Source organism: Nocardioides marmoraquaticus (assembly GCF_054777915.1).
Window position 1 is genome coordinate 92,137 of record NZ_BAAHAA010000007.1, and the last position, 57,671, is coordinate 149,807.

Consider the following 57,671-nt stretch of genomic DNA (forward strand, 5'->3'; position numbering starts at 1 on the left):
GTGCGAGCGCAGCGAGCCACGAAGGGCGGCGCTGGTGAGGAGGAGCGTGTGGTGCCGCTCCCTGAGGTGCGAGCGCAGCGAGCCACGAAGGGCGGCGCTGGTGAGGAGGAGCGTGTGGTGCCGCTCCCTGAGGTGCGAGCGCAGCGAGCCACGAAGGGCGGCGCTCGTGCGGAGGCGATCGTGGAGACCGGCGCGAGTGTGGCGGCTGCGACGCGGCGGCGGGCAGTGACAGGATGTGCGCCGTGACTGCGCAGCGACTCGACGGGACGGCCACCGCGAAGGCGATCAAGGCCGAGCTGACGACGCGGGTGGCGGCCCTCCGTGAGAAGGGTGTCGTCCCCGGGCTCGGTACGGTGCTGGTGGGCGACGACCCGGGGTCGACGTGGTACGTCAACGGCAAGCACAAGGACTGCGCCGAGGTCGGCATCGCCTCGATCCGCGAGGACCTGCCGGCCACGGCGTCGCAGGACGACGTGATGGCCGCCGTACGCCGCCTCAACGACGACCCGGCGTGCACCGCCTACATCGTGCAGCTGCCCCTGCCGAAGGGCATCGACGAGAACGCCGTGCTCGGTGCCATCGACCCGGCCAAGGACGCCGACGGCCTGCACCCCACCAACCTCGGCTGGCTGGTGCTCGGCGAGGCGGCGCCGCTGCCCTGCACGCCCGCCGGCATCGTGGAGCTGCTGCGCCGCCACGACGTCGAGCTGGCCGGCGCCGAGGTCTGCGTCGTCGGACGTGGCGTGACCGTCGGCCGTCCGCTCGGGCTGCTGCTGACGCGCCGCTCCGAGAACGCCACCGTCACGCTGTGCCACACCGGCACCCGCGACCTCGCCGCCCACACCCGCACCGCCGACGTCGTGGTCGCAGCCGCGGGGGTGCCGGGCATCGTCACCGCCGACATGGTCAAGCCGGGTGCCGCCCTGCTCGACGTCGGCGTCAGCCGGGTCGACGGCAAGATCGCGGGCGACCTCGCCGACGACGTCTGGGAGGTCGCGGGCTGGGTCTCGCCGAACCCCGGCGGCGTCGGTCCCATGACCCGGGCGATGCTCTTGGCCAACGTGGTGGCCAACGCCGAGGAGTCTCTCGCCGCCGACGGCGCGTGAGCCCGGTCGACACCTCGATCGGCAGCCCGGTGACCGCACCCGACCCCTCCCGCCGACCCTCCACCTTCGGCGGCGTCATCTACCTCGGCGTGTGCGCCGTGGCGGTGCTGGCGCTCGTCGTCGTGGCCCTCGACCAGTGGCGTCGTGGGGTGACCGTGCTCGGCGTCGGCCTCCTCGTGGCCGCCGGGGCGCGGCTGGTGCTCTCGGACCACGAGGCCGGGATGCTGCGCGTGCGCCGCAACCGCTGGGTCGACGCGGTGATGCTCGTCGGCGTGGGGATCGCCCTGATCTTCCTCGCCGCGTCGATCCCCGACCAGCCGGGCTGAGCGCGCCGAGAGCCTCAGAGGTCGGGGTCGGGCTGCGCGCCCTCGTGGGCGACGGCTGCTGCACCGGCGTGCAACGCGCCCGTCAGGGCAGCGGTGTCGTCGTCACCCCGCGCCAGACCAGCGGCCAGCGCCCCGCAGAAGGCGTCACCCGCCCCGGTCGTGTCGACCACCGCCGGGGCCACCACGGCGTCCAGCGACAGCTCGCCCCAGCGGGCGCCGTCGGCCCCGAGGGTGACGAGCAGCGAGCGCGGCGCCACGCCCGAGCGCGCCAGCAGCGCGGCCTCCGACTCGTTGACGACGACGGGGTCGGCGAGCGCGACGACGTCGTCGGGGACGGTGGCGTACGGCGCGAGGTTGAGCACGACGCGCGAGCCGCGCTCGGCCGCCCGTCGTGCGGCGTCGGCGACGGTGTCGAGGGGGACCTCGAGCTGGAGCAGCAGCACGTCGCCCGGCCCGAGGTCGAGCTGGTCGAGCCCGTCGGCGGTGACGGTGCCGTTGGCGCCCGGGACGACGAGGATGGTGTTCTCCCCGGCCGCGTCGACGGCGATGAGGGCGGTGCCGGTCGGGGTGCGGGTGCGCACGGCGACCCCGGTGACGTCGACAGCGAGCGTGCGGAGCCGCTCGAGGTACGCCGTCCCGCCAGCGTCGTCGCCGACCGCGCCCACCATGACGACCGCTGCGCCGGCCGCGGCCGCGGCGACGGCCTGGTTGGCGCCCTTGCCGCCGGCGAGGCGCTGCAGGCCCTCGGCCAGCAGCGTCTCGCCGGGCCGGGGGTGCCGCTCGACGCGGGTGACGAGGTCGACGTTGAGCGAGCCGAGCACCACGACGCGTCCCATCACGACCCGCTCATGCCAGCGACTCCCACCACAGCCGCGCGCAGCGCGCCCCGTCGACCTCGAGGGCGACGTCGACGACCGCCGGCGCCTGGCCGTGCGGGTCGTGCGCGAGGTCGCCGGTCCAGTCGCGGCGGTCGACGATGGTGCGCCCCCGCGACCAGGTGCCGGCGAGCTCGACGCGCACGGGGAGCGGGGTGGTGCGGACGAGGGTGGGGTCGAGCACCGCCGCCACCGCGCCCGCGTCGCCGATGGTCGCGGTGTCGGCGTCGAAGCGTCGGCAGGCGAAGTCGACCAGCCGGGCCCCGAGCCCGCGCGGGCCGGCCTCGTCGAGGTGGGGCGCCGCCTGGGCGTGGGTGACCAGTGGGCCGTAGAAGACGTCGAGGCCGTACATGGTCACCGGCACCCGCAGCTCGGCGCACGCGTCGAGCGTGATGGCCGCGGCCTCCGGGTCGTGCCAGACGTTGAACTCCGCGCTCGCGGTGGCGTTGCCGACGTCGGCCGCGCCGCCCATGAACACGACGCGCTCGATCCCCGCCGCCGCCTCGGGGTGGGTGCGCAGCAGCAGCGCCACGTTGGTGAGCGTTGCGAGCGGCACCAGCGTGACCCGCTCGCCGCGCTCGACGGCCTCCAGGAGCAGGTCGCGCAGCAGCTCGACCGCGTGGCGCGGGTCGGGGCGGCGGCCGGAGACCGGCCACCCGAGGTCGCCCATGCCGTCCTCGCCGTGGACGTGGCGCGCGTCGGCGTACGGCTCCAGCAGCGGTACGCCGCTCCCCGCCGCCACCGGCACGTCGTCACGACCGCACGTGTCGAGCACCGTCAGGGTGTTGCGGACGACGTCGGCCAGCGGCGCGTTGCCGCCCACGGAGCTGACCCCGCGCAGCTCGAGCCCCGGGTGACGGGCGGCGAGCAGCAGCGCCATCGCGTCGTCGACGCCCGTGTCGACGTCGAGGACGACGGGGACGGGTTGCTGACTTCTGGTCACCGTTGTCTCCTGCCTCACCGGGTCCTTCGAGACGGTTGCTGCGCAACCTCCTCAGGAACCATCTCGACCCGGCCGTCGCGGCCTCGTGCCTCGGCCGCGGGCCTCGCTCGACCCTTCGAGACGGTTGCTGCGCAACCTCCTCAGGCCGACGCCTGCTCGCGTCGGGGTGGCGCTCCTTCGTCGCGCCGCCCCGGCTTGCTAGATCAGCCCGAGACCCTGCACGGCGTCGCGCTCCTCGGCGAGCTCGGCGGTCGAGGCGTCGATGCGGGAGCGGGAGAAGTCGTCGATCTCGAGGCCCTGGACGATCTCCCAGTCACCGTCGCGCGTGGTGACGGGGAAGGACGAGACGAGGCCCTCGGGCACGCCGTAGGAGCCGTCGGAGCGGACGGCCATGGAGACCCAGTCGCCCTCGGCGGAGCCGTGCAGCCAGTCGCGGGCGGCGTCGATGGTGGCCGACGCGGCGGAGGCGGCCGAGGACGAGCCGCGGGCCTCGATGATGGCGGCGCCGCGCTTGGCGACGGTCGGGATGAAGTCGTTCTCGAGCCAGGCCTGGTCGCCGACCACCTCGGCGGCGTTGCGGCCGCCGACCTCGGCGTGGAACAGGTCGGGGTACTGCGTGGCCGAGTGGTTGCCCCAGATCGTCATCTTGGTGATGTCGGTGACGGGAGCTCCGGTCTTGGCGGCGAGCTGGCTGATGGCGCGGTTGTGGTCGAGCCGGGTGAGGGCGGAGAACCGCGACGCCGGGATGTCGGGGGCGTTGGACAGCGCGATCAGCGCGTTGGTGTTGGCCGGGTTGCCGGTGACGCCGATGCGGACGTCGTCGGCGGCGACCTTGTTGAGCGCCTTGCCCTGGGCGGTGAAGATCGCGCCGTTGGCCTCGAGCAGGTCGCCGCGCTCCATGCCCGGGCCGCGCGGCTTGGCGCCGACGAGCAGGGCGAGGTTGACGCCGTCGAAGACCTTCTCGGCGTCGTCGCCGATCTCCACCCCGGCGAGGGTGGGGAACGCACAGTCGTCGAGCTCCATCACGACACCCTCGAGCGCCTTGAGGGCCGGGGTGATCTCGAGCAGCCGCAGCTCCACGGGCCGGTCGCCGAGCGCGCCGCTGGCGAGGCGGAACAGGAGGCTGTAGCCGATCTGGCCGGCGGCTCCGGTGACGGCGACCTTGAGGGGAGTGCTGCTCACGGTTTCTCCTGGTGGGAGGGGACGACGGGTCGGCCCCGACGCTAGCAGCGGCGTACGGGGCAGACCGGGCCGGTCTGCGTGGCGGCCCTACTCCTTCAGCGCGCCTGCCGTCGAGTTGACGATGCGCCGCTGGAAGACGAAGAACACCAGCGCCACGGGGATCGTCATGAGCAGGGCGGCCGCGAGCTTCAGCGGGTACTGCGTGCCCTGCGACAGCGCGCCCGAGGCCAGCTGCGCGACACCTTTGGTCAGCGTGAACAGCTCGGGGTCCTGACTGGCCACGATGAAGTGGCTCAGCTCGTTCCACGAGGCCTGGAAGCTGAGGATGATGATCGTGACGAGCGCCGGCCGTGCCATGGGCAGCACCACCGACCAGAAGATCCGGAACGTGCCGGCGCCGTCGACGCGGGCCTGCTCCTCGACGCTCGCCGGGATCGACTCGAAGAAGCCCTTCATGATGAAGACCGCGGCGGCGTCGGCCATCAGCGGCACGATGAGGGCGGCGTACGAGTCGTAGATGCCGAGCTGGTTGATCACGAGGAACTTCGGGATCAGCAGCACCACGTTGGGCACGGCCATGATCGCCACGAGCACCGCGAAGGTCAGCGCCCGCCCGCGGAAGGGCACCCGCGCCAGCGCGTAGCCGGCCATCGAGCAGAAGATGACGCGGCCCACGGTGACGAAGAGCGTGACGATGACCGAGTTCATCGCCCACAGCGGCAGGTCGCCCTGGAAGAGCCGGGCGTACGCCGCCACGGTCGGCGTGAGCGGCAGCCCCAGGGGATCGGCCGCGGCGTCACCGTCGGTCTTGAACGACGTCGCGACCTGCACCAGGAAGGGCAGCAGGTAGACCACGGCCAGCAGGCCGAGGACGACGTAGATGCTCACCGCCGAGCGGCGGCTGCGGTGCGTCAGCGCGCTCATCAGGCACCCGCCTCCGACTGCCGGCCGGAGTGGGTGCCCGAGGCGATGACTGCCTCGGCCCGACGACGCTCGGCGCGGGCGCCACGCTTGTCCGACAGCACCCAGCGCTGCAGCAGCGTGAGCACGACGATGATCGCGAACAGGATGAACGCGATCGCCGCGCCCTGGCCCCACTGCTGGTTGATGAAGGCCGACTGGTAGCTGAGGTACGCCGGCGTCAGCGTCGTCTTGGCGGGCCCGCCCTGCGTGCCGACGTAGATCTGGTCGAAGACCTGCCAGGTGCCGATCAGCCCGAGCGTCAGGACCGTGAACATCGTCGGCCGGATCATCGGCAGCGTCAGGTGCCGGAAGCGCTGCCAGGCGTTGGCGCCGTCGATGATGCCGGCCTCCTCGACCTCGTCGCCGAGGTTGTTGAGCGCGGCGATGAACAGCAGCATGAAGGTGCCCGAGGTGGTGAAGACGGCCATGAGGACGAACGCGCTCATCGCGATCGACGGGCCCGAGACCCACTCCCACAGGCTGATGCCGAGCAGCTGCGTGCCGCCGAGGAAGCCGGGCGCGGAGTCGACGCCGACCGCGTCGAGGAGCACGTGGATGACGCCCCGCGGGTCGTTGAACCAGTTGGGCCCGTTCATGCCGAGCCAGCCGAGCACGGTGTTGACGACGCCACTGGTGCTGAAGAGGAACAGCCACAGCACCGTGATCGCGACCGAGCTGGTGACCGACGGGAAGTAGAACGCGGTGCGGAAGAAGCCCTGCGCCCGCATCGCCCGGCGCGTGACGAGCACCGCCAGCCCGAGCGCGACCATCGTCTGCAGCGGCACCACGAGCAGCACGTAGAAGAGGTTGTTGCGCAACGAGGTGCCGAAGTCGCGCTCGGCCAGGCCGCCGCCGGCGAGGATCGCGCGGTAGTTCTCGAGCCCGACGAAGCCGACGTCGGAGGAGAACGGGCTGCCGTTGCCGCGCCAGTCGCTGACGCTGACCCACAGCGCCATCAGCACCGGCGCCACGAGGAACAGCCCCAGCAGCACCACGACCGGGGCCATGAAGATCCACCCGTCGAGGGTCTGCCGCAGCCGGGCCGACCGACCCCGCCCGGACCCCCGGCCGCTGCTGCGACCGAGGCCCGGGCGGGCGTCCGTGCTGGTGGACGTGGTCGACGTGCTCACGACCTACTGCCCCACGGTCGCCTGCAGCGACTGCTGCACCGAGGCCAGGATGTCGGCCGGGTTGCCGTCACGCAGCGTCTCGAGCTGCGCGTTGAAGTCGGTGATGACGTCGGCGGCCCCGACGGTCGAGGGCGGGTTCTGCGCGAACTCGGCGCTCTCGATGAAGGGCGCCACCTCGGGCGAGTCCTCGCCGTACTGCTGCGCGGCGGTCTCGACCGACGGGATCACGCCGAAGGCCTTCGCGAACTCGGCCTGCTGCTCGGGCGCGGTGAGGTGCTCGACGAGGTCGACGGCGGCGTCGGCGTCACCGGTCGACTCCGGGATGCCCCAGCAGTTGGTGAAGGCGAGCGTGCCCTCGCCCGCGGGGCCGGCGGGCAGCTTCGCGACGGTGTAGTCGACGTCGGGGTAGTCGTTCTGCATCGCGCCGACCAGCCAGTTGCCCTCGATGGTCATCGCCGACTTGCCGGTGCCGAAGGCCTCGCCGCCCCAGCCTGCGCCGAGGTCGGAGGAGTACGACGCCACGCCGTCGTCGAGCAGACCCTGGACGTACTCGAGCGCCTCGAGGTTCTGCGGACTGTCGACGGTGGCCTCGGTCTGGTCGTCGTTGGTCATCGCGCCGCCGGCCTGCGGGAAGAACGCGCCGACGCGCTGGTACTCCGGGCTGAAGGCGAGGCCCGGACGGTCGCCGTCGGTGAGCTGCTCGGAGACGGCGGCCAGCTCCTCCCAGGTGGTCGGCACGTCGGCGTCGGTGAGGCCGGCGTCCTCCCACATCTGGTCGTTGATCCACAGCGCGAGGGTCGAGAAGTCCTTCGGAGCGCAGTAGAAGGTGTCGTCGACGGTGAAGGCCTGCTTGAGGTTCGGGTAGAAGTCGTCGGCGTTGGACAGGTCGTCGCCGTAGGGGAGCAGCGAGCCGTTGTCGACGTAGCCGCCGAGCTGGTCGGTGCTCATGTAGAACAGGTCGGGCGGGTTGCCCGCGGCGAAGCCCTGGCTCAGCTGCTGGTTGAGGTCGGAGGCGGCGCGCACCTCGGCCTTGGTGCCCGACTCCTCCGACCACGCGGCGACCGCGTCCTGCACGGCCTTGGTCTCGGCGTCGCCCGAGGAGCCGATGAGGATGGTCAGCTCGCCGTCGCCCGTGCCCTCGCCGCCGCTCCCGGAGGAGCCGGAGCTTTCGAAGCCCGACCCGCCCCCGCAGGCGGCGGTGACGAGCAGGCCGGAGCCGACCGCGAGGGCGGCCAGGGACCGGCGCGGCGAGCGACGGACGGTGCGGCGCATCGGTGACATGGGGTTCTCCTTCATCGGTGGGCGGTGCAGGTCAGCAGGTGGTTCAGGTACGGCGGCTCGACTCGCGCACGACGAGCCGGGGCGCGAGCAGGGTGCCCGTGCTCGCGCCCTTCGTGGCTCGCTTCGCTCGCACCTCAGGGAGCGGCTGGCTCTCGCCGCCCGCCGGTCTCTGAGGAGCCATGTGGGGGGCGGGGGCGTCCGCCGGTCCCTGAGGAGCCTCGCGAGGGACGAGCGAGGCGTCTCGAAGGGCGGCGTCGAGGAGGCGGACCAGCTCGGCGGCGACGTCGGCGAGGGGTTGCTCGAGGCTGGTGAGGCCGGGGGTGGTGAGCGCGGCGGTGGGGGAGTTGTCGAAGCCGGTGACGCCGACGTCGGCGCCGGGGCGCAGGCCGCGCTCGGCCAGCGCGCGCAGCACGCCGAGGGCCAGGGTGTCGGAGGCGCAGACCAGCGCGGTCGGCGTCGGCCCGCCGCGGGGTGCCTCGAGGAGCCGGTGGGCGGCGTCGCGGCCGGCCTCGAACTCGTCGACGACGTGGGCCTCCACACGGGCCGGCAGGTCGAGGCGGTGGCAGGCGTCGACCCAGCCGCGGCGACGGTCCTCGCCGACCTCGGAGTCGCGGGGCCAGCCGAGGAAGCCTATCTCGGTGTGGCCCTGGCGCGCGAGGTGCTCGGTGGCCAGGCCGAGCCCGGCGGCACCGTCGACGTCGACCCACGGGTGGGTCTCGCCGGCGGCGTCGTCCCAGGTGCGGCCGAAGACCGCGAAGCCCACGCCCTCGTCGCGCAGCCAGCGCAGCCGGGGATCGTCGCGGTGGGTGCCGGTGAGCACGAAGGCGTCGACCGCGGTGGTCTGGCGCAGCTCCTGGTAGGCGGTGAGCTCGGCGGTGTCGCCCGCGGCGTGGCACAGAATGAGGTGGTAGCCGCGGGACGCCGCCGACTCGGCGAGCGCGTGCAGGAACTGGTCGAGCAGCAGCGCCGCCCGGTCACCGCGGGACCGCTCGACGCGCACCCCGATGAGCCGCGAGGTACGGCTGCGCAGCGTGCGGGCCGAGCGGTTGGGGCGGTAGCCCAGGGCACCGATGGCGTCGCGCACCCGCTCGCGGGTCGCCTCGCTCACGCGCTCGGGGTGGTTGAGGACGTTGGAGACCGTCATGGCCGAGACCTCGGCGCGGGCGGCCACGTCGTCGAGGGTCACGACGCCGTGCCGGGCGGGTCCGCGCATCGGGTCCTCCTCGACGGTGGGGGTTGTCAGCGATCGTGGTTTTAGCGCTAAAGTCCTGCGACGTGACGGACGTTACGCAGCAGCCCGTTCAGGCGTCAAGCACCCCTGACCGCACCCGGGACCAGGAGCGGGAGCACGGCAGGGAGCTGCAGCCCCTGCTGCACGACCTGGCCACCGCGGTCGCGGCTCCGGCCCTCGTGCTGGGCACGCCCGACGGCCAGGTGGACAGTGACACCCGCCCCGTGTCGGGGTGGTACGCCGACGACGTGCGGCTGTTGCGCCGGGCGGTGCTGTCGGTCGAGCACAGCCCGCTGGAGCTGGTGCGCGGCGATGTCGCGGCCCCGGCCCGGCACGCGTTCTCGTACGTCGCCCGCGGCCTCGGCGACGTGCAGCCCGACCCCACCGTCCGGGTCGAGCGGGTGCGCGACCTGGGGGCCACCGAGCTCCACGAGCGGGTCGCCGTGACCAGTGCCGCGCGGGAGCCGGTCGAGGCGGTGCTGCACCTCGACGTCGCCACCGACCTCGCCCCCGTGCCCGAGGTCAAGCAGGGCGCCCGCCCCGACGCGTCGGCGCCGAGGATCACGGGCGCCGAGGTGCGGTGGGGGACCGGCGACGGGTCGGAGGTGGTCCTCGAGGCCGACGGGGCCGAGGTCACGCAGCACGGCGACGGCGTCCGGCTCACCTGGCGGCTCTCGCTCCCGGCCGGCGCGTCCGCGGAGGTGGCGTGGCGTGCGCGCTCCACCGGCGAGGCACGCTACGACCGAGGCCGGCTCGACCTGGGCGGGGTGGTCGCCGAGGCGCCCGACCCGCGGCTGCCGGCGCTGCTGCGGCGCAGCCTCGACGACCTCGAGGCGCTCGCCCTGCGCGAGGGCGACGACACCTTCCTCGCCGCGGGGAGCCCGTGGTTCCTCACGCTGTTCGGCCGCGACTCGCTGTGGGCCGCGCGGCTGCTGCTGCCCGTCGACCACGACCTCGCGCTGTCCACGCTGCGGGTGCTGGCCGCACGGCAGGGCGAGGTGGACGACCCGGAGATCGAGGAGCAGCCCGGCAAGATCCTGCACGAGGTCCGCAGCCCCGGGCTCGGCCACTCGCTGCCGCCCGTCTACTACGGCACCGTCGACGCCACGCCGCTGTTCGTGTGCCTGCTGGCCGACGCCGCCGAGTGGGGCGCCGACCCCGAGCAGGTGCGCGCGCTGCTGCCCGCCGCCCGCCGGGCGCTGCAGTGGCAGCTCGCGCAGTCGGCCGAGACCGGCTGGCTGCGCTACGTCGACAGCACCGGACGCGGCCTGGCCAACCAGGGCTGGAAGGACAGCCACGACTCGGTGCAGCACGCCGACGGCCGGCTCGCCGACGCCCCGATCGCGCTGTGCGAGGTGCAGGCCTACGCCCACGAGGCGGCCGTGCGCGGCGGCGCCCTGCTGGCGGCGTACGGCGAGGAGCCGGTCGAGGGCCTCGAGCAGTGGGCCGCCGACCTGCGCGACCGCTTCGACCGCGAGTTCTGGGTCGACACCCCCGACGGCGGCCACGTCGCCATCGCGCTCGACCGCGACGGCCGCCCCGTCGACTCGGTCACCTCCAACGTCGGCCACCTGCTGGGCACCGGGATCCTCGCGCCGGGCCGGGCCGCGCGCCTGGCCGAGGTGCTGGTGGGCGAGCTGCGCTCCGGCTTCGGCCTGCACACGCTGACGCCGCGCTCGCCGCGGTTCTCGCCGCTGAGCTACCACGGCGGCTCGGTGTGGCCGCACGACACCGCCATCGCCGTCCGCGGGCTCGCCGCCGAGGGCTGCCACGACGAGGCCACCCGGCTCGCCGCCGAGGTCGTCGACGCGGCGGCGGCCTTCGACCTGCGATTGCCAGAGCTCTTCGCCGGCGACCGCGCCTACGACGTCCGCGTGCCGGCGGCCTACCCCGCCGCGTGTCGACCGCAGGCCTGGTCGGCCGCGGGCGCCGTCGCGGCGCTGCTCGCCGCGACCGGCGTCCGTGTCGAGGCCGGCGCCCCCGCCGTCCCCGACCGCACCGGCACCGCCCTCGGCCCCTTCCGCCTCCACGGCCTGCGCCTCGGTGAGCGCTCCTTGGGCGTCGAGGTCGCCGCCGACGGCTCGGTGACGCTGCTGGAGGCCTGACCCGGGGAGGAATTCCCCGGCCGGCCGGGGAATTCGTCACTTGTCGGCCAAGATCTCGGCCGACAAGTGGAGAACCAGGCCGACGAGTCCCCGCTGAGAACGCCGGACTCGTGACACTTGTGACGGGCGCGGAGGGTCGGGCCGACCTAGGGTGGGCCGCGTGGAGCCGACCGACCCGCGCCAGCTGCGCATCTCCGACACCGACCGCCACCAGGTGGCCGAGCTCCTGCGCGAGGCCGCGGGGGAGGGCCGGCTCGACGTCGAGGAGCTCGAGGAGCGGCTCGAGGCGACGTACGCCGCCAAGACGTACGGCGACCTGGTCCCGCTGACCGTCGACCTGCCGACCGGCAACGTGCCGGCGCCGCTCGCCGGCTCGCTCCCGGTGTCGCGCAGCAGCCGCACCCCGCACGTCGGCGGCCCGCGCCACGACGGCTCCTACGCGGTGATGAGCGAGACCAAGCGCACGGGCGCGTGGACGCTGCCGGCCGAGCACACCGCCGTGGCGGTGATGGGCTCGGTGGTGCTCGACCTGCGCGACGCCGAGCTCGGTCGCGAGAGCGTGATCAACGCCCACACCGTGATGGGCAGCGTCGAGGTGGTCGTCGACGCCTGGACCCGTGTCGAGCTGTCGGGCGTGCCGGTCATGGGTGCGTTCCAGATGGGCCGCGAGTCGGTCGGGGCCGAGCTGAGCGCCGAGTCGCCGGTCGTGCGCATCAAGGGGTTCGCGCTGATGGGCAGCGTCGAGGTCAAGCGCAAGGGTGAGCCGCGACAGCGCCGCAAGCTGTTGGGGCACTAGCCGGCTGCCGGCCCCTCGACCCCGTGCGGTCGGGGGTGCCAGGGTGGGCGGGGGCGCGGCGAGCCGCGCCTGCGATATCTTGACGTGAAGATAAATCCGCCGAACCGCAGGGAGCAGCGCACGTGACCGAGCCGTCCGAGTCGAAGATCGTCTACACCCACACCGACGAGGCGCCGCTGCTGGCGACGTACAGCTTCCTCCCGGTCATCGAGGCGTACGCCGCCAAGGCCGGCGTCGCGGTCGAGACCCGCGACATCTCCCTGGCCGGGCGCATCCTCGCCGCCTTCGCCGACACCCTCCCCGCCGACCAGCAGACCTCCGACGCGCTGGCCGAGCTCGGCGAGCTGGCCACGAAGCCCGAGGCCAACATCATCAAGCTGCCCAACATCTCCGCCTCGGTGCCGCAGCTCAAGGCCGCCATCGCCGAGCTCCAGGAGCAGGGCTTCGCGCTGCCGGAGTACGTCTCCGACCCGAAGAGCGACGAGGAGGCCGACACCAAGGCGCGCTACGCCAAGGTGATGGGCTCCGCGGTCAACCCGGTGCTGCGCGAGGGCAACTCCGACCGCCGTGCGCCCGAGTCGGTCAAGGGCTACGCCCGCAAGCACCCCCACCGCATGGGCGCCTGGAGCTCCGACTCCAAGACCGACGTGGCCACCATGGACGACCACGACTTCCGCCACAACGAGCAGTCGGTCGTCATCGACGAGGCCGGCTCGCTGCGCATCGAGCTCGAGACCGCCTCCGGCACCACCGTGCTCAAGGAGTCGGTGCCGGTGGAGGCCGGCGAGGTCGTCGACGCGACGTTCATGTCGACCGCCAGGCTGCAGGAGTTCCTGAAGGCGCAGATCGCCCGGGCCAAGGCCGACGACGTGCTGTTCTCGCTGCACCTCAAGGCCACGATGATGAAGGTCTCCGACCCGATCCTCTTCGGCCACGCGGTGCAGGCGTTCTTCCCCACGCTGTTCACCGAGCACGCCGACGCGCTGCTCGAGCACGACCTCGACCCCAAGAACGGCCTCGGCGGCATCCTCTCGGGCGCCGAGAAGGTCGGCGGCGACGTGTGGACCGGCATCAAGGCCGCCGTCGACCACGACCTCGCCGAGGGTCCCGCGCTCGCGATGGTCGACTCCGACCGCGGCATCACCAACCTGCACGTGCCGTCCGACGTCATCGTCGACGCCTCGATGCCCGCGATGATCCGCACCTCGGGCCACATGTGGGGTCCCGACGGCGAGGAGGCCGACACCCTCGCGGTGATCCCCGACTCGTCGTACGCCGGCGTCTACCAGGTCGTCATCGACGACTGCCGCGCCCACGGCGCCTTCGACCCGGCCACGATGGGCTCGGTGCCCAACGTCGGGTTGATGGCTCGCAAGGCCGAGGAGTACGGCTCGCACGACAAGACCTTCGAGATCGCCGAGGCCGGCACCGTCCGGGTCGTCCAGGGCGACCGCGTGCTCATGGAGCACCAGGTCGAGCCCGGCGACGTGTGGCGCGCCTGCCAGACCAAGGACGTCCCGATCCAGGACTGGGTCAAGCTCGCCGTCACCCGCGCCCGCGCCACCGGCGACCCGGCGATCTTCTGGCTCGACCGCGAGCGCGCCCACGACGCCAACCTGATCGCCAAGGTCCAGCAGTACCTGCCGGAGCACGACACCGACGGCCTCGACATCACCATCGCCTCGCCGGTCGACGCGTGCCGCACCTCGGTCGAGCGGCTGCGACGGGGCGAGAACACCATCTCGGTCACCGGCAACGTGCTGCGCGACTACAACACCGACCTGTTCCCGATCCTTGAGCTCGGCACCTCGGCCAAGATGCTCTCGGTCGTGCCGCTCATCAACGGCGGCGGTCTGTTCGAGACCGGTGCCGGTGGCAGCGCGCCCAAGCACGTGCAGCAGCTGGTCAAGGAGAACTACCTGCGCTGGGACAGCCTCGGCGAGTTCCTGGCGCTGGCCGAGAGCCTCGGCCACATGGCGACCTCGACCGGCAACGAGCGTGCCCGCGTGCTCGGCGAGGCCTTGGACAAGGCCACCGGCCGGCTGCTCGACGAGGACAAGTCGCCCCAGCGCAAGCTGGGCTCGATCGACAACCGCGGCAGCCACTTCTACGTCGCGCTGTTCTGGGCCGAGGAGCTCGCCGCGCAGACCGACGACGAGGCGCTCGCCGCCGACTTCGCCTCGCTCGCCTCGACCCTGCGCGAGCAGGAGGCGACGATCGCCGAGGAGCTGCTCGCCGTCCAGGGCCAGCCCGCCGACATCGGCGGCTACTACCGCCCCGACGCCGAGAAGGCTGCCGCCGTGATGCGCCCCTCCGCGACGTTCAACGACGCGCTCGCGTCGCTCTGAGCCGGTGAGAACTCCCCGGTCAACCGGGGAGTTCTGACTGGATCGGCCTTGATCAAGGCCGATCCAGTCAGAACCAGGCCGACCAGTGTGACGCGTGAGGTCAGGCGGGCACGGTCGAGCGGGTGAGCGTACGACGGCCCGTCCGGACCGCGAGGGCGAGCAGGGAGCCGTGACGGGCGCCACCACCAAACATCCGGCAATCGGGAACACGAGGAAAGCGTCGTGGTTGAGCCAGGAGTGAGCACCACGACCCAGGCCACCGACCTGACCGAACCGGCGCTCCGGGAGGCCGACGTACGCCGCCCCGGCGCCGGGTGGGCGCTGCTGGCGCTCGCGGTCGGCTCGTTCGCGATCGGCACGACCGAGTTCGTGAGCATGGGCCTGCTGCCGCAGCTGGCGGCGGGCGTCGGGGTGAGCATCCCGACCGCCGGCCACGTGATCTCGGCGTACGCCGTCGGGGTCGTCGTGGGCGCGCCGGTGCTGGCGGTGCTCGGCGCTCGGCTGCCGCGCCGCGGGCTGCTGCTCGCGCTGATGGGCGTGATCCTGCTCGGCAACGTGCTGACCGCCTTCGCGGTCAGCTACCCGACACTGGTGGGGGCGCGGTTCCTCGCCGGCCTGCCGCACGGTGCCTACTTCGGCGTCGCGGCGCTGGTGGCCGCCGACCTGGTCGCCCCGCACCGCCGGGCGCAGGCCGTCAGCCTGGTGATGACGGGCCTGACGGTCGCCACCCTGCTCGGCGTGCCCGCCGCGACCTGGCTCGGCCAGGGTCTCGGCTGGCGGGCGGCGTACGGCCTGGTCGTCGCGCTCGCCGCGCTCAACCTGCTGCTCGTCGCCCTGCTCGTGCCGCGCTTCGCCGCCGACCGGGGCGCGAGCGGCCGCACCGAGCTGCGGGCGCTGAAGGAGCCGCAGGTGCTGCTCACCGCGATCAGCGGCGCCATCGGCTTCGGCGGCATGTTCGCCGTCTACACCTACGTCGCGCCGATCGTCACCGACGTCGCCGGCCAGCGCGAGGGCCTGGTGCCCGTCTACCTGACCGCGTTCGGCATCGGGTCGGTGCTCGGCACGCTGCTCGGCGGTCGCCTGGCCGACTGGTCGGTGCTGCGCTCGACGGTGCTCGGGGCGCTCGCCATGGGCGTGCTGCTCGCCGTGTTCGGCGTGGTGGCGTCGTCGTACCTGCTGGGCGGCCTGGTGCTGATGCTGCTCTCGGCCGCGGGCGGCGTCTACACGATCGGCCTGCAGATGCGGCTGATCCAGGTGGCCGGCCGCGCCCGCACCCTCGGCGCCGCGCTCAACCACTCCGCCCTCAACGCCGCCAACGCCCTCGGCGCCTGGCTCGGCGGCGTCGTGGTCGCCGTGGGCCTCGGCTACCGCTCCACCGCCTGGGTGGGCGTGGCCCTCTCGCTCGCCGGGCTCGTCGTGCTCGCCGTGTCGGTCGTCCTGCAGCGCCGCACGTCGCAGCGCGAGCGCGCCGACCTCAGCTGACCCACTCGTCGACGAGCAGGTCGTAGAGCAGCGAGTCGGCCCAGCGGCCGTCGCCGAGCAGGGTGTCGGCGCGCTTGCGACCGACCTCGCGGAAGCCGGCCGCGACCAGCAGCCGCTGCGACGCGGTGTTGCCGTCGGCGGCGTCGGCGTACAGGCGCCGCAGCCCGAGGCCGCCGTCCTCCCAGGGGACGAAGCAGTGCCGCAGCGCCAGCCGTACGGCGGACCCCGTCACGCCGCGCCCCCGGGCGTCGGGGTGCGCCCAGTAGGCCAGCTCGGCCTCGCGCCGGTGCTGCACGCCGAACAGCGTCACCTGGCCCAGGTAGACGTCGGTCACCGGGTCGGCCACGGTCCAGGCGAGCCCGGTGCCGGCGGCGACCGGCTCGTGGCGGCTGTCGAGGAAGTCGGCGTGGCTCTCGAGCGTGTGGGGCGCCGTGTCGCGCGGCCCCTGCAGCCAGTGCTGCAGGACGGGGTCGCTGCGCGTCTCGACGATCCGCGGCAGGTCGCGCTCGGCCAGCGGGCGCAGCGTCACCCCGTCGCCCCGCAGCACCGGCACGTCGAACCACGGGTGGCGCGGTGACATCTCCTCGCCCGCGACGAGCGAGCCGTACCAGGAGGCGACCTGGGTGCCGCGCTGCTCGCTCCAGCACCGACCGGGCACCACGTCGAAGCCCAGGCGCCAGGCGAGCCGCCGCGAGGCCCAGTTGCCGCGGTAGGCGAACCAGTCGACCACCTGCAGGTCGCGCTCGGCGAAGCCCCAGGCGAGCAGGAGCCGGGCCGCGCGCTCGGTGAGACCGCGGCGGCGCGCAGCCGGGTGCGTGCCGTAGCCGATCTCCGCGCGGCCCCCGCCGCGGTCGACGAGTCCCATCGAGCCCACGAAGAGCTCCTCGTCACCGTCGCGTGCGGTGACGGCGAACTCCCACGACCGGTCGCTCTCCCAGCCGCCGGGCACGAGGTGCCGCACGAAGGTCTTGGCGTCGTCGAGGGTGTAGGGGACCGGCACCGTCGTCCAGCGCTGCATCTCGGGGTCCTCGCACTGCTCGAGCACCCGTCGTACGTCGTCCTCGCGGTGCGCGCGCAGCGTCACCACCCCGTCGGTGAGCAGCGGCGCCCGGGTCATCGGTCGACCTCCACGGCGAGGGCGGCACCGACGAGCCGGGCGCCCGAGGTCACCGGTAGCTCATCCCCATGGCCTCGCGGACCTCGTCGAGCGTCGCCTCGGCGACCTCGTTGGCGCGGGCGTTGCCGCGGCGCAGCACCTCGTCGACGTACGACGCGTCGGCCTCGAGCTCGGCCCGACGGGCCCGGACCGGGGCGAAGTAGGTGTTGACGGCCTCGGTCACGCGCTTCTTCAGCCCGCCCCCGCCGCCGTCGCCGATCTCGTCGGCGATCTGCTCGGGCGGGGTGCCCTCGCACAGCGAGGCCAGGGTCAGCAGGTTGGCCACCTCGGGCCGCGTCTGCGGCTCGAAGGTGATGTGGCGGTCGCTGTCCGTCTTGGCGCCCTTGAGCCGCTTCGCGGTCTCGTCGGCGCTCATGCGCAGCTCGATGGTGTTGTGGCGCGACTTGCTCATCTTGGCGCCGTCGAGCCCCAGCAGCAGCGAGGTGGAGGAGAGCAGGGCGGCCGGCTCGGGGAAGACCGGCGCGAAGCGGTCGTTGAAGCGGCGCGCGATGACGCGGGTCTGCTCGAGGTGCGGCAGCTGGTCGCGCCCCACCGGCACCACCCCTGCCTTGCAGAACAGGATGTCGGCCGCCTGGTGCACCGGGTAGGTCAGCAGCAGGCCGCCGATCGAGGTGATCCCGGCGGCCGCCGCCTCGTCCTTGACCGTGGGGTTGCGCTGCAGCTCGGCCACGCTGACCAGGCTGAGGAAGGGCAGCACCAGCTGGTTGAGCGCGGGCACCGCCGAGTGGGTGAAGATGGTGGCGCGCTCGGGGTCGAGGCCGCTGGCGATGTTGTCGAGCAGCAGGTTGCGCACGTTGCCGGCGATGTCGCCCGCCACCTCGCGGTCGGTGATGACCTGGTAGTCGGCGACCAGCTGCCAGATCTCGGCGCCCGCCTCGAGCAGCCGCACCCGGTTCTGGATCGAGCCGAAGTAGTGGCCCAGGTGCAGCGCCCCCGTGGGCCGGTCACCGGTCAGCATGCGCAGCGAGCGGGGGTCGTCGGCGAGCTGCCGCTCGATCTCGGCGCTGCGGGCGAGCGCGGCGCGGAAGGTGTCGCTGTGCTGGGCCGGGGGCGCGGCCTGGCCGGGGGCGGTGCTCATGGGGTCCTCTCGGGAGACCGGACGGGCGGGGGCCAAGTCTACGAACGGCGGTCGTGGCTAGGCTGCGGCGGTGCCCACCATCGGCGTCTCGCTCGCGGTCCCCGACCCGTGGGGTGCCGAGCTGCAGCAGCGTCGGTTGGCGTTCGGCGACGAGGCCGCACGGCACATCCCCACCCACGTCACGCTGCTGCCGCCGTACGACGCCTCCGACGACGAGCTGCTCGAGCTGCGGTCCCACCTCGGGGCGGTCGCGTCGTCGACCGTGCCGTTCCGGGTGCACCTGCGCGGCACGGGCACCTTCCGTCCGGTCTCGCCGGTGGTGTTCGTCAACGTCGTCGAGGGCATCAGCGACTGCGAGCAGCTCGCGGCCGCCGTGCTGCGCGGACCGCTCCAGGTCGAGCGGGCCTTCCCGTACCACCCGCACGTCACCGTCGCCCAGCACCTCGACGACGACGATCTCGACCGCGCCTTCGCCGAGCTCGCCGACTACGAGACCGACTTCGACCTCGACTGCATGTGGCTCTACCGCCACGACGAGGAGCTCGGCTGGCAGCCGGAGGCGGCGTACGAGTTCAGCGGGCACCAGCGCTGACGCACGAAGGACGCCGCCCCTCGGGGTGGCGTCCTTCGTGAGGCAGGTGCTCAGTGACCGTGCTTGATGGCGGTGCGCAGGTCGCGGTTGAGCTGGCTGATGACGTCGAGCGGGATGCCCTTGGGGCAGGCCGACGCGCAGGCACCGATGTTGGTGCAGCCGCCGAAGCCCTCGTGGTCGTGCTGGGCGACCATGTCGACGACGCGGGTGTCGCGCTCGGCCTGACCCTGCGGCAGCTCACCGAGGTGGGTGACCTTGGCGCCGAGGAAGAGCGACGCCGAGCCGTTGGGGCACGCCGCGACGCAGGCGCCGCAACCGATGCAGGTGGCGACGTCGAACGCGCGGTCGGCGTTCTCCTTCGGCACCGGGGTGGCGTGGGCGTCGGGTGCGGCACCGGTGTTGACCGACACGAACCCGCCCGAGGCGATGATGCGGTCGAAGGCCGACCGGTCGACCATGAGGTCCTTGATGACCGGGAAGGCCGAGGCCCGCCAGGGCTCGACCGTGATGGTCTGGCCGTCGCTGAAGGACCGCATGTGCAGCTGGCACGTCGTGGTGACCTCGGGACCGTGCGGCTCGCCGTTGATCATCAGGTCGCAGCTGCCGCAGATGCCCTCGCGGCAGTCGTGGTCGAAGACGATCGGCTCCTCGTCGCCCTCGATGAGCTGCTCGTTGAGCACGTCGAGCATCTCGAGGAACGACATGTCCTCCGACACGTCGTCGACCTCGTAGGTCTTGATCCCGCCGGGGTCCTTCGGACCGTCCTGGCGCCAGATCTTCAGGGTCAGGTGCATCTACTTGTAGCTCCGCTGCTTCATCTCGGTGAACTCGTAGACCAGGTCTTCCTTGTGCAGCACGGGGTTCTCACCCTCGCCCGCCCACTCCCAGGCCGCCACGTAGGCGTACTGGTCGTCGTGGCGCAGCGCCTCGCCGTCCTCGGTCTGGGACTCGGCGCGGAAGTGGCCGCCGCAGGACTCGCGCCGGTTGAGCGCGTCGATGCACATCAGCTCGCCCAGCTCGAAGAAGTCGGCCACGCGACCGGCCTTCTCCAGCGACTGGTTGACGGTGTCGGCCGACCCCAGCACCTTGACGTTGCGCCAGAAGTCGTCCTTGAGGGTGCGGATGAGGTCGATCGCCTTCTTCAGGCCGTCCTCGGTGCGCTCCATGCCGCAGTACTCCCACATGATGTTGCCGAGCTCGCGGTGGTAGGAGTCGACGCTGCGGGTGCCCTTGATCGACAGGAAGTGGTCGATGCGCGACTGCACCGACTGCCGGGCCTCGACGACCGCCGGGTGGTCCTCGGAGATCTTCTCGAAGGGGGAGTCGGCGAGGTACTCGCGGATGGTGTTGGGGAGCACGAAGTAGCCGTCGGCCAGGCCCTGCATCAGCGCCGAGGCCCCGAGGCGGTTGGCGCCGTGGTCGGAGAAGTTGGCCTCGCCGGCCACGAACAGCCCGGGCACCGTGGACTGCAGGTTGTAGTCGACCCACAGCCCGCCCATGACGTAGTGCACGGCGGGGTAGATGCGCATCGGCACCGAGTAGGGGTCCTCGCCGGTGATGCGCTCGTACATGTCGAAGAGGTTGCCGTACTTGGACTCCACCGCCTTGCGGCCCAGGCGCTCGATGGCGTCGGCGAAGTCGAGGTAGACGCCGCGGCGCACCCCGTCGACCTCGGGGCCGACGCCGCGGCCCTCGTCGCACATGTTCTTGGCCTGGCGCGAGGCGATGTCGCGCGGGACCAGGTTGCCGAACGCCGGGTAGATCCGCTCGAGGTAGTAGTCGCGGTCGTCCTCGGCGATCTCGCGCGGGTCCTTGTCGGCGTCCTTGGCGTCCTTCGGCACCCAGATGCGGCCGTCGTTGCGCAGCGACTCGCTCATCAAGGTGAGCTTGGACTGGTGCGCGCCGGAGACCGGGATGCAGGTGGGGTGGATCTGGGTGTAGCAGGGGTTGGCCATGTAGGCGCCCTTGCGGTGGGCCCGCCAGGTGGCGGTGACGTTGCAGCCCATCGCGTTGGTGGAGAGGAAGAAGACGTTGCCGTAGCCACCGCTGGCCAGCACCACGACGTCGGCGAGGTGGGTCTCGATCTCGCCGGTGACCATGTCGCGGGCGATGATGCCGCGGGCGCGACCGTCGACCTCGATCAGCTCGAGCATCTCGTGGCGGGCGAACATCTCGACGGTGCCGGCCGCGACCTGGCGCTCCAGGGCCTGGTAGGCGCCGATGAGCAGCTGCTGGCCGGTCTGGCCACGCGCGTAGAAGGTGCGGGACACCTGCACGCCACCGAAGGAGCGGTTGTCGAGCAGGCCGCCGTACTCGCGGGCGAAGGGGACGCCCTGCGCCACGCACTGGTCGATGATGTTGGCGCTGACCTGGGCCAGTCGGTAGACGTTGGACTCGCGCGAGCGGTAGTCGCCGCCCTTGATGGTGTCGTAGAAGAGCCGGTGCACCGAGTCGCCGTCGCCCTTGTAGTTCTTGGCGCCGTTGATGCCACCCTGCGCGGCGATCGAGTGGGCCCGCCGCGGGGAGTCCTGGTAGCAGAAGGACTTCACCTGGTAGCCGGCCTCGCCGAGCGTCGCCGCGGCCGCGCCGCCCGCCAGGCCGGTGCCGACGATGATCACCGAGACCTTGCGACGGTTGGCGGGGTTGACGATGCGCGCGTCGAAGACGCGGGTGTCCCAGCGGTCCTCGAGCGGGCCCTCGGGGGCGTTCTCACGACCCGTGAGCGGCTCGCCGGCGCTGTAGTAGCCCGCGGCGTCGTCGTGGCGCTGGGGGTCCTCGGGGGAGGACGGGTCGGCGGTCTTGAGCGTTTCGGTCATGCGTTCCTCACAGGGCTGGGTCGTGACGCACAGTGACGGGGTGCCCGAGCGCTAGGAGATGACTCCCAGCAGCACGGAGATCGGGACGAGGGAGAAGCCGCCCGCGACGACGACGGCGAGCACCAGGCCGGCGCGCTTCCACAGCACGCGCTGGCGCACGGAGTTGGTCAGGCCGAGCGTCTGCCCGGCGCTCCAGACGCCGTGGTGCAGGTGCAGACCGAGGGCGAGCATCGCGACGAGGTAGATCAGCGTCAGCCACCACACCTCGAAGGAGTCGACCATCAGCTGGAACGGGTTGTTGGTCTCCCCGCCCTGCGGGTTGATCTTCACGACGGTGAAGTTGAGCAGGTGCCAGACGATGAACAGCAGCAGCGTGACGCCGCCCCAGCGCATCCACTGCGAGGAGAAGCTCGCGCCGGTGCGCTTCTTGACCACGTACTTGGTCGGCCGGGCCGCGTTGGCACGGCGCCACAGCGTGACCGCGGCGTAGACGTGCAGCACCAGCGCGCTCAGCAGCACCACGCGGGCGATCCACAGGAACCCGGAGTAGGGGAGCAGCGGCTCGCCCAGCTCACGCAGGTGCTCGGCGTAGTCGTTGAACGCCTGCTCGCCGGCGAAGGCCTTGAGGTTGCCGTACATGTGCGCGAGCACGTAGGCGACGAAGATCAGGCCGGTGGTCGCCATCACGAGCTTCAGCGCGATGGTCGAGCGCGTCGACGACCTGGTGGTCTTGGTGGGAGTCGCAGTTGCCACAACCATCACCGTATCCCCACCTCGCAGGCGGTAGGCCCACCGGGAGTGTGAGATATCAGACGGGATCCTCACGTACGCCGCTCGTAGCAGCGGCCGTCGCCGCCGGGACGGGCTCGCGGTGCAGGATCAGCACGGCCCGGTCGTCCTCCCCGCGGCTCACCTCGGAGATGACGCGGCGCGCGGCGCCGTCGAAGCCCGGGGCGACCGCCACCGCGGCGCGCTCGCCGAGCCAGTCGAGGCCGACGTCGAGGTCGTCGGAGCGGAACTCGATGACCCCGTCGGTGTAGAACATCAGCGCGTCGCCGGGCTCGAGCACGCCCGTGACCGCCGGGATGTCGGGGTCGGGCACGATGCCCAGCGCCATGCCGGCGGCGGTCTCGCGCTGCCACGCACCCGCGGCCGCCGACCACCGCAGCGCCGGGGGGTGGCCCGCGCTGGTGAGCGAGTAGGCGCCGGAGTCGAGGTGCACCAGGACGTGCACGGCGGTGGCGAAGCTGTCGTCCTGGTGCAGCCGCAGCAGGAAGTCGTTGGCCGTCTGGAGCAGCCGGTCGGGCGGCAGCGCCCCGAGGAGCCCGCCGATCGCGCCGCCGAACTGCAGCGCCTGGGACGCGGCTCCGACGCCCTTGCCGCAGACGTCGACGAGGATCATCTCGAGCCGCTGCTCGTCCTCGTCGAGCCGGGCGACCAGGAAGTCGCCGCCGTAGCCGACGCCGCTCGCGGCGAGCATGGCGGACTGCGAGCTCCACCCGTCGGGCAGCGCGGGCACCCGGCCGCTGGCCTGCAGCCGCCGGCGCAGGTCGTCGAGCATCGCCTCGCTCATCGGCCCGGGCAGGCCGCTGTGCTGGCGGCTGGAGGTGAACAGGATCAGCGCCATCGACAGGGCGGTCGTGACGAGCGCGCTGATGCGTGGCCCGTCGAGCCCGGCCTGGGTGGCCACGGCGTACGGCGCGAGCACCGCGGTCACCCCGCACAGCACGGCGAGCGGGACGAACCGGAGCAGGATCATGCCGAGCAGCAGCCACACGTAGTAGGCCGTGAGCGGCAGCAGCTCGTACTTCGTCATGGAGACCGCGAAGCTCGCGACCACCCCGAGCAGCAGCGCGGCCAGCGTGAGCCCCTGGCTCTCGCGGCTGCCGGTCTTCCAGGTCGCGACCGGGTCGGCGAGGTAGCGACGCACCCGCGTCGACAGCGTCGTCGTGCCTGCCATGCCACCTGCCCCCATCGGTCCCCGCCGTCCGGGGTCCTCCCAGGATAGGCGTCGGCCCCGACCCGCCTACCCTCGGCGCACCTCGTGCCCGGTGAGCAGCGGACGGGCCGCGGCCGGGTAGTGGTCGTCGGTCAGCTCGGCGACCGCCAGGTCCCAGTCGCGGTCGGCGACCGAGTCCCGGGTGGCGGCCGCCAGGGTGAAGCGGAGGTCGGGGCTCGCCCCCAGCCGCGCGACGGCGCGGGCGAAGCCGTTGCCGCCCCGGTCGGTGCCGACCAGGAGCCCGTTCTGCTCGTGGCGCACGGCGGTGGCCGCCGTGCCGTTGTCGTAGGCGACGACCGGGACGCCGCTCGCGAGCGCCTCGAGGACGACGGGGGAGCAGACCTCGCGCCGGCGCGGCTGCACCAGGACGTCGAGGCTGGCCAGGCAGCGGGCCCGCTCCAGCCCGGTGACGTGGGGCAGCACCTTGGCGCCGTGGGCGCGCAGCGCGGCCGCGCCGGGGCCGTCACCGAGGGCGACGAGCCGGACGCCCGGCAGCTTCGCGACCGCCGCCAGCCGCGAGACGACCTTGCGCCGCTGAAGCGGGCCGACGTACCCGACGACCAGGAGCCCGCCGTCGGGGGCGTGGGCCCGCGACCAGCGGTCGTGCAGCTCGGCGTCGCGCAGCCCGGGGTGGTGGTGCGCCAGGTCGACCCCCGGCCCCCACACCTTGGGGTGCAGCACCAGCGACGGGATCGCGAGCTGGTCGGCCGCCTCGGCGACCTTCATCCCGAGACGGTGGGGGTCGACGAGGTGCACCAGGTCGGGCCGGGAGAGGCGCAGCGCCTCCCTCACCGCGGAGACCGGCGTCATGCGGCTCGCCCAGAACACCCGCGCGCCGTGGAAGCTCGCCTGGCCACGGCCCGTGGTGAACAGGGCGACGTCGTGGCCGCCCGCGACCAGGCGCACGACGACCTCGCGGGTGACGCGGGCGCTGGGCTCGTCCGCCGGGGTGAACAGCTCGGTGCTGAGGGCGATGCGCATGGCCCCACCCTGGGCCCGGGGGGTGGCCGACGGGTGACGACGCGACGTGGCGCCGGTGAACGGGTGGCCGACCGCGGGGCTCAGCCGGGCACGATGCCGTGCAGGCACACGTCGTGGCGCCGTACGCCGCCCGACTGCTCGGGGTCGCGCAGCGGCAGGTAGCTGCGCCGCACGCCCTCCTGCTCCATCCCCGCCGCGAGGGCGACACGGCACGAGGCGGCGTTGTCGACGCTGTGGTCGAGCTGGACCCGCGCCGCGCCGGGACCTTCGGGGTCGTGCAGCAGCCAGCGCACGAGGAGCCGCAGCGCTCGGCTCGCCACGCCCGTCCCGCGGGCGTCGGGGTGCACGGCGTACCCGACGTCGACGACGCCCATCGTCGGGTGGGCGCCGTGGCGCCAGGCGAGCTCGCCGAGGAAGCGGTCGGGGTCCGTCTGCGCCGCGACCGCCAACCTGCCGGGCTGCAGCGCGCCCAGTGCGGCCGCCGACCCGGTGACGCGCTCGTCGACCTGCTCGAGGTCGCCGGGCACCGGCACCCCGGCCGGCACCCCGAGCGCCAGCTGCAGCGGGTCGTGGGCCAGCTCGAGCACCCGGTCACGGTCGCCGGGGGCGAGCGCGCGCAGCACGAGGCCCTCGCCCTGCGCGGGGAACCCTCCGCTCGTCACGCCGGGACCCTAGTGCGCCACGCCCGGTCCTGGGCTACTGACGGGTATTTCACAGTCCCTGGGCACCGGACGGCCCCTGTCCCTATGGTCTGCGGCATGAGCGGTGACGGGCGTCTCGTCCTGGCCGAGGGCCTCGAGCCCTCGTGGCAGCACGACCAGGCGGAGTGGGAGGCGGCCGCGGCCGCGGTGCTCCGCAAGGCCGGCCGGCTGGGGGCCGACGACCCCGACGACGCCGTGTGGCAGAAGCTGGCGCGCCGCACCCTCGACGGACTGACCGTGCACCCGCTCGGCACCCGGGAGCTCGTCGCCGACCTGCCCGACCCGGTGCGCCCACCCGCCCGCGACGCCGGCTGGGACGTCCGCACCTGGGTGCCCGACGCCGACCCGTCGGCTGCCCGCGCCGCCGCGCTGGCCGACCTCGAGAACGGCGCCCACTCGCTCTTGCTCCGGGTCGGCCGCGGCGGCCTCGTGCCGACCGACCTCGCCGCCGCGCTCGAGGGCGTCCTGCTCGACGTCGCCCCGGTCGTCCTCGACGCGCCCCACGACGGGCTCGAGGCCGCGCGGGCCTTCGCCGACGTCGCGCGCGGCACGACGCTGGCGGCCGGCACCAACCTCGGTCTCGACCCGTTCGCGGCCGCGGCGCGCGCGTTGGTCTCGACAGGCTCGACCAGCGGCGACGGCTCGACCAGCGACGCCGCCGAGGCCGTCGTCGAGGCGCACCGGCTCGCCGCCGCGCTGGGCTGCCGCGCCCTGGTCGTCGACGGCACCGCGCTGCACGACGCTGGCGCCTCCGACGTGCAGGAGGTCGGCTACGCGCTGGCCGTCGCCGCGCACCACCTGCGGGTGCTCGAGGCGGCCGGGGTGGGCGTCGACGAGGCGGCCGGCACCATCGAGCTGCGGCTCGCCGTGACCGACGAGCAGTTCCCGACCATCGCCAAGCTGCGCGCCGCCCGCCGGCTCTGGGCGCGGGTGCTGGAGCTCAGCGGCGCCTCGCCCGACCACCGCCAGGTGGTGCTGCACGCGGTGACCTCGCGACCCATGACCACCCGTCACGACCCCTGGGTCAACATGCTGCGCACCTGCGTCGCAGCGTTCGCCGCCGGCGTCGGGGGAGCCGACGCCGTCACGGTGCTGCCCTTCGACCACCGGCTCGGCCTGCCCGACGCGTTCGGCCGCCGCATCGCGCGCAACACCAGCACGCTGCTCGTCGAGGAGAGCCACGTGGCCCGCGTCGCCGACCCCGCGGGCGGGGCCTTCGCCGTCGAGCGGCTCACCGACGACCTCGCCCACGCCGCGTGGGAGGAGCTGGGCCGGATCGACGGTGCGGGTGGACGTGGCGGCGTGGCCGCGGCCCTCGCCGACGGCTCCCTGGCCGAGCGCGTGGGAGCGGTGGTCGCCGAGCGCGACCGCCAGGTCGCGACCCGACGCCGTGCGGTCACGGGCACCTCGGAGTTCCCTCACCTCGAGGAGACGCTGCCCGAGCGCGCCCCCTACCCCGAGGGCGCCGACGAGGTCCGGCCGTGGGGCGAGGCGTTCGAGCGGCTGCGGGCCGAGCCGTCGCCTGCCCCGGTCTTCCTCGCCACGATGGGCAGCCTCGCCGCCCACACGGCGAGGGCGACGTACGCCGGCAACCTGCTGGCCGCGGGCGGGGTCGCCGTCACCGCGGGCGGGCCGCACGACGACGTCGAGGCGGTGCTCGCCGACCACGACGGCGAGGCCGTGGCCTGCCTGGCCGGGCGCGACGAGGACTACGCCGCGTGGGGGCCCGAGCTGGTCGCCGCGCTCCGCGAGGCCGGGGTGCGCCACGTCGTGGTGGCGGGCCGGCCCGAGGTCGGCGGCCGCGAGCTCGGCGTCGACGACCATGCGGCGGTCGGCACCGATGCCGTCGCCTTCCTGACGCGGCTCAAGGAGGAGCTCCGATGAGCGTTCCCGACAGCTTCGCCGGGCTCGACCTCGCGGGCGAGGTCCGCGCCGACGAGCCGGTCGAGCGCGACGCGTGGCCCTCGCCCGAGGGCATCGACGTGCTGCCGGTCTACGGCCCCGAGCACCTCTCGGGCCTCGACGGACTCGACACCTACCCCGGGCTCGCGCCGTACCTGCGCGGTCCCTACCCCACGATGTACACCACCCAGCCGTGGACGGTCCGCCAGTACGCCGGCTTCTCGACGGCCGAGGAGTCCAACGCCTTCTACCGCCGCAACCTGCGCGCGGGCCAGAAGGGACTGTCGGTCGCCTTCGACCTCGCCACCCACCGTGGCTACGACTCCGACCACCCACGGGTCAAGGGCGACGTCGGCATGGCCGGCGTCGCGATCGACTCCATCTACGACGCGCGCCAGCTCTTCGACGGCATCCCGCTCGACCAGATGTCGGTGTCGATGACCATGAACGGCGCGGTGCTGCCGGTGATGGCGCTCTACGTCGTCGCCGCGGAGGAGCAGGGGGTGAAGCCCTCGCAGCTCACCGGGACCATCCAGAACGACATCCTCAAGGAGTTCATGGTCCGCAACACCTACATCTACCCACCGAAGCCGAGCATGCGGGTGATCAGCGACATCTTCGCCTACACCAGCCAGCACATGCCGCGGTTCAACTCCATCTCGATCTCGGGCTACCACATCCAGGAGGCCGGGGCGACGGCCGACCTCGAGCTCGCCTACACCCTCGCCGACGGCGTCGAGTACCTCAGGGCGGGCCGTGCGGCCGGCCTCGACGTCGACGTCTTCGCGCCACGGCTGAGCTTCTTCTGGGCCATCGGCATGAACTTCTTCATGGAGGTCGCCAAGATGCGCGCCGCCCGCGCGTTGTGGGCGCGGCTGGTGCGCGACTTCGACCCCCAGAACCCCAAGTCGCTGTCGTTGCGCACCCACTCGCAGACCAGCGGCTGGTCGCTGACCGCGCAGGACGTCTTCAACAACGTCCAGCGCACCTGCATCGAGGCGATGGCCGCCACTCAGGGCCACACCCAGTCGCTGCACACCAACGCCCTCGACGAGGCGATCGCGCTCCCGACCGACTTCTCGGCCCGCATCGCCCGCAACACCCAGCTGCTGCTGCAGCAGGAGTCGGGCACCACGCAGACCATCGACCCGTGGGCCGGCAGCTGGTACGTCGAGCGGCTCACCCACGACCTCGCCGAGCGGGCCTGGACCCACATCGTCGAGGCCGAGGAGGCCGGAGGCATGGCCGCGGCCATCGAGCAGGGCCTGCCCAAGATGCGCATCGAGGAGGCCGCCGCCCGCACCCAGGCGCGGCTCGACTCCGGCGTGCAGACGCTGGTCGGCGTCAACACCTACCGGCTGCCCGACGAGGACCCGCTGGACGTGCTGCGCGTCGACAACGCCAGCGTCTACCGCCAGCAGGTCGCCAAGCTCGAGCGGCTGCGCGAGGAGCGCGACGCCGACGAGGTGCAGCAGCGCCTCGACGCCCTGACCCGCGCCGCCGAGGGGGAGCCGGGCCGGGCCGACAACCTGCTGGGGCTCTCCGTCGACGCCGCCCGCGCCAAGGCCACCGTCGGCGAGATCTCCGAGGCGCTCGAGAAGGTCTGGGGCCGCCACCGCGCCACGATCCGTACGATCTCGGGGGTGTACAAGCGCGAGTCGGGCTCCAGCGACGCGCTCGCGAAGGTCGTCGCCGCGACCGAGCAGTTCGCCGAGGACGAGGGCCGTCGCCCGCGGATCCTCGTGGCCAAGATGGGTCAGGACGGCCACGACCGCGGCCAGAAGGTGATCGTCTCGGCCTTCGCCGACATGGGCTTCGACGTCGACGTCGGGCCGCTGTTCGCCACGCCCGAGGAGGTCGCGCAGCAGGCGGTCGACGCCGACGTGCACATGGTCGGGGTCAACTCCCTCGCGGCCGGCCACCTCACGCTCGTGCCCGAGCTCCAGCAGGCCCTGGCCGACCAGGGGGCGCCCGAGGTGATGATCGTCGTCGGCGGCGTGATCCCGCCCGACGACGTGCCGACCCTGCTGGAGATGGGCGCCGCCGCGGTGTTCCCGCCCGGCACCGTCATCGCCGACGCCGCGCTCGACCTGCTCGGCAAGCTCGCCGCTCAGCTCGGTCACCCCGTGCACGAGGGCTGACGGCGGCTTGGTCTCGACAGGCTCGTCCAACGGGATCGACGTCGGCGCGCTCGTCGAGGGGGTGCGGGCCGGCACGCGGGCGGCCGTGTCGCGGTCGATCACCCTGGTCGAGTCGTCGCGACCCGACCACCGCGCCGCCGCGCGCGAGCTGGTGGCCGAGCTCGCCGACGCCTCGGTGACCTCGGTGCGCGTCGGCGTCTCCGGCGTCCCCGGAGTCGGCAAGTCGACGCTCATCGAGACGCTCGGCGGCCACCTGACGGGCCGGGGGCACCGCGTCGGGGTGCTCGCCGTCGACCCGTCGTCGGTCCGCACGGGTGGCTCGGTGCTCGGCGACAAGACCCGCATGGGCACGCTGGCGGCCGACCCTGCGGCGTACATCCGGCCCTCGCCGACCGCCGGGACCCTCGGCGGCGTCGCCCGGGCCACCGCGCAGGCGATGGTCGTGCTCGAGGCGGCAGGCTACGACGTGGTGGTCGTCGAGACCGTCGGCGTCGGGCAGTCCGAGGTCACGGTGGCCGGCATGGTCGACACCTTCTGCTTCCTCACCCTGGCCCGCACCGGTGACCAGCTGCAGGGCATCAAGAAGGGCATCCTCGAGATCGCCGACGTGATCGCGGTCAACAAGGCCGACGGCGACCGCGAGGCCGAGGCTCGCGCCGCGGCACGCGAGCTGGCCGGGGCGCTGCGGCTGGTGGGTTCCGGCCAGGGCTGGGTGCCGCCCGTCACCACCTGCTCGGGCCTGCACGGCCCCGGCGTGCCCGAGCTGTGGGAGAAGGTGCTCGCCCACCGCGACTCGATGGGGGAGCAGGGCCTGGCCGACAAGCGCGCCCAGCAGCAGCTGGAGTTCACCTGGGCGCTCGTGCGCGACGAGCTCGACCAGCGGCTGGCCCGCTCGCCCGGCGTGCGCGCGGTCCGGCAGGAGCTGCGCGAGGAGCTGCTGTCGGGCGCCACCACCGCTCCGCTCGCCGCCGACCGCATCCTGGCGGCGTACGACGGGGAGCACGACGGGCAGCACGACGGGCAGCACTTCGGGGGCGACCGGCGCTAGGGTCCGGCCCGTGCAGACCTCGCGCTTCCTGCTGGTCGTCGGCACCCTGGTCGCCGCGGTGCTGGTGGCCGGCCTCTTCCTGGTCTACGCGGTCGGGGAGTCGGTGCTCGGGTGGACGCCGGGGCGCGACCCCGAGCCGCCGGAGCGGCAGCGCGCGGTGCTCGCCACCGTGGTCGCGGGCCAGCGGGCGGCGGAGGACGCCAACGACGTGCAGCTGGTGCAGGCCGACCTCGACCGCGACGCCGCGCTGTGCCGGGGGCTGGAGTCCGACCGGCTCCGCGCCGCCGACCTGTCCGTCGACGACTGGTGGGGCACCGTCGAGGACATCCGGACCGGCGGCGGCGACGACGAGGCGGAGCTGCGTGTCGTGCTCGACCACGACGTCGAGCTGGTCGTCGACGGCGACGTGCCCGGGCAGGGGGTGCGGCCCGGCTCGTCGCTCTACGAGGACGTCGCCGAGCTCGCCGACGGCGAGGACGTGCTGGTCAGCGGGCGGTTCGTCGCCGATCCGGAGGGCTGCCTGGAGGAGCGCAGCCTGCGGCTGCGCAACAGCCTGCTGACCCCCGACTTCGCCTTCGTGCTGACCGGGATCGCGCCGCGCTGAGGTCGGCGCCGGTCTCGCGCTGCCGGGACCGACCGTCACGACGACGCCGCTGCCGATACCGTGGACCGAGTGAGCAGCCACGCCCGAGACCCCCGCGCCACGCTGCTCGGCCCTGTCCTCGACGACGCGCTCGCGGAGGTCGCGGCTCGTGAGGAGCTGCTCCTCGACGTGCGCCGCGACCTGCACGCCCACCCCGAGCTGTCGTGGTCGGAGCAGCGCACCGCGGCGCAGGTCGCCAAGCACCTCGAGCACGCCGGGGTCGACACCCGGCCCATGCCCCGCGGCGGCCTGCTGGCGGAGGTCGGCTCGGGACAGGGCCCGCTGGTGGCGCTGCGCGCCGACCTCGACGCGCTCCCGGTCGACGACCGCTCCGGCGACCCGTGGGCGAGCACGGTGCCCGGGGTCGCCCACGCCTGCGGCCACGACGTGCACACCACCGGGCTGCTCGGCGCCGGACTCGCCCTCCAGGCCGTCGCCGACCGGCTGCCCGGCCGGGTGCGGCTGGTCTTCCAGCCGGCCGAGGAGGTCATGCCCGGCGGGGCCCTGATGGCCATCGACGCGGGCGCCCTCGACGGTGTCGGCCACATCTTCGGCCTGCACGTCGACCCCACCCTCGACGTCGGCACCGTCGGGCTCCGCGAGGGCCCGCTCACCGGCGCCGCCGACCACCTCGACGTCGTCCTGACCGGCAAGGGTGGCCACACCAGCCGTCCCCACCTCACCGAGGACCTCACCTTCGCGCTCGGCAAGCTGCTCACCGAGCTCCCGGCCGTGCTCAGCCGGCGGCTCGACCCCCGCGCCGGGGTGAGCGTGGTCTGGGGGATGGTCCGCGCGGGCGCGGCCGTCAACGTCATCCCCGCCAGCGGGCAGGCGGGCGGCACCGTCCGCATGCTCGACGCCGTCGCCTGGGCCGAGGCCGAGCAGCTGGTCACCGACACCATCGAGCAGATCGTGGAGCCCTACGGCGTGGAGCCCCACGTGCGCTACGTGCGCGGGGTCCCGCCGGTCGTCAACGAGCACCGCTCGACGGTCCTGCTCTCCCGCGCGGTCGAGGCGGTGCTGGGGGAGCAGGGACTGGTCTCGACCACGCAGAGCCTCGGCGGGGAGGACTTCGCCTGGTACGTCGACAGCGTCCCGGGCGCCATGGCCCGGCTCGGCACCCGCACCCCGGGAGGGCCGACGTACGACCTGCACCAGGGTGACCTGCGGGTCGACGAGCGCGCCGTGCCCATCGCCTCGCAGGTCCTGGTGGCCGCGGCGCTCGGTGCGATGGCCCCGTGATGGTCACCGACCGATAACACTTCACCGCGGGGCCCCTCGCGCGGTAGGTCGAGCCACCGCGCCGATCTAGGGTGCGTGTCGACACGTGCCCCGGGCGGGGCACACCCGAGACACGAGGAGGCGTCTTGCGCCGGTTCAGCAAGATCGCTGCGGTGGCACTGGTGGGCTCGCTCGCCCTGGTGGGCTGCGGCAGCAACAGTGGCGGTGGCGGCAACGGCGGCAGCAACGGCGGCGGCGACGCCTCCGGCGAGGTCGACATCTGCAAGAGCGAGACCGGTGGCGACGGGCCGAAGATCGGCCTGGCCTACGACGTCGGCGGCCGGGGCGACCAGTCGTTCAACGACTCGGCGTACGCCGGTCTCGAGCGCGCCGTCGACGAGCTCGACGCCACCTGCGTCGAGGCCAACGCCCAGACCGACGACAACGACCAGACCCGCGCCGAGCGCCTGCGCACCCTCGCCGAGGGCGGCTACAACCCGGTCATCGCGGTCGGCTACCTCTACTCCCCGGCGGCGGCGGAGGTCGCCCCTGACTACCCCGACGTCGACTTCGCGGTGATCGACGGCTTCAGCACCACGATCGCCACCGACGCCGACAACCTCGCCGACCTCACCTTCGCCGAGAACGAGGGCTCCTACCTCGTCGGCGTCGCGGCGGCGCTGAAGTCGGAGAACGACCACGTCGGCTTCGTCGGCGGTGTCGACGGTGCGCTGATCCAGAAGTTCGAGGCGGGCTTCGTCGCCGGCGTCGAGTCGGTCAAGCCCGACGCGCAGATCGACGTCCAGTACCTCACCCAGGACCAGAACGACGCGGCCACCGGCTACGAGAACCCGTCCGGCGGCCGTGCCGCCGCCGAGGCGATGTACCAGGACGGCGCCGACGTGGTCTACCACGCGGCCGGCAAGTCGGGCCTCGGCGTCTTCCAGGCCGCGGCCGCGGCGGGCGAGGGCAACTGGGCCATCGGCGTCGACTCCGACCAGTACCTCACCGCGCCCGAGGACCAGCAGCCGCGCATCCTCACCTCGATGCTCAAGCGCATCGACACCGCGGTCTTCGAGGCCGCCAACGCGGTCGCCGAGGACTCCTGGCAGTCGGGCTTCGTGACCTACGACCTGCAGGCCGAGGGTGTCGGCTACTCCACCTCGGGTGGGTTCGTCGACGACGTCCAGGACGAGATCGACGCGGCCGGTGAGCAGATCATCAGCGGCGAGATCGAGGTCCCGGCGGAGCCGAAGGACAACTGAGGTCACCTGACCCAGCCGTGACCCAGGTGCCCGGACGACCTCCCGTCGTCCGGGCACCTGGCACGTCGCCCACCTGAGCCACCCACCCCCACTGCCCCCTGGAGGACCGCGCGTGTCCACCGCCCAACCCGCCGCCCCGCCGCCCGCGAGCCCCCGAGGGACCCCCGCGATCGAGCTGCGCGGCATCGGCAAGCGCTTCCCGGGCGTCATCGCCAACCACGACGTCGACATCACCATCGCCGCGGGCACCATCCACGCCCTCGTCGGCGAGAACGGTGCCGGCAAGTCGACGCTGATGAAGATCCTCTACGGGGTGCAGAAGCCCGACGACGGCACCATCGCCGTCGAGGGCGAGCAGGTCTCCTTCGCCACCCCCGCCGACGCGATCGCGCGGGGTATCGGCATGGTCTTCCAGCACTTCATGCTGGCCGACAACCTCACCGTCGCCGAGAACGTCACCCTCGGGGCCGAGAAGCTCCACGGCATCGGCGAGCCCGCCAAGCGGCGGATCCGCGAGATCTCGCAGCAGTACGGCTTCGACCTCGACCCCGACGAGCTCGTCGAGACCCTCGGCGTGGGCGAGCGGCAGCGCGTCGAGATCCTCAAGGTGCTCTACCGCGGTGCCCGCATCATCATCCTCGACGAGCCCACCGCCGTGCTGGTGCCGCAGGAGGTCGACGCGCTCTTCGACAACCTGCGCCTGCTCAAGGAGCAGGGCAACACCCTGATCTTCATCTCCCACAAGCTCGACGAGGTGCGCGCCGTCGCCGACCACATCACCGTCGTGCGACGCGGCACCACCGTCGCCTCGGTCGAGCCCGGCCAGGTCACCTCCCGCCAGCTCGCCGAGCTCATGGTCGGCAGCCAGCTGCCCTCGCCGAGCACCGAGGAGTCGACCGTCACCGACCGGGTGCTGCTCGCGGTGCGCGACCTCGAGGTCCTCGACGCCGCCGGCCGGCCCGAGCTGGCCGACGTCTCGTTCGAGATCCACGCCGGCGAGGTGCTCGGCATCGCGGGGGTCGAGGGCAACGGCCAGACCGAGCTGGTCGAGGCGCTGGTCGGCATGCGCCGGCCCGCGCGCGGCTCCGTCGAGCTCGCCGGGCAGGACGTCTCGTCGTGGTCGACACGCGAGCGCCGCGCCGCCGGCATCGGCTACGTGCCCGAGGACCGTCACCGCCACGGCCTGCTGCTCGACTCCCCGCTGTGGGAGAACCGCATCCTCGGCCACCAGACCCGCAAGCCGTCGGTCAAGGGCCCCTGGCTCGACCTGCGGGGCGCGCGCCGCGACTCCGGCCGCATCGTCGAGCAGTACGACGTGCGCACCCCCGGCATCGACACCACCGCGAGGGCGCTCTCGGGCGGCAACCAGCAGAAGTTCATCGTCGGCCGCGAGATGAGCGGCGACCCCCGGCTGCTCGTCGCCTCGCACCCGACACGCGGCGTCGACGTCGGCGCGCAGGCGCAGATCTGGCAGCACATCAAGGACGCCCGCCGCGAGGGCCTGGCGGTGCTGCTGGTCTCCGCCGACCTCGACGAGCTGATCGGCCTCTCCGACACCATCCGCGTGATCCTGCGCGGCCGCCTCGTCGGCGACTTCGACCCCCGCACGGTCACACCGCAGGAGCTCGGCTCGGCCATGACCGGCGCCGACGACGCGACCCCGACCACCGAAGGAGGGCGCGCATGAGCGCCGTACGTCGGGTGCTGCTGCCGCTGGCCGCCCCCGTGCTCGCCCTGGTCATCGCAGGCGTCGTCGTCTCGGCGCTGCTGATCGGCACCGGCGACGACGTCGTCGGCTTCTGGTCGGTCATGACGCAGCTGCCGGGCAACCGCAACATCGTCGCGATCCTCAACCAGGCGGCGATCCTCTACCTCTCCGGCGTGGCCGCGGCCATCGGCTTCCGGATGAACCTGTTCAACATCGGTGTCGAGGGCCAGTACCGGCTCGGGGGCTTCGCCGCGGGCGCGTTCGCGGGCCAGGCCTGGCTGCCGGGCTACCTCAACACCATCGTCGCGATCCTGCTGGCGATGCTGGTCGGTGCGCTCTGGGCCGCGATCGCGGGCCTGCTGCGGGCCTTCCGCGGGGTCAGCGAGGTGATCTCGACGATCATGCTCAACGCCATCGCGGGCTCGCTCATCGGCTACCTCATCAAGCAGTGGGGCGAGCGCACCGGCAACGCGACCAACAGCAGGACGATGCCCGAGGGCAGCCGGGTGGGCACCATCCCGCTCTTCCCCGACAGCACGACCGAGCTCTACGGCCTGACGCTGCTGGCGGTCGTGGTCGGCGTCGCGTTCTGGCTGGTGCTCAACCGCACCCGGTTCGGCTTCGACCTCCGGGCGTCCGGGGCGTCCGAGTCGGCTGCGGTCGCCAGCGGGGTCGACACCCGCAAGATGATCGTCACCGCGATGCTCGTCTCGGGCGCGGTCGCCGGACTGGTCGGGCTGCCGGTGATGTTCTCGCAGTCCTACAACTACGGCTCGTCGTTCCAGGTGGGCCTGGGCTTCGCCGGCATCGCGGTGGCGCTGCTCGGCCGCAACCACCCGGTCGGCATCGCGCTGGGCGCCCTGGTCTTCGCCTACCTGTCGCAGCAGGCCAACCTGCTCAACATCCAGGCCGGCATCAGCCCCGACATCATCCAGGCGACCCAGGGCATCATCGTGCTCGCCGTCGTCATCGCCTACGTCGTCGTGCGCCGCTACCAGGTGCGGCAGGAGCAGGCCGCGGTCGCCCGCGAGCTCCGCGCCGCCGCGAGCCACGCCCCCGCCGCCCCCGCGAGCACCGGAGGTGCCCGATGAGCCTCGACGCCCCCGGCACCCCCAGCACGGCCGCGCCGGCCGCGGAGGGCGCGACACCCGCGGGAGGCCGGGTCGGCCGACTCGTGCTGCTCGGCCTGCTCTTCGTGGTGCTGCTCGCGGCGGTGCGCGTCGTCACCGGCGCCGGGCCGCTCACGTCGTACGGCACCCTCGCCCTCACGCTGACGGCCGCCATGCCGATAGCGATGGCCGGTCTGGGTGGCCTGTGGTCGGAGCGCGCCGGCGTGGTCAACATCGGCCTCGAGGGCATGCTGATCGTCGGCACGCTCGGTGCGGGCTACATCGGCTACAGCTTCGGCTGGGTCGCCGGGGTGCTGGGCGCGATCGTCTTCGGCATCGTCGGCGGCGCGCTGCACGCGCTCGCCACCGTCGTGTTCGGCGTCGACCACATCGTCTCCGGCGTCGCCATCAACATCATCGCGGCCGGCGTCGCGGGCTTCCTGGCGGAGGTGTGGTTCTCGGCGCTGCCGGGCGGCGGGCCGACCCAGTCACCGCCGCTGCCGCAGATCCCGCGCATCGACCTGCCGTTCCTGCACGAGCCCCTGCAGGACCTCGCCGGTACCGGCTGGTTCGTGCTGGCCGACGTCGCCTCCCTGCTGCAGGTCTTCACCCGCGACCTCTCGCTGCTGCACGTGGTCGGGCTCCTGCTCTTCCCGCTCAGCGCCTACCTGCTGTGGCGCACCCGCTTCGGCCTGCGGCTGCGGTCCTGCGGGGAGGCGCCGGCCGCGGCCGAGTCGCTGGGCGTCGACGTCTACCGCTACAAGTTCGCCGCCGTGCTCATCTCCGGGGCGTTCGCCGGTCTCGGCGGCGCGATGCTCGCGATGGTCTCGTCGTCGGGGTTCCAGGTCGGCCAGACCAACGGCCTCGGCTACATCGGCCTCGCCGCGATGATCTTCGGCAACTGGCGCCCGACGGGGCTGTTCCTGGGGGCGCTGCTGTTCGGCTACACCCAGGCGCTGCCGTTCCGCGATGGCCCCGAGACGGTGCACGCGCTGCTGCTCCTGCTGGGTGTGCTGCTGGTGCTGCTGGCCGTCTACCAGATCACCCGCAGGCAGGGACGCCAGGCGATCACGCTCGGCATCTTCGCCGCGGCCTTCCTGGCGTGGTTCGCCGGCACGGACGTGGTGCCGGCCGACTTCACCCGCATGTCGCCCTACGTCACCACGCTCCTCGTGCTCGCCTTCGCCTCCCAGCGGCTGCGCATGCCCGCCGCCGACGGGCTGCCCTACCGCAAGGGCTCGGTCGGATGAGCCCGGACGACGGCAGCGGCTTCGACTGGGAGCAGCTCAAGGCCCGCGCCGTCGAGGCCGCCACCCACGCCTACGCGCCGTACTCCCACTTCCCGGTGGGCGCCGCGGCCGTGGTCGACGACGGCCGCGTCGTCACCGGCTGCAACGTCGAGAACGCGTCGTACGGCGTGGGGCTGTGCGCCGAGTGCGCCCTGGTCGGCCAGCTGCACCTCGGCGGCGGGGGTCGGCTCACGCACTTCGTGTGCGTCAACGGCGCCAGCGAGATCCTGATGCCCTGCGGTCGGTGCCGCCAGCTGCTCTTCGAGGCCGGCGGTCGCGACCTGCTGCTGTGGACCGTCAGCGGCGTCAAGGCGATGAGCGAGGTGCTGCCGGATGCCTTCGGGCCCGACGACCTCACCTGAGCTCGACCTGGGCTCGCCCGACCTCGTCGTCGACCCCTACCCGGTGCTCGCCGCCGAGCGCGCGCACCACGAGGTCGCCTGGCACGAGCCCAGCGGCAGCTGGCTGACCTTCTCGCACGCGGCCGCCGGCGCGGTGCTGCGCGACCGGCGGCTGGGCCGGCTGTGGCGCGACCGCGAGCCCGCGGCGTACCTCGAACCCTTCAACCTGCTCCACCGCCACCAGATGATGGAGCAGGAGCCGCCCGACCACACCCGGCTGCGGCGCGCGGTCGCCGGCGCGTTCAACCGCGGCCACGTCGAGCGGCTGCGGCCGCGCGTGCGCACGATCGCCGCCGAGCTGCTGGAGCAGGCGGGGGAGCGCTTCGACGTGCTGGCGGCGTACGCCGAGCCGCTGCCGGTGCTCGTCATCGCCGAGCTCGTGGGCCTCGAGGCGGCCTCCGTGCCCGACCTGCGGCGGTGGAGCCAGGCGATCGTCCGGATGTACGAGCCCGCGCCCTCCGACGCCGTGGTTGCCGAGGCGGTCGCCGCGTCCGACGACTTCGCCGCCCTGGTGCGCGGGCACCTCGAGCGCCGGCGTGCCACCCCGGGCGACGACCTCACCACCGACCTCGTCGCGGCCGGCCTCACGGACCTCGAGCTCGTCGCCACCGTCGTGCTGCTGCTCAACGCCGGCCACGAGGCGTCGGTCAACGTCTTCGGCAACGGTCTCGCCGGGCTGCTGCGCTCCGGCACCCCGCTCGGGGCCGTGGCCGACCACGCCGTGCTGGTCGAGGAGATGCTGCGCTTCGACTCCGCCCTGCAGCTGTTCGAGCGCACCGCCAAGGAGCCCGTCGAGGTGGCCGGCGTCCGGCTGGAGGCGGGGGAGAAGATCGCCGCCCTGCTCAGCGCCGCCAACCGCGACCCCGCCGTCTTCGCCTCGCCGGACGTGTTCGACGCCGGGCGGGCCGCCAACCCGCACCTCGCCTTCGGCGCCGGCACCCACTTCTGCCTCGGCGCCCCGCTGGCCCGGATGGAGCTCGTCGAGTCGCTCGGCGTCCTCGCCGCCGCCCGTCCCGACCTCGCCCTCGACGGCGAACCCACCTCCCGCGGCACCTTCGTCCTCCGCGGCTTCTCCACCCTCCCCGTCACCGGCTGACCCCTGCCGACGTCGGCTGGCCGATCCTGAGACCCGATGAGGTGAGGGCCTGGCCTCGGGTGCGGGGGTCTCGTGGCCCTCGCCCACCCGGCCCGACCTCTGCTCCCTGAGGAGGTTGCGCAGCAACCGTCTCGAAGGGCCCGCGCGGTTGCTGGGTGCGGGTTTTCGCGGCCCTCGCCCGGGCCCGCGCACCTCGACCACCACTGCCGACCGCGTTGGTCGAGGTGCGAGGAGCGCCAGCGACGAGCCGCGAGACCCAGCAAGGCGCCCAGCACCCTGGGCCGCCGCCCGTCCGGATGCTGTCGGGGCTCGGGGCACCTCGACCACCCGGCCCGACCACTGCTCCCTGAGGAGGTTGCGCTGCAACCGTCTCGAAGGGCGCGGTTACGGGGGTCTCGAGGCCCTCGCCCAGGGGCTCGGGCACCTCGACCACCACTGCCGACCGGGTTGGTCGAGGTGCGAGGAGCGCAAGCGACGAGCCTCGAGACCCAGCAAGGCGCCTGCAATGCCGGCGCCAGGCAGTCCGGATGCTGTCGCTCACCTGTTCGATTGTCAGTTCGCAACGGTAGACTCCAGTCATGGAGACCGCCCCGATCAACACCGCCGACACGGCACCTGTCGACGTGCGGACAGCGATCATCGACGAGCTCCTGACTGCCCGAGCCGACGCCCACGCAGCCGAGGTGAAGCAGGTGTGGATGGCGCTGCAGTGGGCGCTTGCGCACCCGGCCGAGGTCGACACCGACGGCGTCGTGGCTGACTACGCGGGCTGGGGCGAGCCGGGCCTGCTGGCCACCGACGAGTCCAGGATGCTTGTTCCGATCGCGGGCCCCGGTGCACCCCTCGTCGACCCCCTGGCCCCGCTCGAGCTCGGTGCGGCGCTCGACCGGTCCCACGACCACGCCCGCCAGCTCATCGGCGACGCGCTCGAGCTCGCGTTCCGGCTCCCCCGGCTGTGGGCGCTGACCCAGGAGGGACGGGTGCCGGTGTGGCTCGCACGTCAGATCTCGCGGGAGACCCACGACCTGAACTACGACGCCGCGCTGCACGCCGACCGGCTCATCACCGCCGTCCCGCAGAAGATCGCCGCCGTCGACGCCGCCCGGCTGATCCACGAGGCCCGGCTCACCGCCGACCCCGACCGCGGCATCGCGGACGAGGAAGCAGCCGCCTCCCGTCGTGGGGTGTGGCTGCGCCGCGACCGCCGCGCCCCGGGCGTGGTCGACGTGAACATGACCCTCGACGCCGACGACGCCGACCTCCTCGACAGCACCCTGAACCGGGTCGCCGCCGACCTCAGGGACTTCGGCGACACCAGCGACCGCGACGTCCGGCGGGCGACCGCCGTGGGGATCCTGGCCGACCCCCAGCACGCCCTCGACCTCATGTCCGGACGCACCACCCACCCTGACCCCGGCGCACCCGGCGGCGTCGACCTCGTCGTCCACCTCACCCCCACCGACCTCACAGCCGAGCACGGCACCGTCGTCGAGGAGACCCGCGGCGCCGCCTCCACACAGCAGCTCACCGCGTGGGTCCGCCGCCGCACCGCTCACGGCGGCAGGATCCGGGTCAGGGAGGTCACGGCCCGGGGGTCTCGAGACGGTTGCTGCGCAACCTCCTCGACCACCGGACCGACCTTCGAGGGCGACGTCCAGTCCTGGCTGGCCCGGCACGGCATCGACGCCCCCGTCACCACCCTGCGACCCATTGCCCTCGACAGTGACCCGGCCGTCGACCATCACGACCCGCCACCGCTCATGCACGAGCAGGTGGTGCTCCGCGACGCCCACTGCGCCTTCCCCGGCTGCCGCCGAGACTCACGAGCCTGCGACCTCGACCACATCGACACCTACCAGTCACCAGACGACGGCGGACCACCCGGCCAGACCCACCCGGCCAACCTGGCAAGTCGCCAATACGTCCCCCTGTCGGGTGCAGCACGACCGAACGGGCGGGCGGGAGGAATAAGGTGGCGCTGTGCCTACGGATGTCAAGCGACCGACCTTCCTGTCGCTCTCGATGACCAACTTCCTTTCCTATAAGTCAGCCACCCTCGTCTTCGATGACATCGTGGCAGTCGTCGGCCCCAACGCGAGCGGCAAGTCGAATGCCGTTTCTGCAATCAAGTTGCTGAGGGAGATCCCAATTCACGGCCTCCCGGTAGCGCTAGCTCGGCGCGGGGGCTTCGACAAGCTCAGACATCGAAGCGCAGGACGCCCGTACGACCCGGCTCTTCGAATTGAGTTTCGATTGGCGCCCGACCAGGAGGTCTCGTTTTACGAGATCAATCTCGGAGCAGTGAAAGGTGGCCAATACCGAGTCAAGTCGGAATCGGCGCAGGTTTTTGTGGATGGTTCGGAATACAGCTTTATAAGTGACGGAAAGTCCGTCACCTATGACGAGATGGGGTACGAGTTCGTCGAGGTCGACGCCGAGGACGGCGATAAGTCCTCCGGTTCGACCACACGCGGCCGAGTACGCCACGTCAAGCAGGAGCGGAAATTCCCAGTCTCTCCCGGGCAGAGCGCCATGTCCGCCGCGGGGATGGCTGGTTTCCAGGTGTACGAAACCTTACAGCTGATGCAGACTGTCGAAGTCAACCCGGCGCGGGTTTCGGCTCTCCAGGAGCCCAGTTCAACGCGTGAGTTCGAGCCCGATGGCTCAAACACCGTGAGCATCTACGAGTCTTTGTCGCCCGTCGCCAAATCAGCCCTGGTCGACGAATTGTCAGCGATCGTGCCTGGCATTATTCGAATTGAGGTGCAGCGGCTTGCCGACCAGCAGACTCTGAAGTTTGTGCAAGCCACGGCAAGCGGGAACCGAGAGTTCTACGCCAAGCAGATGTCGGACGGAACGCTCCGTGCCTTCAGCATCCTGTTGGCAATGTCTCAACTGAAGGCTCCCGCGATGCTGGTGATTGAAGAGCCCGAGATTGCGATTCACCTAGGCGCGTTACGCACGTTGGTCGACATTCTCAAGCAACAGGCTGAATCTGCGCAAATCATCATTACTACGCATTCTGCCGACATCATCGACTCGCTGCCGCTCGACTCGTTGCGAGTGGTATGGAACGACGGCGGAGAGTCGCATGTCGGGGCCGTCGCCGAGCACACCTTGGGTCCTGTTCGACAAGGCCTCATTTCTCCAGGGGAACTATTGCGCGCTGACTCTCTGGACCCCGCCGCCGTATGACCGCCGCAGTAGACGCTCCGCACATTGGCTTGGTCGTAGAGGGAGCGGGCGAGCGGGAGGCCGTGCCCGTTCTGCTCCGTCGCTATATGGAAACGACACACGACTACGCCGATGTGCTCGGAAAGCCAGTGCCGACGCATGGCCGCGGGAATGCAGAGCGCGATGGTGGACTGGAGGGATTCGTAGCGATTGCGGCTTCTCGCCCCGGATGCCAGGGGGTGATGTGCTTCTTCGACTCCGATAAAGATTGTGCCGCAAAAATGGGTCCGGCCTGGCTGTTGCGCGCGACCGAAGCTTGCGGCGTCCCCGTGTTTGTCGTCTTGGCTGAGCCGAATTTTGAGCAGTGGATCTACTCTTCAGCAGAAACGCTAAGTCTGGGCCTCGATTACACTGAAGGCGCAAACGGCATGGGTGCCATTGTTAAGGCCTTGAAGCCAGTCAAATACGTCAAGCCAACCTGGCAGCCAAGGCTCACACACCGGATGGATCTGCAACTCGCCGCAGAACGCCATTCCGGACTGCAGCGCACGTTGCGGAAGTTTGACGAGCTGCGGGCCGGTCTTGACTTGAAGTAGCAACAGAACTCGACGTGGCGGCGGTCCGGGGGGGTGGGGGTGCCTCTCGGGTCGCCAGGGGCCCCGCTCGTGCGAGGCACGAGCGCGGGTGGGGGTGGCGGCGCACCCCCACCGGACCGCCGCCACCGGTGAGCCGAACTTGGGCCTTCCCAACTGCGGGTCGGGTCTGTACTGTCCGGTTCGTCCGAAGGGATGCGGGTGAGCCGCATCGGAGTCGCACCGGGGAGTTTGCGCCCCGGCGTCGCGCAGGCCAACCGATCACGGGTCTGCGGTCACGGCGAGGAACGTGGTCGGGCGGGACTTCACCAGTCCCTCTCGACTCGCGGAGTCCCCTGTGTCCTCGTCGCACCTGTCTTCGATCACCCGTCCCGATGCCGGATGGGCGCTGAATCTGTATCCCTCGGCTGGCGAGGCGGGTGGCTCGTTCGTCTCGTCCTACCGGCCTTCCCGGTCCTGGGTGCCGGGTACTCCGGCTGCTGATCCGGCGCGGGCTCGCGCTGAGGCTGGTCGTCGTGCCCGCGGGAAGGTGCGCCGCTACTGCGCGGCGAACCGACTGACACGGTTCGGCACGCTGACCTACGCAGGCTCCGGCAAGCACGATCCGGTCGAGGTCCGGGCGGACGTTGCGCGGTTCTTCCGGTCGCTGCGCTCGTCGCTGGATGGACGGACGCTGCCTTACGTGTGGGTGCCGGAGTGGCACAAGACCGACCACGGTCTACACCTGCACTTCGCGCTCGGCCAGTACGTGAACTACCGGCTGATTCGCTCGACGTGGGGACACGGGTTCATCTCCATCAAGCGCCACACCGACCTGGCCGTCGGCTCGGGGCCGCTGCAGGAGTCACGCAAGGCCGCGAACTACCTGTCGAAGTACATCTCCAAGAGCTTCGACAACGACGCTCCCTCGCGGGCGTTGCAGTTGCACCGCTACGACCTGGCACAGGGATTCCAGCCGCGACCGGTCCGGCTCGAGGGGCGCTCGTCCGAGCAGTTGCTAGGGGAAGCGTCAGAGTTGATGTCCGGGAAGCCGACGCGGCTGTGGTCGTCACGTGACGTCGAGGGGTGGCAGGGTCCGCCGGCGGTGTGGGCGGCATGGGGCTGAGTGGTCGCTCTGATGCTGAGGTCGCGGCGTGGGTGGCGGCGTCCTGCGAGGCTCAGGGGGTGCCGGTGAAGGTCACCGATGTCACGGTCGTGCGCCGGGTGGGGACGCTGCTGGGCGTGGCGGGTGGTGGCACGCGCGCGCACTCGCGGAGCGGGAGCACGCGGGCCACCGACCGCCACGGTTCAGTGACGCCACATGACGCGGACGCGGCCCGGGTCGACCGTCGTGGCTCCGCGGAGGCCGGGGCTGATGACGGCGTGGTCGATGACTGCTCCCATGATGCTGTGCTGGCGGGACAGGTTGAGACCCGACCATGACTCCCGCAGGGCGTGGCCGTTGCCTGTCAGGCCGCTGAGTGCGCTGGTGTGGGTCGCGGCTGCCATCTGTCGTTGCAGGGCTTCGAGGCGGTCCTGGATCGGGCGACGGGCGGTCATCCATTCGCGCATGGTGATGTCGCGGGCGGCGTAGGCGTGGCTCAGTTCCTCTATTTGCTCCTGGGCTTGGTCGAGCGCTGCTGCAACTTCGCGGGTGCGCTCGTCGGCGCTGCTGCGTCCGGCCAGGGCGTCGGCCATCTCGGGGGTGTCGAGGCGGTAGAGCACCGCGTCGGCCAGGAACCGTTCTAGCGGTTCCGCCACGATGGTCATGCGTCCGCAGCCGCCGTGGTCGGGGCCCTTCATGCACACGTAGCGGCGTCGGTCCTTGCGGCGGCTGGAGTACAACCGGACACCGCACAGGCTGCACCGCAGCATCCCGGACAGCAGGTAGGTCTGCGGGGTGCGGCGGTTGCTGTTCTTCATCGCGGCGTACCGGGCCAGGACTCGCTGGTGCTCGTCCTCGGTGATGATCGCCTCCCAGATTGCAGGGCCGACCACGACGCCGTTGTGGGCTCGGAGCCCGGCGTAGCGGGGGTTGGTCAGCATCCCCTTCAGCGTCGAGGTGACCCAGGGCTTGCCGGTCACGGACGCGACCTCGTGTTCGTTGAGCCAGGTCGCCAGGGACCGGCCGGACTCTCCGGCCAGGAAGCGGCTCACGAGGTCGCGCACGACGCTCGCCTCGTCGGCGCGCACGGTGATCTTGTCGTCGGCGTAGCCGAACGGACGCACGGTCCCGCCGTGGGGCTTGCCGTCGAGGGCGTTCTGCAGCATCCGGCTCTTGACTCGCCTGCCGATATTTGCGGACTCCTTGGCAGCCATCGCGCCCTGGATGCGGGCTAGCAGCAATCCGTCGTCGGTCCCCAGGTCGGCATGGCCGGTGACGAACTCGACCTGGAAGTCCGTCGACTGCCTCACCGCGTCGTTGAAGTCCTCGAGTTCACGGGGCCGACGGGTCAGCCGGTCCGTGCTGTAGACGACCACTCCGTCGATGACGCTCTCGGTGATGTCTCGCAGCATCTGGTCGTAGCCGGGCCGGGGCTTGGTGCTGTAGTGGGAAGCGGAGATGTCGTTGTCGACGTACTCCTGCGCGACGGTCCACCCTTTGCGGGTCGCCAGGTCGCGGCACTCGCGCAGTTGGCGCTCGACTCCCGCGCTGAGTCCCTCGGCGTCCTGGGAGATGCGGGCGTAGATCGCGGAGCGGCGGGGTGCGGCAGGCATGGGGTCACATTACGAGCGCGTGAGGAACCTCGCCCCACTCTGCAGACGCCACCACAACGCCAAGACCCACCACGACTGGACCTACCGGCGAGACCCCGACGGCACCTACCACTGGACGAGCCCCACCGGCCACACCTACCTCGTCGTCCCCCCCAGCCGCGCTCCCCTCAGCCGCTGAGCCCCGCTGACCCGACCACCCCGACAGGTGGCCGGGCCAGCGGCGCGCCCGTACCTCGAGCAGCGGGCGGCCTGGTGCGGCCGCCACCAAGGGTGCACGGTGGAGCGATGGACGACGTGGGCACGCTGCGACTGGTCCGCGACCTCATGGTCGACCCGGACGTCGTCTGGCGTGCGTGGACCGAGGACCTCGCGCAGTGGCTGTGGCCAGAGCGGTTCGCGACACAGGTGGTGCTCGAGCCGCGGGCGGGGGCGGCGTACCGCGTCTGGTCGGAGGAGGTCGGCATGGGCGTCTCGGGCGTCGCGGTGGCTGCGGTGCGTCGTCGCGGCTGGTGCTGACCTGGCGCTGGGACGGCGAGGACGACGAGACCCGGGTGACCGTCGCGCTCGACGACGCGAGCGGCGGCGGCACGGTCCTGCTCCTCGAGCACGCGGGGCACACCTCGAGCAGCAGCGCGCCGACCACGCGGAGGGCTGGGAACACTGCCTCGGCCGGCTGGAGGACTGGCTCAGTCGACCGAGGGCTCCCGGGTCCGCGGGCTGACGCCGACGCCGAGGGCGGCCAGCACCACCAGCCCGGTGACGAGCGCCGGCAGTGCGACGGTCGGCGCCAGCACCGCGAGCAGCGCGCCGCCGAGACCGACGAAGACGGCCTGCGACATCTGGTCGGCGAGCTGCACCGAGGACGAGTGGAAGCCGACCTCGTCGGCGGCGGAGTGGGCGAGCATGAGGAACGACAACGACGAGTAGGACAACCCCATCCCGGTGCCGGTCAGCGCCAGCGCGACGAACGCCAGCCACGGCACCGACCCCAGCGTGACCGGCAGCAGCAGCGCCAACCCGATCGCGACGTAGCAGAAACCGGCGCGCAGCAGCGCGGCGCGCGACAGGTCGGGCCGGCGTCCCTGCCAGGCGGAGGCCGCCGACCAGCCGAGGGAGCCGACGACGAGCGGCGCGCCGGCCGCGGTGATGGACCAGCCGTGGGTGTCGGTCAGCACGAGCGGCAGGTAGGCGGTGGCGGTGAAGAACGCGCCCGACACCAACCACCGCCCGGCGACGACCGCGCCGATGCCGGGACGGGCGCCGACGGTGCCGGTCGGGAAGAGCCGCAGCAGCGCGACCACGAGCACGACGACGCTGGCTGTGACGAGAGCGAGCCGGGCCCCGCGGGGATCCTCTGTGCCCGTACGGCGGCTGCGGCCCACGGCAGGTCGGGCGGTAGCGTCGGCGGCCCCGACGAGACCAGCAGGAGGACCCCCGTGGCCGGTGCGCACGACGCGGTGGAGGTGATCACGGCCAAGCGCGACGGCCGTGAGCTGAGCCCGAGCCAGATCGACTGGGTGGTCGACGCCTACACGCGGGGCGAGGTGGCCGACGAGCAGATGTCGGCGCTGGCGATGGCGATCCTGCTCAACGGCATGGGCCGCGAGGAGATCTCGCGCTGGACCGCGGCCATGATCGCCAGCGGCGAGCGCATGGACTTCTCCTCGCTGTCGCGGCCCACCGCCGACAAGCACTCCACGGGCGGTGTCGGCGACAAGATCACGCTGCCGCTCGCCCCCCTGGTCGCGGCGTGCGGCGTGGCGGTGCCGCAGCTGTCGGGCCGGGGTCTCGGCCACACCGGCGGCACCCTCGACAAGCTCGAGGCGATCCCCGGCTGGCAGGCCGCGCTCGACAACGACGAGATGCTCCGCCAGCTCGAGGACGTCGGCGCGGTCGTGTGCGCCGCGGGCTCCGGGCTCGCGCCCGCCGACAAGAAGCTCTACGCGCTGCGTGACGTCACCGGCACGGTGGAGGCGATCCCACTGATCGCGAGCTCGATCATGAGCAAGAAGATCGCCGAGGGCACCGGTGCGCTGGTGCTCGACGTCAAGGTCGGCACCGGCGCCTTCATGAAGAGCCGCGACGACGCCCAGGAGCTCGCCGAGACCATGGTGGCGCTCGGCCAGGACGCCGGCGTGCACACCGTGGCGCTGCTGACCCAGATGTCGACGCCGCTCGGCCTGACGGCCGGCAACGCCCTCGAGGTGCGCGAGTCGGTCGAGGTGCTCGAGGGCGGTGGTCCTGCCGACGTCGTCGAGCTGACCCTCGCCCTGGCCCGCGAGATGCTCGCCGGCGCGGGCCGTGACGACGTCGACCCGGCCGAGGCGCTGGCCGACGGACGCGCCATGGACGCCTGGCGCCGGATGATCGCCGCCCAGGACGGCGACCCCGACGCCCCCCTGCCCACGGCGCGCGAGACCCACGTCGTCGAGGCCCCCGCCGACGGCGTGCTGACCCGCCTCGACGCGATGGCGGTCGGCATGGCCGCCTGGCGCCTCGGGGCCGGACGGGCCACGCAGGGCGCGGCCGTGCAGGCCGGTGCCGGCGTCGAGTGGCACGCGCGGCCCGGTGACGCCGTACGACGCGGCGAGCCGCTGCTGACGCTGCACACCGACGAGCCCGACCGCTTCGAGCGCGCGCTGGCCTCGCTCGAGGGCGGCTACGACGTCGGCCCGGAGGGCGCCGAGGCCGAGGCGACCGAGACCATCCTCGGCCGCGTCGACTAGCCCTCGAGCAGCAGCACGACCGTCTCGGCGACGCAGGCGGGCTTGTCGGAGCCCTCGATCTCGACGACGTGGCGCAGCACCAGCTGGGTGCCGGCCGGGACGGGGGAGACCTCGCCCACGGTGACGCGCACCCGCACGCGCGACCCCACGGGCAGCGGGCTGGGGAAGCGCACCTTGTTGACGCCGTAGTTGAGCTTGGCGCCCGGGGTCTCCAGGGAGAACACCTGCGAGCCGAGCCAGGGCAGCAGCGAGAGCGTGAGGTAGCCGTGGGCGATCGTGCCGCCGAACGGGCTCCGGGCCGCGCGCTCGCGGTCGACGTGGATCCACTGGTGGTCGCCGGTCACGTCGGCGAAGGCGTCGACGCGCTGCTGGTCGACCTCGACCCACTCGCCGACGCCGACCTCCTCGCCGACCGCCGACTCCAGCTGCTCCACGCTCTCGAAGACCCGCATGCCCACTCCTCTGCCTCAGTGCTTGGATGACGACGTGTCGAACCAGGCCGAACCTACCGCTGCCGCCGACCGCCCGACCCCCGAGCAGGTGGCGGCCGCCCCCAAGGTGCTGCTGCACGACCACCTCGACGGCGGGCTGCGCCCGGCCACCGTGCTGGAGCTGGCCGACGAGGTCGGTCACGCCCTGCCGGCGGCCGACGCGGAGTCCCTCGGGCGCTGGTTCACCGAGTCGGCCGACAGCGGCTCGCTGCCGCGCTACCTCGAGACCTTCGACCACACCGTGTCGGTCATGCAGCGTGCCGACCACCTCGCCCGGGTGGCCCGCGAGTGCGTGGAGGACCTCGCCGCCGACGGCGTCGTCTACGCCGAGGTCCGCTACGCCCCCGAGCAGCACCTCGAGGCCGGGCTCACCCTCGACGAGGTGGTGCGCGCGGTGCAGGACGGCATCGACGAGGGTGTCGCCGCGGCGAGCGCCGCCGGTCGCCCGGTCGTGGTGCGCCAGCTGCTGACCGCGATGCGGCACGCCGCCCGCTCGCGCGAGATCGCCGAGCTTGCCGTCGCCCACCGCGACGCCGGGGTGTGCGGCTTCGACATCGCGGGCGCCGAGGCGGGCTACCCGCCCAGCCGCCACCTCGACGCCTTCGAGTACATGGCGCGCCAGAACGCCCACTTCACCATCCACGCCGGCGAGGCCTTCGGACTGCCGTCGATCTGGGAGGCGCTGCAGTGGTGCGGGGCCGACCGGCTCGGTCACGGCGTGCGGCTGATCGACGACATCGAGGTCGGCGACGACGGCTCGGTGCGGCTCGGACGGCTGGCGGCGTACGTCCGCGACACGCGGGTGCCGCTCGAGCTGTGCCCGCACTCCAACGTGCAGACCGGGGCCGCCGACTCCATCGCGGAGCACCCCATCGGGCTGCTGGCGCGGCTGCGCTTCCGCGTCACGGTCAACACCGACAACCGGTTGATGAGCGGCACCTCGATGACCCGGGAGATGCAGGCCCTCGTCGACGCCTTCGGCTGGGACCTCGCCGAGCTGCGCTGGGTCACCGTCAACGCGATGAAGTCGGCCTTCCTGCCCTTCGACGAGCGGCTCGCGCTCATCGACGGCGTCGTCAAGCCCGGGTACGCCGCGCTGGGCGCCTGACCGGCCCACGCCGCGCCGAGACCGGATGTGGCGAGTTGCCGCCAGAAGCGTGGACAGGGCGGCGCCGGGCGCGCCGATCCGTCATCGTGGTGCCTGCGCATCCCGCTGGGGGCCGCGCTCGGGACGGCCCGCCGGGGGGGAGGGCCGTCCCACCGCGGGGTGCGCGTACTTCGTCAACGTGCCTCTCATCTGCGACGATGCTTCTCGTGGACGTCAGTGACCTGGGACGCAGCGTGCTGGGCGAGAGCCCCGAGGTGGTCTCCCTGCGCGGCCGCGCACGCGAGCTCGTCGACCTCGTCACCGGCCCGCTCGCCGAGGACGGCCGGGCGGTCCCGCTCGTCGGTCTCCCGGCCCGCAACGCCGAGCTGCGGCGGCTCGTCCCCCACGTGCGGGCGCGGGTCCTGGTGGTCCAGACCGACTACGCCTACGACCCGGAGGACCCCGGGCTGCAGCTGAGCCGTCGCCTCGGGCTGCGCGGCATCGCCGTGCAGCTGCTGACCCGGCCGACCACACCGCGCACCCACCCGCTGCTCTCGTCGATCTACCCCGACACCCTGCTGGGCCCCGTCTTCGTGCGCGGCATGATCATCGACGACCACACCGCAGTGCTCGGCGGGCCCGACGACGCGTTCGGCAACCGGGTCTCGTGGCGCACCCACGAGCCCGAGGTGGTGCACGGCCTCCTCGACGTGTGGCACGACACCCTGCCGCTGTGCGAGGCGCTGCTCGCGCCCGACGAGGACCCGCCGCTGACCGAGCGGCAGCTCGACGTCGCGCGGCTGCTGTGCATCGGCGAGAAGGACAAGTCGATCGCGCGCCTGCTCGACCTCTCGCCCCGCACCGTCGAGCGCGAGGTCAGCGTGCTGCTGCGCGTGCTGCGCGTCAGCAGCCGCACCGAGGCCGTGCTGGTGATGCGGGGCCGCGGCGTCAACGGCGGCCTCGACTCCTAGAGCCCTCCCACGCCCTCAGAGGCCGACCGGGTGCCAGACGGTGCGGGTCTCGAGGAAGGTCGTCATCCGCTCCAGGCCGGGGGTGGCCAGGAGGTCCTCGGAGCGCGGACGCCGCACCCGCTTGAGGTCCTGGGCCGCCGACGCCTCGAGCTCGCGGGCCAGGTCGGGGTCGGCCACGCCGGTGAGGTCGAGGCCGTCGACGTCGAGGTGCGAGGCCAGCCAGGGAGCCAGCTCGGCCCGCGGCCCGGTCAGCAGGTTGACGACGCCGCCGGGCACGTCGGCCGTCGCCATCACCTCGCCCAGCGTGACGGCGGTGAGCGGGTGCGGCTCGCTGGCGACGACCACGCAGGTGTTGCCGGTCGTGATCACCGGGGCCACCACGCTGACGAGGCCGAGCAGCGGACCGTCGGGGGCAACGACCCCGACGACACCGCTGGGGTCGGGCGCGGAGTGGTTCAGGTAGGGCCCGGCGACCGGGTTGGCGCCACCGACGACCTGGGCGAGCTTGTCGGCCCAGCCGGCGTACCAGACCAGGCGGTCGACCGCGGCGTCGACGGCGCCGCGCGCCCGCGCGGCGCTGACCCCCTCGGCAGTGCGGATCTCGGCCTCGAACTGCTCGCGCCGCCCCTCGAGCACCTCGGCGATGCGGTAGACCACCTGCCCGCGGTTGTAGGCGGTGCGGCCCGACCAGCCGCCGAAGGCCTTGCGGGCGGCGACGACGGCGTCGCGGACGTCCTTGCGGGAGGCGTGCGAGGCGTTGGCCCAGAACCGGCCGCGGTGGTCGAGCACCTCGTAGGAGCGGCCCGACTCCGAGCGCGGGAAGGCGCCGCCGACGTAGAGCTTGTAGGTCTTGCGGACCTCGGCGCGCGGCGGCACCGCGGGGGGCGGGGTCACTGGTCGGCTCCCTTCAGGTAGGCCTCGAGCCCGTGGCGGCCGCCCTCGCGGCCGTAGCCGGACTCCTTGTAGCCGCCGAACGGGCTGGCGGGGTCGAACTTGTTGAAGGTGTTGGTCCACACGACGCCGGCCCGCAGCTGCTGGGCGGTCCACAGAGCGCGGCTGCCCTTGTCGCTCCACACCCCGGCCGAGAGGCCGTACGGCGTGTTGTTGGCCTTCTCGACGGCCTCGGCGGGCGTGCGGAAGGTCAGCACCGACAGCACCGGGCCGAAGATCTCCTCGCGCGCGATCCGGTGGGCCTGGCTGACGCCGGTGAAGACGGTGGGCGCGAACCAGAAGCCCTTGTCGGGCAGCTCGCACGGCGCTGACCAGCGCTCGGCGCCCTCGGCCTCGCCGGCGTCGGCCAGCTCGCGGATGCGGGCGAGCTGCGCCGCGGAGTTGATGGCCCCGACGTCGGTGTTCTTGTCGAGCGGGTCGCCGAGCCGCAGCGTCGTCATGCGGCGCTTGAGGCGCTCGAGCACCTCGTCGGCCACCGACTCCTGCACCAGCAGCCTCGACCCGGCGCAGCACACGTGGCCCTGGTTGAAGAAGATGCCGTTGACGATGCCCTCGACGGCCTGGTCGAGCGGGGCGTCGTCGTAGACGATGTTGGCCGCCTTGCCGCCGAGCTCGAGGGTGAGCCGCTTGTCGGTGCCGGCGACGGCGCGCGCGATCTGGCGCCCGACGTCGGTCGACCCGGTGAAGGCGACCTTGTCGACGTCGTCGTGGGAGACCAGCGCGCGACCCGTGGCGCCGGCGCCGGTGACGATGTTGACGACGCCCGCCGGCAGGTCGGCCTGCTGGCAGATCTCGGCGAAGAGCAGGGCGCTGAGCGGCGTGGTCTCGGCCGGCTTGAGCACGACCGTGTTGCCCGCGGCCAGCGCCGGCGCGATCTTCCAGGCGAGCATGAGGAACGGGAAGTTCCACGGGACCACCTGGCCCGCGACGCCAATCGAGCGCGGTGTGCCGGCACCGGGGACGACGTACTCGAGCTTGTCGGCCCACCCGGCGTAGTAGAAGAAGTGCGCCGCGGCCGTCGGCACGTCGACGTCGCGCGACTCCTTGATGGGCTTGCCGTTGTCGAGCGTCTCGAGCACGGCGATCTCGCGCGAGCGCTCCTGGATGATGCGCGCGATGCGGAAGAGGTACTTGCCGCGCTCGGCACCGCTCATCCGCGACCAGGTGCGGGCGTGGGCACGTCGGGCAGCGGCGACCGCGTCGTCGACGTCGGCCCCGTTGGCCTCGACGACCTCGGCCAGCACCTCCTCGGTGGCGGGGGAGACGGTCTTGAAGGGCTCGCCGCGGCCCTCGACGAACTCGCCGCCGACGAACAGGCCGTACGACGGCTTCAGCGAGACGACGGCGCGCGACTCGGGGGCGGGGGCGTACTCGAACGGGGTGCTCACGGCGATCAGTCCAGGGTCACGTAGTCGGGACCGGAGTAGTGCCCGGTCGTCATCTTGTGGCGCTGCAGCAGCAGGTCGTTGAGCAGCGAGGAGGCGCCGAAGCGGAACCAGTCAGGGTCGAGCCAGTCGGCGCCGGCGACCTCGTTGACGACCACCAGGTGCTTGATCGCGTCCTTGGTGGTGCGGATGCCGCCGGCGGGCTTGACCCCCACCATGCGCCCCGTCGCCGCGCGGAAGTCGCGCACCGCCTCGAGCATCACCATCGTCACCGGGACGGTGGCCGCGGGCTGCACCTTGCCGGTCGAGGTCTTGATGAAGTCGGCCCCGGCCAGCATCGCCAGCCAGCTGGCCCGGCGGACGTTGTCGTAGGTCTGCAGCTCTCCGGTCTCGAGGATGACCTTGAGGTGGGCGCGGCCCCCGTCGGCCCGGGCACAGGCCTCGCGCACGGCCACGATCTCGTCGTGCACGTCGAGGTAGCGGCCGGTCAGGAACGCGCCACGGTCGATGACCATGTCGATCTCGTCGGCCCCCGCGGCGACCGCGTCGCGGGTGTCCTCGAGCTTGATCGCCCGCGAGGAGCGACCGCTCGGGAAGGCGGTGGCGACCGAGGCGACGTGCACGCGACCGCCGGTCGCGGCCACGGCGTGGGGGACCATGTCGGGGTAGACGCAGACGGCGGCGACGGACGGGCAGGTCGGGTCGGTCGGGTCGGGGCGCAGGGCCTTGCTGCCGAGCGCACGCACCTTGCCGGGGGTGTCGGCGCCCTCGAGGGTGGTGAGGTCGACCATGCGGATCGCCAGCTCGATGGCGTGGGCCTTGGCGGTGGTCTTGATCGACCGGGTGCCGAGGCCGGCGGCGCGCTGCTCGGCGCCGACCTGGTCGACCCCGGGCAGGCCGTGCAGGAAGCGCCGCAGCTCGGCGTCCGAGCCGGTCACCGCCGTCCGGTCGGGTGAGGACGTCGTGGACATGGCGGGCATTGTGTCACCGGCCGTAGACCACCTCTCTCGGGGCGTACGACGGCGCCCGCGGCCGGGGGCACCTGCGCGGGACGGCACGGTCGCCGCCGGACGTGACGAACGCGACGTTCTTCGGCGCCCCTCGAAACCCAGCAGTCACGCGAGTGACTCCAGATGATCACATTCTCAAGTTTAGATCGTTCCAATCCGGGTGGGGATCCACCCGTTCCGACGTCTCTGGAGAACTCCATGTCCTTCGAGCTGTGGCTCCTCGCCGCCCTCGCCGTGCCGACTGCCCTCGCGGTCATCGCCTGCCGCCTGCTCTTCCGCCGAGGAACGGGGATCAGCTCATGACCCGCGACACCACCACCACAACGTCCCTTGAGCCGCACGAGCGCCTCGAGCACTCGCGACCGCTCCCGAGCCAGGGTGCGGAGATCGAGATCCCGCGCCAGCGCACGGCGACCACGCCGTCGTCGACGCCGCGCCTGGCGTCGCACCCGGACGCGCGCCGCCCCGACGCGATCTACTCCTCCGCCCGGTGGCGCCAGGGGGTGGCGCTGCTGGTGACGGGCGCGGTCTGCGCCTGGGCCGTCCACCACCTCTCGGTCGTCGCCGGCGCCGTCTCCTACCAGGCCGCCTACCCCGTGCTCTTCACGGTGATGTTCCTCCTCATGGGTCAGCAGCTCGTGATGGCGTGGTGGGAGCGGCCCTACGTGACGACGACCGCGCAGGACGAGATGCTCGCCGGGCTCCGCGTCGCGGTCGTCGTCCCGGTCTACAACGAGGACGAGCCCATCCTGCGCCGCGCGCTGGTCTCGCTCCTCGACCAGACGCGGCGACCGCAGGTGGTCGTGGTGGTCAACGACGGGTCGCGGGACAAGGCGACCGACCGGCCCATTCACTACGCCGAGGTCCGCAGCGAGCTCGAGCGGCTCGGCCGCGAGGTCGGCGTCGACGTCGTGTGGCTGCGCCAGGACAACGCCGGCAAGCGGCACGCCCAGGTGGCGGGCTTCCGCGCGTCGCCCGCCGTCGACGTGTTCGTCACGGTCGACTCCGACTCGGTCCTCGACAGCCGGGCCGTCGAGGAGGGGCTCAAGCCCTTCGCCGACCACCGGGTGCAGTCGGTCGGGGGGATCAATGTCGGGCTCAACACCGAGCACAACCTCCTCACGCGACTGAGCGACCTGCTCCACATCCAGTGGCAGCTCATCACCCGCAGCGCGCAGAACGTGCGCCGGCAGATCACGGTCAACAGCGGCCGCCTCGCGTTCTACCGCTCCGCGGTCTGCCTCGACAACACCCAGGCCTATCTCTCGGAGGAGTTCCTGGGCCGGCACGTCGAGTACAGCGACGACTCGCTGCTGACGATGTTCGCGATCGAGCGCGGGCGTACGGTCCAGCAGCCCACCGCCATCACCCTGACGTGGCACCCCGAGAACGTCGCCTTCCTGGTGCGTCAGCGCCTGAGGTGGATGCGCGGGTGGTTCATCCGCAGCTTCTGGCGGATGCGGTACCTGCCGCTGTCCGGCTATGCCTTCTGGTCCGAGCTCCTCGACCTGTTCCGCCTCGCGCTGGGCACGGTCCTGACCACCCTGGTGCTCGTCGTCGGTCCGATCTGGCTCGGCACGTCGTTGACGTGGCAGCTCTTCGTCGTCCCCGTCGCCCTGTGCTACGCCTCCGCGTTGCGCTACCTCGCCGTACGGCGTTCCGACCAGCGCACGCGCGACCGGCTGCTCGTGGTCGCCCTGGCCCCGGCCGTGCTGCTCTGGGCGTGGTTCGTGCTGCGGCCGCTGCGCCTGTACGCGATGCTCACCTGCCGCAACACCGGGTGGGGGACGCGCGACGACGTCGAGGTCGAGGCGCTCGTCGCCGCACCCACGACGTCGTCCGCCGCCTCGCTGGTCACTGCTCGCGCAACGGAGGTGACCGCATGAGGTTCGCCGTCGTCGGCACCGGATACCTCGGTGCCACCCACGCCGCCTGCATGGCCGAGCTCGGCCACGACGTCGTCGGCGTCGACACCGACCCCGCGAAGGTCGCGATGCTCTCGGAGGGCCGCGTGCCCTTCTTCGAGCCCGACCTCGAGCCGATGCTCCGCAAGCACGTCGAGACCGGCCGGCTCCGGTTCACCACCGACCTCCCGGGCGCGGTCGCCGACGCCGAGGTGGTCTTCGTGTGCGTCGGGACGCCCCAGCGAGCCGGTCTGCTCGCCGCCGACACGTCGTACGTCGACGGCGCGGTGCGCGAGATGGCACCCCACCTCGCCGACGGAGCCGTCGTGGCGGGCAAGTCGACGGTGCCCGTCGGCACCGCGACACGCCTGCGCGCCGAGCTGGCCGAACGGGCGAGGTCGGGTGCCGCAGTCGAGCTCGTCTGGAACCCCGAGTTCCTGCGCGAGGGGTTCGCGGTCGCCGACACCCTGCTGCCGGACCGGATCGTCATCGGCGGGGCGTCACCGCGTGCCGAGCGGGTGATGCGGCAGGTCTACGCTCACGCCCTCGCCGAGGGGACGCCGCTGCTGACCACCGGTCTCGCGACCGCGGAGCTCGTCAAGGTGTCGGCGAACGCCTTCCTCGCCACCAAGATCAGCTTCATCAACGCGATGGCCGAGGTCTGCGAGGGCACCGGCGCCGACGTGGTCGAGCTCGCCGAGGCCCTCGGTCACGACGTGCGGATCGGGAGGCGGTTCCTCGGGGCCGGCCTCGGTTTCGGCGGCGGCTGCCTGCCGAAGGACATCCGGGCCTTCCAGGCGCGCTGCAACGAGCTGGGTCTGGGTCGCTCGGTCGCCTTCCTCGAGGACGTCGACGACATCAACACCCGACGCCGCCAGCGCACCGTCGACCTCGCCCACGAGATGCTGGGGGGCCGGATGCGTGACTGCCGGGTCGCCGTGCTGGGGGCCGCCTTCAAGCCCGACAGCGACGACGTGAGGGACTCGCCTGCGCTCGACGTCGCCGAGCAGCTGCACCTGCGCGGGGCGGAGGTCGTCGTCTTCGACCCCGCCGCCCGGCACACCGCCGCCGCCCGCTCGCCGCAGCTGTCGTACGCCGACGCCGTGGACGAGGCCTGCCAGGGCGCCGACCTCGTGCTGCTGCTGACGGAGTGGACCGAGTTCCGCGCCCTCGATCCCCAGGTCGTCGCGAGCTGGGTGCGTCACCGTCGCGTCATCGACGGGCGCAACGTGCTCGACCGGGAGGTGTGGGGCGCCGCCGACTGGGAGCTGCGCGCCCTGGGTCGCGCCGCTTGAGCCGGTGCACGGGCACACGACGGCCCCGCACGCGCGGCGTGATCGCCGCGCGTGCGGGGCCGGTCTGCGTGCGGGTCAGCCCTCGAGCGACGCGTCGAGGGTGATCTCCACGCCGGTCAGCGCCTTGCTGACGGGGCAGCCCTCCTTGGCGGCCTGCGCGGCCTTCGCGAAGCCGTCGGCGTCGAGGCCCTCGACCTCGCCGACGACCGTGAGGGTGATGCCGGTGAGCTTGAAGCCGCCGTTGGCCTCGTCGGGGCCGAGCGAGACGTCGGCCGACACGTCGAGGCTCAGGGGGGTGCCGCCGGCCTCCGCGACGAGAGCCGAGAGCTGCATCGCGTAGCAGGCGGAGTGGGCCGCGGCGATGAGCTCCTCGGGGCTGGTGGCGCCGCCGGCCTCGTCGGCCGCGCGCTTCGGGAAGGACACGTCGTAGGTGCCGACCTTGGAGCTGGAGA

The 57,671-nt window shown here is 72.6% G+C and carries 51 protein-coding genes (1 of these 51 running past the window's edge); 29 read left to right on the forward strand and 22 right to left on the reverse strand.

Translation table 11 applies throughout. From position 1 onward, the window contains the following. Positions 1-242 precede the first annotated feature (242 nt). A complete protein-coding gene (locus ACYU8I_RS07340; RefSeq protein ID WP_460839032.1) occupies positions 243-1,106 on the forward strand; it encodes a bifunctional methylenetetrahydrofolate dehydrogenase/methenyltetrahydrofolate cyclohydrolase in 864 nt (287 codons plus the stop codon). Then, positions 1,103-1,432 carry a DUF3017 domain-containing protein gene (locus ACYU8I_RS07345; RefSeq protein WP_460839035.1) on the forward strand — a complete coding sequence of 110 codons (330 nt, stop codon included), beginning with the start codon at positions 1,103-1,105 and terminating at the stop codon, positions 1,430-1,432. Before ACYU8I_RS07340 ends, ACYU8I_RS07345 begins: the two co-directional genes overlap by 4 nt. Positions 1,433-1,446: 14 nt before the next feature. Here ACYU8I_RS07345 and ACYU8I_RS07350 read toward each other — a convergent pair whose 3' ends face one another. From ACYU8I_RS07350 to ACYU8I_RS07380, 7 genes are all read right to left on the reverse strand, one after another. Next, complete coding sequence (locus ACYU8I_RS07350) at positions 1,447-2,268, reverse strand: ribokinase (RefSeq protein ID WP_460839213.1); 822 nt, start codon at positions 2,266-2,268, stop codon at positions 1,447-1,449. 10 nt (positions 2,269-2,278) lie between these two features. Next, positions 2,279-3,250, reverse strand: coding sequence for a nucleoside hydrolase (locus ACYU8I_RS07355; protein ID WP_460839037.1), 972 nt, complete (start codon positions 3,248-3,250; stop codon positions 2,279-2,281). A gap of 198 nt (positions 3,251-3,448) precedes the next feature. Beyond that, complete coding sequence (locus tag ACYU8I_RS07360; RefSeq protein WP_460839040.1) at positions 3,449-4,432, reverse strand: malate dehydrogenase; 984 nt, start codon at positions 4,430-4,432, stop codon at positions 3,449-3,451. Positions 4,433-4,519: 87 nt separating this feature from the next. After that, positions 4,520-5,356, reverse strand: coding sequence for a carbohydrate ABC transporter permease (locus ACYU8I_RS07365; protein ID WP_460839042.1), 837 nt, complete (start codon positions 5,354-5,356; stop codon positions 4,520-4,522). Then, positions 5,356-6,525, reverse strand: coding sequence for a carbohydrate ABC transporter permease (locus ACYU8I_RS07370; protein ID WP_460839043.1), 1,170 nt, complete (start codon positions 6,523-6,525; stop codon positions 5,356-5,358). The genes ACYU8I_RS07365 and ACYU8I_RS07370 overlap by 1 nt, the downstream gene beginning before the upstream one ends. 3 nt (positions 6,526-6,528) lie before the next feature. Continuing rightward, the gene (locus ACYU8I_RS07375; protein ID WP_460839045.1) at positions 6,529-7,806 is read right to left on the reverse strand and encodes a sugar ABC transporter substrate-binding protein; all 1,278 of its coding nucleotides are present in this window, start codon (positions 7,804-7,806) and stop codon (positions 6,529-6,531) included. Between the two features lie 43 nt (positions 7,807-7,849). Beyond that, on the reverse strand, positions 7,850-9,019 hold the full coding sequence (locus ACYU8I_RS07380) for a LacI family DNA-binding transcriptional regulator (RefSeq protein WP_460839047.1): 1,170 nt from the start codon (positions 9,017-9,019) through the stop codon (positions 7,850-7,852). Between the two features lie 62 nt (positions 9,020-9,081). Between ACYU8I_RS07380 and ACYU8I_RS07385 the strand changes: the two genes are divergently transcribed. From ACYU8I_RS07385 to ACYU8I_RS07400, 4 genes are all read left to right on the forward strand, one after another. Further along, positions 9,082-11,142: a glycogen debranching N-terminal domain-containing protein gene (locus ACYU8I_RS07385; protein WP_460839048.1), complete on the forward strand. Its 2,061-nt coding sequence runs from the start codon at positions 9,082-9,084 to the stop codon at positions 11,140-11,142. A gap of 160 nt (positions 11,143-11,302) precedes the next feature. Continuing rightward, complete coding sequence (locus tag ACYU8I_RS07390; RefSeq protein WP_460839050.1) at positions 11,303-11,938, forward strand: DUF1707 SHOCT-like domain-containing protein; 636 nt, start codon at positions 11,303-11,305, stop codon at positions 11,936-11,938. A 122-nt stretch (positions 11,939-12,060) separates the two neighbouring features. Next, positions 12,061-14,286: an NADP-dependent isocitrate dehydrogenase gene (locus ACYU8I_RS07395; RefSeq protein WP_460839052.1), complete on the forward strand. Its 2,226-nt coding sequence runs from the start codon at positions 12,061-12,063 to the stop codon at positions 14,284-14,286. A gap of 237 nt (positions 14,287-14,523) precedes the next feature. Further along, the gene (locus tag ACYU8I_RS07400; RefSeq protein WP_460839053.1) at positions 14,524-15,768 is read left to right on the forward strand and encodes an MFS transporter; all 1,245 of its coding nucleotides are present in this window, start codon (positions 14,524-14,526) and stop codon (positions 15,766-15,768) included. Here the strand turns inward: ACYU8I_RS07400 and ACYU8I_RS07405 are convergent. Further along, positions 15,761-16,885: a GNAT family N-acetyltransferase gene (locus tag ACYU8I_RS07405; protein WP_460839055.1), complete on the reverse strand. Its 1,125-nt coding sequence runs from the start codon at positions 16,883-16,885 to the stop codon at positions 15,761-15,763. The genes ACYU8I_RS07400 and ACYU8I_RS07405 overlap by 8 nt on opposite strands. A gap of 49 nt (positions 16,886-16,934) precedes the next feature. Then, positions 16,935-18,023, reverse strand: coding sequence for a tryptophan--tRNA ligase (gene trpS / locus ACYU8I_RS07410; RefSeq protein WP_460839057.1), 1,089 nt, complete (start codon positions 18,021-18,023; stop codon positions 16,935-16,937). Between the two features lie 70 nt (positions 18,024-18,093). On the opposite strand from trpS, the gene ACYU8I_RS07415 reads away from it, so the two are divergent. Beyond that, positions 18,094-18,615, forward strand: a complete 522-nt coding sequence (locus tag ACYU8I_RS07415) for a 2'-5' RNA ligase family protein (RefSeq protein WP_460839058.1) — start codon at positions 18,094-18,096, stop codon at positions 18,613-18,615. A gap of 50 nt (positions 18,616-18,665) precedes the next feature. On the opposite strand, the gene ACYU8I_RS07420 is transcribed toward ACYU8I_RS07415, so the two are convergent. The 6 genes from ACYU8I_RS07420 to ACYU8I_RS07445 form a co-directional block, all read right to left on the reverse strand. Further along, entirely contained in the window at positions 18,666-19,409 is a 744-nt protein-coding gene (locus tag ACYU8I_RS07420; RefSeq protein WP_460839059.1) for a succinate dehydrogenase/fumarate reductase iron-sulfur subunit, read from the reverse strand. Further along, positions 19,410-21,431, reverse strand: a complete 2,022-nt coding sequence (locus ACYU8I_RS07425) for a fumarate reductase/succinate dehydrogenase flavoprotein subunit (protein WP_460839061.1) — start codon at positions 21,429-21,431, stop codon at positions 19,410-19,412. A 51-nt stretch (positions 21,432-21,482) separates the two neighbouring features. Further along, the gene (locus tag ACYU8I_RS07430) at positions 21,483-22,190 is read right to left on the reverse strand and encodes a succinate dehydrogenase cytochrome b subunit (protein ID WP_460839062.1); all 708 of its coding nucleotides are present in this window, start codon (positions 22,188-22,190) and stop codon (positions 21,483-21,485) included. Positions 22,191-22,239: 49 nt separating this feature from the next. Continuing rightward, positions 22,240-23,391: a PP2C family protein-serine/threonine phosphatase gene (locus ACYU8I_RS07435; protein WP_460839064.1), complete on the reverse strand. Its 1,152-nt coding sequence runs from the start codon at positions 23,389-23,391 to the stop codon at positions 22,240-22,242. A gap of 66 nt (positions 23,392-23,457) precedes the next feature. Further along, positions 23,458-24,411 carry a glycosyltransferase gene (locus tag ACYU8I_RS07440; RefSeq protein WP_460839066.1) on the reverse strand — a complete coding sequence of 318 codons (954 nt, stop codon included), beginning with the start codon at positions 24,409-24,411 and terminating at the stop codon, positions 23,458-23,460. Between the two features lie 80 nt (positions 24,412-24,491). Further along, positions 24,492-25,073, reverse strand: a complete 582-nt coding sequence (locus tag ACYU8I_RS07445) for a GNAT family N-acetyltransferase (protein ID WP_460839067.1) — start codon at positions 25,071-25,073, stop codon at positions 24,492-24,494. A gap of 96 nt (positions 25,074-25,169) precedes the next feature. Between ACYU8I_RS07445 and ACYU8I_RS07450 the strand changes: the two genes are divergently transcribed. The 15 genes from ACYU8I_RS07450 (at position 25,170) to ACYU8I_RS07520 (ending at position 43,807) form a co-directional block, all read left to right on the forward strand. Further along, positions 25,170-26,996: a methylmalonyl-CoA mutase family protein gene (locus ACYU8I_RS07450; protein WP_460839069.1), complete on the forward strand. Its 1,827-nt coding sequence runs from the start codon at positions 25,170-25,172 to the stop codon at positions 26,994-26,996. Beyond that, entirely contained in the window at positions 26,993-29,155 is a 2,163-nt protein-coding gene (gene scpA, locus ACYU8I_RS07455) for a methylmalonyl-CoA mutase (protein ID WP_460839071.1), read from the forward strand. The genes ACYU8I_RS07450 and scpA overlap by 4 nt, the downstream gene beginning before the upstream one ends. Before the next feature lie 7 nt (positions 29,156-29,162). Further along, the gene (meaB, locus tag ACYU8I_RS07460; RefSeq protein WP_460839073.1) at positions 29,163-30,203 is read left to right on the forward strand and encodes a methylmalonyl Co-A mutase-associated GTPase MeaB; all 1,041 of its coding nucleotides are present in this window, start codon (positions 29,163-29,165) and stop codon (positions 30,201-30,203) included. Between the two features lie 10 nt (positions 30,204-30,213). Further along, on the forward strand, positions 30,214-30,807 hold the full coding sequence (locus ACYU8I_RS07465) for a hypothetical protein (RefSeq protein ID WP_460839075.1): 594 nt from the start codon (positions 30,214-30,216) through the stop codon (positions 30,805-30,807). A gap of 69 nt (positions 30,808-30,876) precedes the next feature. Beyond that, positions 30,877-32,088 (forward strand): amidohydrolase, encoded by a 1,212-nt coding sequence (locus ACYU8I_RS07470; protein WP_460839077.1) that lies wholly within the window; start codon positions 30,877-30,879, stop codon positions 32,086-32,088. 125 nt (positions 32,089-32,213) lie between these two features. After that, a complete protein-coding gene (locus ACYU8I_RS07475; RefSeq protein WP_460839078.1) occupies positions 32,214-33,332 on the forward strand; it encodes a BMP family lipoprotein in 1,119 nt (372 codons plus the stop codon). A 112-nt stretch (positions 33,333-33,444) separates the two neighbouring features. Beyond that, on the forward strand, positions 33,445-35,019 hold the full coding sequence (locus ACYU8I_RS07480) for an ABC transporter ATP-binding protein (RefSeq protein ID WP_460839080.1): 1,575 nt from the start codon (positions 33,445-33,447) through the stop codon (positions 35,017-35,019). Beyond that, positions 35,016-36,131: an ABC transporter permease gene (locus ACYU8I_RS07485; RefSeq protein WP_460839084.1), complete on the forward strand. Its 1,116-nt coding sequence runs from the start codon at positions 35,016-35,018 to the stop codon at positions 36,129-36,131. The genes ACYU8I_RS07480 and ACYU8I_RS07485 overlap by 4 nt, the downstream gene beginning before the upstream one ends. Next, entirely contained in the window at positions 36,128-37,399 is a 1,272-nt protein-coding gene (locus tag ACYU8I_RS07490; protein WP_460839086.1) for an ABC transporter permease, read from the forward strand. Before ACYU8I_RS07485 ends, ACYU8I_RS07490 begins: the two co-directional genes overlap by 4 nt. After that, complete coding sequence (locus tag ACYU8I_RS07495) at positions 37,396-37,800, forward strand: cytidine deaminase (RefSeq protein ID WP_460839088.1); 405 nt, start codon at positions 37,396-37,398, stop codon at positions 37,798-37,800. Before ACYU8I_RS07490 ends, ACYU8I_RS07495 begins: the two co-directional genes overlap by 4 nt. Next, positions 37,772-38,935 carry a cytochrome P450 gene (locus ACYU8I_RS07500; RefSeq protein ID WP_460839090.1) on the forward strand — a complete coding sequence of 388 codons (1,164 nt, stop codon included), beginning with the start codon at positions 37,772-37,774 and terminating at the stop codon, positions 38,933-38,935. The genes ACYU8I_RS07495 and ACYU8I_RS07500 overlap by 29 nt, the downstream gene beginning before the upstream one ends. 578 nt (positions 38,936-39,513) lie before the next feature. Continuing rightward, positions 39,514-40,980, forward strand: coding sequence for an HNH endonuclease signature motif containing protein (locus ACYU8I_RS07505; protein ID WP_460839093.1), 1,467 nt, complete (start codon positions 39,514-39,516; stop codon positions 40,978-40,980). Further along, positions 40,958-42,130 carry an AAA family ATPase gene (locus tag ACYU8I_RS07510; protein WP_460839095.1) on the forward strand — a complete coding sequence of 391 codons (1,173 nt, stop codon included), beginning with the start codon at positions 40,958-40,960 and terminating at the stop codon, positions 42,128-42,130. The genes ACYU8I_RS07505 and ACYU8I_RS07510 overlap by 23 nt, the downstream gene beginning before the upstream one ends. Before the next feature lie 62 nt (positions 42,131-42,192). Then, positions 42,193-42,705 (forward strand): hypothetical protein, encoded by a 513-nt coding sequence (locus tag ACYU8I_RS07515; RefSeq protein ID WP_460839097.1) that lies wholly within the window; start codon positions 42,193-42,195, stop codon positions 42,703-42,705. 334 nt (positions 42,706-43,039) lie between these two features. Continuing rightward, positions 43,040-43,807, forward strand: coding sequence for a rolling circle replication-associated protein (locus ACYU8I_RS07520; protein ID WP_460839099.1), 768 nt, complete (start codon positions 43,040-43,042; stop codon positions 43,805-43,807). Between the two features lie 182 nt (positions 43,808-43,989). Here the strand turns inward: ACYU8I_RS07520 and ACYU8I_RS07525 are convergent, their stop codons facing one another. Beyond that, positions 43,990-45,399, reverse strand: a complete 1,410-nt coding sequence (locus ACYU8I_RS07525) for a recombinase family protein (RefSeq protein WP_460839101.1) — start codon at positions 45,397-45,399, stop codon at positions 43,990-43,992. A gap of 19 nt (positions 45,400-45,418) precedes the next feature. Here ACYU8I_RS07525 and ACYU8I_RS07530 point away from each other — a divergent pair, with 19 nt between their 5' ends. Together ACYU8I_RS07530 and ACYU8I_RS07535 are read left to right on the forward strand one after the other, a co-directional pair. Then, positions 45,419-45,577, forward strand: coding sequence for a hypothetical protein (locus ACYU8I_RS07530; RefSeq protein WP_460839103.1), 159 nt, complete (start codon positions 45,419-45,421; stop codon positions 45,575-45,577). A gap of 107 nt (positions 45,578-45,684) precedes the next feature. After that, a complete protein-coding gene (locus tag ACYU8I_RS07535) occupies positions 45,685-45,915 on the forward strand; it encodes an SRPBCC family protein (protein ID WP_460839105.1) in 231 nt (76 codons plus the stop codon). Positions 45,916-46,085: 170 nt separating this feature from the next. Here the strand turns inward: ACYU8I_RS07535 and ACYU8I_RS07540 are convergent, their stop codons facing one another. Beyond that, positions 46,086-46,706, reverse strand: coding sequence for an MFS transporter (locus tag ACYU8I_RS07540; RefSeq protein ID WP_460839107.1), 621 nt, complete (start codon positions 46,704-46,706; stop codon positions 46,086-46,088). 129 nt (positions 46,707-46,835) lie between these two features. On the opposite strand from ACYU8I_RS07540, the gene ACYU8I_RS07545 reads away from it, so the two are divergent. Continuing rightward, a complete protein-coding gene (locus tag ACYU8I_RS07545; RefSeq protein ID WP_460839109.1) occupies positions 46,836-48,125 on the forward strand; it encodes a thymidine phosphorylase in 1,290 nt (429 codons plus the stop codon). Here ACYU8I_RS07545 and ACYU8I_RS07550 read toward each other — a convergent pair. Beyond that, positions 48,122-48,577, reverse strand: coding sequence for a MaoC family dehydratase (locus tag ACYU8I_RS07550; RefSeq protein ID WP_460839111.1), 456 nt, complete (start codon positions 48,575-48,577; stop codon positions 48,122-48,124). The two genes, ACYU8I_RS07545 and ACYU8I_RS07550, sit on opposite strands and share 4 nt — an antisense overlap. Before the next feature lie 34 nt (positions 48,578-48,611). Here ACYU8I_RS07550 and ACYU8I_RS07555 point away from each other — a divergent pair, with 34 nt between their 5' ends. Continuing rightward, positions 48,612-49,724 (forward strand): adenosine deaminase, encoded by a 1,113-nt coding sequence (locus ACYU8I_RS07555; protein WP_460839112.1) that lies wholly within the window; start codon positions 48,612-48,614, stop codon positions 49,722-49,724. Positions 49,725-49,930: 206 nt separating this feature from the next. Continuing rightward, positions 49,931-50,674 (forward strand): helix-turn-helix transcriptional regulator, encoded by a 744-nt coding sequence (locus ACYU8I_RS07560; RefSeq protein ID WP_460839114.1) that lies wholly within the window; start codon positions 49,931-49,933, stop codon positions 50,672-50,674. Between the two features lie 15 nt (positions 50,675-50,689). On the opposite strand, the gene ACYU8I_RS07565 is transcribed toward ACYU8I_RS07560, so the two are convergent. The 3 genes from ACYU8I_RS07565 to deoC are packed head-to-tail and all read right to left on the reverse strand — an operon-like array spanning position 50,690 to position 53,981. Further along, on the reverse strand, positions 50,690-51,568 hold the full coding sequence (locus ACYU8I_RS07565; RefSeq protein WP_460839117.1) for an aldehyde dehydrogenase family protein: 879 nt from the start codon (positions 51,566-51,568) through the stop codon (positions 50,690-50,692). Beyond that, complete coding sequence (locus tag ACYU8I_RS07570; RefSeq protein ID WP_460839120.1) at positions 51,565-53,013, reverse strand: aldehyde dehydrogenase family protein; 1,449 nt, start codon at positions 53,011-53,013, stop codon at positions 51,565-51,567. Before ACYU8I_RS07570 ends, ACYU8I_RS07565 begins: the two co-directional genes overlap by 4 nt. A 5-nt stretch (positions 53,014-53,018) precedes the next feature. Beyond that, positions 53,019-53,981 carry a deoxyribose-phosphate aldolase gene (deoC, locus tag ACYU8I_RS07575; protein WP_460839121.1) on the reverse strand — a complete coding sequence of 321 codons (963 nt, stop codon included), beginning with the start codon at positions 53,979-53,981 and terminating at the stop codon, positions 53,019-53,021. A 338-nt stretch (positions 53,982-54,319) separates the two neighbouring features. Between deoC and ACYU8I_RS07580 the strand changes: the two genes are divergently transcribed. Both ACYU8I_RS07580 and ACYU8I_RS07585 read left to right on the forward strand, forming a co-directional pair. Beyond that, entirely contained in the window at positions 54,320-55,906 is a 1,587-nt protein-coding gene (locus tag ACYU8I_RS07580) for a glycosyltransferase (RefSeq protein WP_460839123.1), read from the forward strand. Beyond that, positions 55,903-57,219 carry a UDP-glucose dehydrogenase family protein gene (locus tag ACYU8I_RS07585; RefSeq protein ID WP_460839125.1) on the forward strand — a complete coding sequence of 439 codons (1,317 nt, stop codon included), beginning with the start codon at positions 55,903-55,905 and terminating at the stop codon, positions 57,217-57,219. The genes ACYU8I_RS07580 and ACYU8I_RS07585 overlap by 4 nt, the downstream gene beginning before the upstream one ends. Positions 57,220-57,294: 75 nt before the next feature. On the opposite strand, the gene ACYU8I_RS07590 is transcribed toward ACYU8I_RS07585, so the two are convergent. After that, a protein-coding gene (locus ACYU8I_RS07590) for an OsmC family peroxiredoxin (protein ID WP_460839128.1) crosses the window boundary here: on the reverse strand, positions 57,295-57,671 show its 3' portion. Its footprint extends 67 nt past the window's final position; the window shows 377 of its 444 coding nt (coding positions 68-444); its start codon lies off the right edge, out of view; the stop codon is at positions 57,295-57,297.

What these genes read in the sequence shown, in the direction of transcription:
- ACYU8I_RS07350 (WP_460839213.1), bottom strand. Translation starts at nt 2,268, where the DNA reads ATGGGACGCGTCGTGGTGCTCGGCTCGCTCAACGTCGACCTCGTCACC.
- ACYU8I_RS07365 (WP_460839042.1), bottom strand. Translation starts at nt 5,356, where the DNA reads ATGAGCGCGCTGACGCACCGCAGCCGCCGCTCGGCGGTGAGCATCTAC.
- ACYU8I_RS07375 (WP_460839045.1), bottom strand. Translation starts at nt 7,806, where the DNA reads ATGTCACCGATGCGCCGCACCGTCCGTCGCTCGCCGCGCCGGTCCCTG.
- ACYU8I_RS07380 (WP_460839047.1), bottom strand. Translation starts at nt 9,019, where the DNA reads ATGCGCGGACCCGCCCGGCACGGCGTCGTGACCCTCGACGACGTGGCC.
- ACYU8I_RS07405 (WP_460839055.1), bottom strand. Translation starts at nt 16,885, where the DNA reads ATGACCCGGGCGCCGCTGCTCACCGACGGGGTGGTGACGCTGCGCGCG.
- trpS (WP_460839057.1), bottom strand. Translation starts at nt 18,023, where the DNA reads ATGAGCACCGCCCCCGGCCAGGCCGCGCCCCCGGCCCAGCACAGCGAC.
- ACYU8I_RS07420 (WP_460839059.1), bottom strand. Translation starts at nt 19,409, where the DNA reads ATGCACCTGACCCTGAAGATCTGGCGCCAGGACGGTCCGAAGGACCCC.
- ACYU8I_RS07425 (WP_460839061.1), bottom strand. Translation starts at nt 21,431, where the DNA reads ATGACCGAAACGCTCAAGACCGCCGACCCGTCCTCCCCCGAGGACCCC.
- ACYU8I_RS07430 (WP_460839062.1), bottom strand. Translation starts at nt 22,190, where the DNA reads ATGGTTGTGGCAACTGCGACTCCCACCAAGACCACCAGGTCGTCGACG.
- ACYU8I_RS07435 (WP_460839064.1), bottom strand. Translation starts at nt 23,391, where the DNA reads ATGGCAGGCACGACGACGCTGTCGACGCGGGTGCGTCGCTACCTCGCC.
- ACYU8I_RS07440 (WP_460839066.1), bottom strand. Translation starts at nt 24,411, where the DNA reads ATGCGCATCGCCCTCAGCACCGAGCTGTTCACCCCGGCGGACGAGCCC.
- ACYU8I_RS07450 (WP_460839069.1), top strand. Translation starts at nt 25,170, where the DNA reads ATGAGCGGTGACGGGCGTCTCGTCCTGGCCGAGGGCCTCGAGCCCTCG.
- scpA (WP_460839071.1), top strand. Translation starts at nt 26,993, where the DNA reads ATGAGCGTTCCCGACAGCTTCGCCGGGCTCGACCTCGCGGGCGAGGTC.
- ACYU8I_RS07485 (WP_460839084.1), top strand. Translation starts at nt 35,016, where the DNA reads ATGAGCGCCGTACGTCGGGTGCTGCTGCCGCTGGCCGCCCCCGTGCTC.
- ACYU8I_RS07490 (WP_460839086.1), top strand. Translation starts at nt 36,128, where the DNA reads ATGAGCCTCGACGCCCCCGGCACCCCCAGCACGGCCGCGCCGGCCGCG.
- ACYU8I_RS07495 (WP_460839088.1), top strand. Translation starts at nt 37,396, where the DNA reads ATGAGCCCGGACGACGGCAGCGGCTTCGACTGGGAGCAGCTCAAGGCC.
- ACYU8I_RS07500 (WP_460839090.1), top strand. Translation starts at nt 37,772, where the DNA reads ATGCCTTCGGGCCCGACGACCTCACCTGAGCTCGACCTGGGCTCGCCC.
- ACYU8I_RS07505 (WP_460839093.1), top strand. Translation starts at nt 39,514, where the DNA reads ATGGAGACCGCCCCGATCAACACCGCCGACACGGCACCTGTCGACGTG.
- ACYU8I_RS07510 (WP_460839095.1), top strand. Translation starts at nt 40,958, where the DNA reads ATGACCAACTTCCTTTCCTATAAGTCAGCCACCCTCGTCTTCGATGAC.
- ACYU8I_RS07525 (WP_460839101.1), bottom strand. Translation starts at nt 45,399, where the DNA reads ATGCCTGCCGCACCCCGCCGCTCCGCGATCTACGCCCGCATCTCCCAG.
- ACYU8I_RS07535 (WP_460839105.1), top strand. Translation starts at nt 45,685, where the DNA reads ATGGACGACGTGGGCACGCTGCGACTGGTCCGCGACCTCATGGTCGAC.
- ACYU8I_RS07550 (WP_460839111.1), bottom strand. Translation starts at nt 48,577, where the DNA reads ATGCGGGTCTTCGAGAGCGTGGAGCAGCTGGAGTCGGCGGTCGGCGAG.
- deoC (WP_460839121.1), bottom strand. Translation starts at nt 53,981, where the DNA reads ATGTCCACGACGTCCTCACCCGACCGGACGGCGGTGACCGGCTCGGAC.
- ACYU8I_RS07580 (WP_460839123.1), top strand. Translation starts at nt 54,320, where the DNA reads ATGACCCGCGACACCACCACCACAACGTCCCTTGAGCCGCACGAGCGC.
- ACYU8I_RS07585 (WP_460839125.1), top strand. Translation starts at nt 55,903, where the DNA reads ATGAGGTTCGCCGTCGTCGGCACCGGATACCTCGGTGCCACCCACGCC.